The 57,671-nt window shown below is 62.9% G+C and carries 44 protein-coding genes and 1 pseudogene (1 of these 45 only partly in view); 14 read left to right on the forward strand and 31 right to left on the reverse strand.

The features are described 5' to 3' along the window. The first annotated feature begins 879 nt into the window (after window positions 1–879). Complete coding sequence (locus NKH05_RS12060; protein ID WP_051409701.1) at window positions 880–1,332, forward strand: hypothetical protein; 453 nt, start codon at window positions 880–882, stop codon at window positions 1,330–1,332. Window positions 1,333–1,371: 39 nt separating this feature from the next. Here NKH05_RS12060 and NKH05_RS12065 read toward each other — a convergent pair whose 3' ends face one another. The 3 genes from NKH05_RS12065 to NKH05_RS12075 form a co-directional block, all read right to left on the reverse strand. Beyond that, window positions 1,372–2,046: a LuxR C-terminal-related transcriptional regulator gene (locus NKH05_RS12065; protein ID WP_023720273.1), complete on the reverse strand. Its 675-nt coding sequence runs from the start codon at window positions 2,044–2,046 to the stop codon at window positions 1,372–1,374. Next, window positions 2,043–3,485: a sensor histidine kinase gene (locus NKH05_RS12070; protein WP_352482096.1), complete on the reverse strand. Its 1,443-nt coding sequence runs from the start codon at window positions 3,483–3,485 to the stop codon at window positions 2,043–2,045. The genes NKH05_RS12065 and NKH05_RS12070 overlap by 4 nt, the downstream gene beginning before the upstream one ends. A 147-nt stretch (window positions 3,486–3,632) precedes the next feature. Further along, window positions 3,633–5,150, reverse strand: a complete 1,518-nt coding sequence (locus NKH05_RS12075) for a S10 family peptidase (protein WP_352965025.1) — start codon at window positions 5,148–5,150, stop codon at window positions 3,633–3,635. Between the two features lie 320 nt (window positions 5,151–5,470). Here NKH05_RS12075 and NKH05_RS12080 point away from each other — a divergent pair, with 320 nt between their 5' ends. Next, a complete protein-coding gene (locus NKH05_RS12080) occupies window positions 5,471–5,899 on the forward strand; it encodes a hypothetical protein (RefSeq protein WP_352482004.1) in 429 nt (142 codons plus the stop codon). A 92-nt stretch (window positions 5,900–5,991) separates the two neighbouring features. Here NKH05_RS12080 and NKH05_RS12085 read toward each other — a convergent pair whose 3' ends face one another. Then, the gene (locus NKH05_RS12085) at window positions 5,992–7,326 is read right to left on the reverse strand and encodes a four-carbon acid sugar kinase family protein (protein WP_352845622.1); all 1,335 of its coding nucleotides are present in this window, start codon (window positions 7,324–7,326) and stop codon (window positions 5,992–5,994) included. 4 nt (window positions 7,327–7,330) lie between these two features. Beyond that, on the reverse strand, window positions 7,331–8,593 hold the full coding sequence (oiaX, locus tag NKH05_RS12090; RefSeq protein WP_353025442.1) for a 3-oxo-isoapionate-4-phosphate decarboxylase OiaX: 1,263 nt from the start codon (window positions 8,591–8,593) through the stop codon (window positions 7,331–7,333). A 183-nt stretch (window positions 8,594–8,776) separates the two neighbouring features. On the opposite strand from oiaX, the gene NKH05_RS12095 reads away from it, so the two are divergent. Both NKH05_RS12095 and NKH05_RS12100 read left to right on the forward strand, forming a co-directional pair. Beyond that, window positions 8,777–9,490, forward strand: coding sequence for a transcriptional regulator NanR (locus NKH05_RS12095; protein ID WP_023720267.1), 714 nt, complete (start codon window positions 8,777–8,779; stop codon window positions 9,488–9,490). A 308-nt stretch (window positions 9,491–9,798) separates the two neighbouring features. Continuing rightward, window positions 9,799–10,767: a GlxA family transcriptional regulator gene (locus NKH05_RS12100; RefSeq protein WP_352506275.1), complete on the forward strand. Its 969-nt coding sequence runs from the start codon at window positions 9,799–9,801 to the stop codon at window positions 10,765–10,767. A 77-nt stretch (window positions 10,768–10,844) separates the two neighbouring features. Here the strand turns inward: NKH05_RS12100 and apnL are convergent, their stop codons facing one another. From apnL to NKH05_RS12135, 7 genes are all read right to left on the reverse strand, one after another. Next, entirely contained in the window at window positions 10,845–12,752 is a 1,908-nt protein-coding gene (gene apnL, locus NKH05_RS12105) for a D-apionate lactonase (RefSeq protein ID WP_353025444.1), read from the reverse strand. Beyond that, window positions 12,749–13,783 carry a Gfo/Idh/MocA family protein gene (locus NKH05_RS12110; RefSeq protein ID WP_353025445.1) on the reverse strand — a complete coding sequence of 345 codons (1,035 nt, stop codon included), beginning with the start codon at window positions 13,781–13,783 and terminating at the stop codon, window positions 12,749–12,751. Before NKH05_RS12110 ends, apnL begins: the two co-directional genes overlap by 4 nt. 1 nt (window position 13,784) lies before the next feature. Then, the gene (locus NKH05_RS12115; RefSeq protein WP_353025446.1) at window positions 13,785–14,849 is read right to left on the reverse strand and encodes an ABC transporter permease; all 1,065 of its coding nucleotides are present in this window, start codon (window positions 14,847–14,849) and stop codon (window positions 13,785–13,787) included. After that, window positions 14,846–16,390, reverse strand: coding sequence for a sugar ABC transporter ATP-binding protein (locus tag NKH05_RS12120; RefSeq protein ID WP_352494746.1), 1,545 nt, complete (start codon window positions 16,388–16,390; stop codon window positions 14,846–14,848). Before NKH05_RS12120 ends, NKH05_RS12115 begins: the two co-directional genes overlap by 4 nt. Further along, entirely contained in the window at window positions 16,387–17,040 is a 654-nt protein-coding gene (locus NKH05_RS12125) for a DUF2291 family protein (RefSeq protein WP_352918270.1), read from the reverse strand. The genes NKH05_RS12120 and NKH05_RS12125 overlap by 4 nt, the downstream gene beginning before the upstream one ends. A 113-nt stretch (window positions 17,041–17,153) precedes the next feature. Then, entirely contained in the window at window positions 17,154–18,095 is a 942-nt protein-coding gene (locus NKH05_RS12130; protein ID WP_023675475.1) for a D-ribose ABC transporter substrate-binding protein, read from the reverse strand. Between the two features lie 266 nt (window positions 18,096–18,361). Beyond that, the gene (locus NKH05_RS12135; protein WP_023720261.1) at window positions 18,362–19,189 is read right to left on the reverse strand and encodes a phosphogluconate dehydrogenase C-terminal domain-containing protein; all 828 of its coding nucleotides are present in this window, start codon (window positions 19,187–19,189) and stop codon (window positions 18,362–18,364) included. A 363-nt stretch (window positions 19,190–19,552) separates the two neighbouring features. Between NKH05_RS12135 and NKH05_RS12140 the strand changes: the two genes are divergently transcribed. The 3 genes from NKH05_RS12140 to NKH05_RS12150 all read left to right on the forward strand — a co-directional run bounded on the left by NKH05_RS12140 (window position 19,553) and on the right by NKH05_RS12150 (window position 22,056). Beyond that, complete coding sequence (locus tag NKH05_RS12140) at window positions 19,553–20,227, forward strand: DUF2161 domain-containing phosphodiesterase (RefSeq protein WP_352494791.1); 675 nt, start codon at window positions 19,553–19,555, stop codon at window positions 20,225–20,227. 145 nt (window positions 20,228–20,372) lie between these two features. After that, window positions 20,373–20,798 (forward strand): hypothetical protein, encoded by a 426-nt coding sequence (locus NKH05_RS12145; protein WP_023720258.1) that lies wholly within the window; start codon window positions 20,373–20,375, stop codon window positions 20,796–20,798. A 67-nt stretch (window positions 20,799–20,865) separates the two neighbouring features. Continuing rightward, on the forward strand, window positions 20,866–22,056 hold the full coding sequence (locus NKH05_RS12150; protein ID WP_023720257.1) for an NADH-quinone oxidoreductase subunit D: 1,191 nt from the start codon (window positions 20,866–20,868) through the stop codon (window positions 22,054–22,056). A 353-nt stretch (window positions 22,057–22,409) separates the two neighbouring features. Here the strand turns inward: NKH05_RS12150 and NKH05_RS12155 are convergent, their stop codons facing one another. Further along, window positions 22,410–22,841 (reverse strand): hypothetical protein, encoded by a 432-nt coding sequence (locus NKH05_RS12155; RefSeq protein ID WP_023720256.1) that lies wholly within the window; start codon window positions 22,839–22,841, stop codon window positions 22,410–22,412. Window positions 22,842–23,113: 272 nt separating this feature from the next. On the opposite strand from NKH05_RS12155, the gene NKH05_RS12160 reads away from it, so the two are divergent. Both NKH05_RS12160 and NKH05_RS12165 read left to right on the forward strand, forming a co-directional pair. Continuing rightward, the gene (locus NKH05_RS12160) at window positions 23,114–24,289 is read left to right on the forward strand and encodes an HlyD family secretion protein (RefSeq protein ID WP_352481994.1); all 1,176 of its coding nucleotides are present in this window, start codon (window positions 23,114–23,116) and stop codon (window positions 24,287–24,289) included. Continuing rightward, window positions 24,286–25,899: a DHA2 family efflux MFS transporter permease subunit gene (locus NKH05_RS12165; protein WP_352856792.1), complete on the forward strand. Its 1,614-nt coding sequence runs from the start codon at window positions 24,286–24,288 to the stop codon at window positions 25,897–25,899. The genes NKH05_RS12160 and NKH05_RS12165 overlap by 4 nt, the downstream gene beginning before the upstream one ends. Before the next feature lie 319 nt (window positions 25,900–26,218). Here NKH05_RS12165 and NKH05_RS12170 read toward each other — a convergent pair whose 3' ends face one another. Further along, window positions 26,219–26,971, reverse strand: coding sequence for a metallophosphoesterase family protein (locus NKH05_RS12170; protein ID WP_023720253.1), 753 nt, complete (start codon window positions 26,969–26,971; stop codon window positions 26,219–26,221). Then, the gene (locus NKH05_RS12175; protein ID WP_023720252.1) at window positions 26,964–27,776 is read right to left on the reverse strand and encodes a nucleotidyltransferase family protein; all 813 of its coding nucleotides are present in this window, start codon (window positions 27,774–27,776) and stop codon (window positions 26,964–26,966) included. Before NKH05_RS12175 ends, NKH05_RS12170 begins: the two co-directional genes overlap by 8 nt. 709 nt (window positions 27,777–28,485) lie before the next feature. On the opposite strand from NKH05_RS12175, the gene NKH05_RS12180 reads away from it, so the two are divergent. After that, window positions 28,486–29,349: a hypothetical protein gene (locus NKH05_RS12180; protein ID WP_352481991.1), complete on the forward strand. Its 864-nt coding sequence runs from the start codon at window positions 28,486–28,488 to the stop codon at window positions 29,347–29,349. 59 nt (window positions 29,350–29,408) lie between these two features. Here the strand turns inward: NKH05_RS12180 and amaB are convergent, their stop codons facing one another. From amaB to NKH05_RS12255, 15 genes and pseudogenes are all read right to left on the reverse strand, one after another. Continuing rightward, the gene (amaB, locus tag NKH05_RS12185; protein WP_353009247.1) at window positions 29,409–30,920 is read right to left on the reverse strand and encodes an L-piperidine-6-carboxylate dehydrogenase; all 1,512 of its coding nucleotides are present in this window, start codon (window positions 30,918–30,920) and stop codon (window positions 29,409–29,411) included. Between the two features lie 183 nt (window positions 30,921–31,103). Beyond that, window positions 31,104–32,366 carry an RNA polymerase sigma factor gene (locus NKH05_RS12190; protein WP_352590661.1) on the reverse strand — a complete coding sequence of 421 codons (1,263 nt, stop codon included), beginning with the start codon at window positions 32,364–32,366 and terminating at the stop codon, window positions 31,104–31,106. Continuing rightward, entirely contained in the window at window positions 32,363–32,737 is a 375-nt protein-coding gene (locus tag NKH05_RS12195; protein ID WP_353025449.1) for a YciI family protein, read from the reverse strand. Before NKH05_RS12195 ends, NKH05_RS12190 begins: the two co-directional genes overlap by 4 nt. An 86-nt stretch (window positions 32,738–32,823) precedes the next feature. After that, window positions 32,824–33,942 (reverse strand): DNA topoisomerase IB, encoded by a 1,119-nt coding sequence (locus tag NKH05_RS12200; RefSeq protein ID WP_353025451.1) that lies wholly within the window; start codon window positions 33,940–33,942, stop codon window positions 32,824–32,826. Window positions 33,943–34,051: 109 nt separating this feature from the next. Then, window positions 34,052–34,936 carry a transglutaminase family protein gene (locus NKH05_RS12205; RefSeq protein WP_353025453.1) on the reverse strand — a complete coding sequence of 295 codons (885 nt, stop codon included), beginning with the start codon at window positions 34,934–34,936 and terminating at the stop codon, window positions 34,052–34,054. A 7-nt stretch (window positions 34,937–34,943) separates the two neighbouring features. Beyond that, complete coding sequence (locus NKH05_RS12210; protein ID WP_353025455.1) at window positions 34,944–37,355, reverse strand: circularly permuted type 2 ATP-grasp protein; 2,412 nt, start codon at window positions 37,353–37,355, stop codon at window positions 34,944–34,946. Between the two features lie 6 nt (window positions 37,356–37,361). After that, window positions 37,362–40,733 (reverse strand): transglutaminase family protein, encoded by a 3,372-nt coding sequence (locus tag NKH05_RS12215; protein WP_352481986.1) that lies wholly within the window; start codon window positions 40,731–40,733, stop codon window positions 37,362–37,364. A gap of 448 nt (window positions 40,734–41,181) precedes the next feature. Beyond that, window positions 41,182–42,372 (reverse strand): acyl-CoA dehydrogenase, encoded by a 1,191-nt coding sequence (locus tag NKH05_RS12220; protein ID WP_352999593.1) that lies wholly within the window; start codon window positions 42,370–42,372, stop codon window positions 41,182–41,184. 237 nt (window positions 42,373–42,609) lie between these two features. Beyond that, complete coding sequence (locus NKH05_RS12225; RefSeq protein WP_352857063.1) at window positions 42,610–44,922, reverse strand: Tex family protein; 2,313 nt, start codon at window positions 44,920–44,922, stop codon at window positions 42,610–42,612. 120 nt (window positions 44,923–45,042) lie between these two features. Further along, window positions 45,043–46,224: a serine hydrolase domain-containing protein gene (locus NKH05_RS12230; RefSeq protein WP_352481984.1), complete on the reverse strand. Its 1,182-nt coding sequence runs from the start codon at window positions 46,222–46,224 to the stop codon at window positions 45,043–45,045. Between the two features lie 107 nt (window positions 46,225–46,331). After that, a complete protein-coding gene (locus NKH05_RS12235) occupies window positions 46,332–47,366 on the reverse strand; it encodes an ABC transporter substrate-binding protein (RefSeq protein WP_352857059.1) in 1,035 nt (344 codons plus the stop codon). Window positions 47,367–47,388: 22 nt separating this feature from the next. Then, entirely contained in the window at window positions 47,389–48,189 is an 801-nt protein-coding gene (locus NKH05_RS12240) for an ABC transporter permease (RefSeq protein WP_023720239.1), read from the reverse strand. Next, entirely contained in the window at window positions 48,182–49,102 is a 921-nt protein-coding gene (locus NKH05_RS12245) for an ABC transporter permease (RefSeq protein WP_353025459.1), read from the reverse strand. The genes NKH05_RS12240 and NKH05_RS12245 overlap by 8 nt, the downstream gene beginning before the upstream one ends. Further along, window positions 49,102–50,196, reverse strand: coding sequence for an ABC transporter ATP-binding protein (locus NKH05_RS12250; RefSeq protein ID WP_352481982.1), 1,095 nt, complete (start codon window positions 50,194–50,196; stop codon window positions 49,102–49,104). Before NKH05_RS12250 ends, NKH05_RS12245 begins: the two co-directional genes overlap by 1 nt. 139 nt (window positions 50,197–50,335) lie before the next feature. Then, window positions 50,336–52,002, reverse strand: a pseudogene (locus NKH05_RS12255) (amidohydrolase). Window positions 52,003–52,143: 141 nt separating this feature from the next. Here NKH05_RS12255 and NKH05_RS12260 point away from each other — a divergent pair. After that, on the forward strand, window positions 52,144–53,175 hold the full coding sequence (locus NKH05_RS12260) for a histone deacetylase family protein (protein WP_352481981.1): 1,032 nt from the start codon (window positions 52,144–52,146) through the stop codon (window positions 53,173–53,175). 21 nt (window positions 53,176–53,196) lie between these two features. Here the strand turns inward: NKH05_RS12260 and NKH05_RS12265 are convergent, their stop codons facing one another. Then, window positions 53,197–54,384: a TMEM43 family protein gene (locus NKH05_RS12265; RefSeq protein WP_353025461.1), complete on the reverse strand. Its 1,188-nt coding sequence runs from the start codon at window positions 54,382–54,384 to the stop codon at window positions 53,197–53,199. Between the two features lie 526 nt (window positions 54,385–54,910). On the opposite strand from NKH05_RS12265, the gene flaF reads away from it, so the two are divergent. The 3 genes from flaF to NKH05_RS12280 all read left to right on the forward strand — a co-directional run. Beyond that, a complete protein-coding gene (gene flaF, locus NKH05_RS12270) occupies window positions 54,911–55,246 on the forward strand; it encodes a flagellar biosynthesis regulator FlaF (protein ID WP_353025463.1) in 336 nt (111 codons plus the stop codon). A gap of 172 nt (window positions 55,247–55,418) precedes the next feature. Further along, window positions 55,419–57,062 (forward strand): MFS transporter, encoded by a 1,644-nt coding sequence (locus tag NKH05_RS12275; RefSeq protein WP_353025465.1) that lies wholly within the window; start codon window positions 55,419–55,421, stop codon window positions 57,060–57,062. Between the two features lie 138 nt (window positions 57,063–57,200). Further along, window positions 57,201–57,671: the 5' portion of an FAD binding domain-containing protein gene (locus NKH05_RS12280; protein ID WP_352494731.1), read on the forward strand. The gene runs 390 nt beyond the window's last position; 471 of the gene's 861 nt are visible here — the first part of the coding sequence; it begins with the start codon at window positions 57,201–57,203; the stop codon falls past the right edge of the window.

The raw sequence follows: 57,671 nt of genomic DNA on the forward strand, positions 1-57,671 counted from the left end.
TTTGCAAATCGATTTTACTGACGCCTCGCAGATTGGAGTCGTCCGGCGGATTGCTGCACAAATGACCAAAGAAAAAGCCGGACTGTTAAGCCCGGCCAAGCGTGAAGGTCTGTAACCTCCAGAGGGGAACGCGCCGGACGCAATGGGAGGAGACGTCCGACGCAACTTTCATATGGGTCTGTATTGGTGACGTTTCAACGACATGGCAGTGGACCAACGTCGCTGTTGCCATAGTGCCAGGAACGCAAAGCATTCGAAGGGAGCGGTGGATCGCAGCTGCCAGTCGGATACAAAGGTTGCCGAATGCAAGGCGGGGTCCATTGCTCCTGGCATAGGGACTTCAGTCTGTAAGACTGTCGACCAAGGACCTGCACGGCCAAACTTTGGTCCGAGGCTGCTATCGCAAAAGCCCGAAATGCGAGAGTTTCAGGAACTGAGTTCCAAAGAACCCCGTTGCGATGCCGACTGGTACAGGAGGCCGCTATGGACCCGAGCATTCATCAGGCACGTTGGCTGCTTTTTCCGTTGTTTGGCCTGTGTTTCGGGATCGCGGCCATTGGATTTATTGTTGGCTGACGGTGGGAAGTCGGCGCTATCACCGAGAGACGCAACCAACGGAAGGCAAAAGACTTGCGCAGTAAATAGTCCCTTCCTGCGCCAGCGAGACCCACCAGTTACCATCGTGGGACTGGTGGGTCTTGACGTCCCGGATACAAACCATTGTTTTAAGCATGACACGAAGTCGAACAGGAGGCAGCACGACAGGTCCGTATGATTAAGGGGATTTACGACATGCGACTGGCAAGTTCATTGATGACGACCCGGAGACGAAGGACCAGATCTTCACGAGGACGTCGTGTCGGTATTTCCGTAATCGTGTTGACCTTCATTCTCGTCGTAGGCCCGTATCGCGTCATGTTCGACGGACCGTCGCCGACGCTCGGCCCGCAGGCCGCCTGTGCCAAAGACGGCGGGAACGGCAACGGCAATGGCGGAAACGGGAACGGGAATTCAGGCAATTCGGGTGGAAACTCCGGCAATTCAAACTCGAACGCTGGAGCCGGCAAGGGCAAAGCAAAGTCGCAGGACGACAATCCCCCTGATCCCGCCCCTGCGGTAAACCCCGACAGCAAGCCAAAACTCTTTGTCAACGCGACCACAGGAGACCGGGTCGAGGTGCGTGGGCCGAGCATTGGCGTGGTGCATTCGAACGGCCTCAGCGAACGCATCGACAGCGGCCAATATGAAATGCGGGATGCCAAGGGCCGCACCATCATTCGGCGCCTGGCGACGCGTTCCGATCGGGACAGATTGCTTGAAATGATCAACTGAGGGCCAGTTCACATAGCTGCGCTGTGCGGCAATTTTGGCTCAAGCATGATCGCGAACAGTCGGATGCCGGCGCTCAGTCGCGTCGCGCAACGTCATTGCGGCTTCGGTCCTGTTGCTGACGTTGAGCTTGGCCAGGATTCGCGTCATGTGGTGCTTTATCGTTTTCTCATGCAGGTTCAGCCGAAGCCCGATCCGCTTGTTGCTCAGTCCCGCGGCAACCAGCGTCAGGATCTCCCTTTCGCGGCTGGTGAGTTCGGCAAGTCCGTCAGCTTTCGCCGGCTCTTTTGATTGAGCCGACAGATCGGCCAACAGGCGCGCCGATAATTGTGGACAGACATATCGTTCGCCCGACGCTACCGTGCGCAGGATCGCAGCCAACGTCCTCGATCCGACCCCCTTCAAAACATAGCCCCTTGCCCCGCTCTGCAACGCGGTCATCACGTGCTGGTTTTCTTCCGAAACGGTCAGCATCACGATTTTCAATGCCGGCTGCCGCTCCAGGGCCGGTCCGATCACACCAAGGCCACCTCCGGGAACCGAGATGTCCATCAGCAGAATGTCGGGCCGCTGGTCTTCGATTATCCGCAGGGCGTCATCTCTGCTGCTTCCTTCACCGACTATCTCGAATCCGCCGATCTGATCGAGCGTGCGCACAACGCCTTCCCTGAACAGAGGGTGGTCGTCGACGATGGCAAGCTTGATGGCTGCGGTCATGTCTGCCCCATTTCAACGATGTTGAGAGCCATTTTCACGATCGTGCCACTTTGTGAGGAAGTCACGGTAAACTGGCCCCCGAGGCTTTCCACCCGCTCGCGCAGCCCAACGAGCCCCAGCCTCTCGGGACGCACGATTTGTGGGTCAAAGCCAGGGCCGGCGTCGGACACTTCGATACAAACGCGCTCGCCGTCGAAATGTTTCTCGACCGACTGACCTTCACCTCCGGCATGGCGAAATCCATTGTTCAGCGCCTCCTGGACGAAGCGGAAGATGCAGATCTTGGCCGCCGGCGACAACGTCGCATGGCCGCCGGTCATCGATAGCGCCACTTTGGCTCCGGTTCGTTCTTCGTGCGCTTGCACGGCAAGCTCGAGAATTTCGGCCAACTCGGCATGCTCGATATGCGGCAGGACAAGGCCCTTGCTGATACTCCTGATCTCGCGCATGGCTTCGTCCAGATGTGCTTTGACGGCTAGCAATTCCTGTGCACGTTCGGCTGACGGCGTAGCGGGATCGGCAATGACGGGGCTGTCGATCCCCAGCGCTGCGAGAGCAACCAGTTGCGCGGGCCCATCGTGCAAGTCCGCACCGATGCGCCTGAGATAGCGTTCGTTGAGTGCGGTGGCGCGCTGCGAGGCACGCTGCACCTTCAGCCTCAACAGTCTGTTTTGAGCAAGCAGGTCGGAGAGTTCAGCAATGCGCTGCTTCAACGAGCGGCTCTGCGAACTGATCGTGCGGCTGCCACGGAACACGATTGCCGACAGCCCGAGAAAGAAGGCCGTTGTGACGGCGGCAACGTCCAGCCAGGTTCGAATAAGTGCCTGATGCAGGTTTCTTTCGAAATCAGTGGCGACCTCGTAGAATTCCGAAACGGCCACCACTTCCCCCGACCATGGCTGCAGCACCGGGTTGTAGATCTCGAGGAGATGCAAGCCGCTGGCTCTTTCGGCCTCGCTGTCCGGATCGTCGAGCTTGTCGAACTCCGAAACCATTTGGCCTGCAAACGCCGCGCGGAGATTGCCGCTGGGTTCAAAGCGCTTGCCGATCAATGTCTTGTCGGTCGAATACAGGATGGTTCCGTCGCGACGCCAGAGCTTGAAGGATTCGAGCCTTGTGCCGAGTGCCCCTTGTCCCAGCGTTTCATCGAGCGCGTGGGCGACGCTCTCGTCGAGGACTTCGCTCTTGCGCATATCCGGAAGCAGCGGCGCGATAACGCTGTCCACGTAAAGAGCCGTAGCGGATGCCGAATTCTGCGTGACCACGGCTTCTATGTGGCTCGTGACTGAAATCCCCACCACCACCATGGCCGACAGGGAGAATAGACCACCCGCGAGCAGGAACTGCGTGGCCAGCGACAACGCGTTCCAGCGGCCGACAAGGCTTGTCACCCAGTGTGGCCTAGTGTTCCGAGTGGCCCGCTCGGCAACACGCCGCATCAGTGGCGCGATTCTGGAGAACCGGCTAATTTGCTGTCGAACGTCGCTAAAAGACGCCATCCTTGGTGTGTAACCGATCAATTGCGATGGAACTAGGGCCTGATGAGAGGGCGAACAGCGCATCCGGCGCTTTTTTGCGCAACTGTCTCATTGCGTCGTTCGGTAAAGCTCGGACGCGGCCTGCTTCAGTGCCGCCCGTCCATCCGGCCTCAGATACATCATGTGCCCGCCTTCCAGCACCTCGGCGCGAATGGGCTTTGCGCCGGCAAGTGAAGGAATTTGACCAAGCAGGTAGCGCGAGCCCATGTACGGCGTCACCAGGTCGCTGTAGCCGTTGACGATCAGCACGCCGAGATTGGGGTTCAGCGTGCGCGCCTGCTGAAGGTCGTCCATGACACCCGCATAGCCCTGACGCGTCGGGCTCGTTCCATAGTCCCAATTGCCGCTAACTTCGCGGTTGAGAAGCCGATAGCTGATATCCGTACGGAAGTTCAATTCATCACGCACGTAGCCGACGAAAGCAGAGGTGAGCGCCGGCACGCTTCGGTCGAGCACCGGATCGGGACCCTCGACTCCAAGGCTCTCTGGCGCCACGTCCGCCGTCGCGATGTTGCCGTCATAGGCGCTGAGAACATTGCCCTTTGCCCGTGCAAACTCCTTGGCAAAGAGCCCTATGGGAATGCGTGCAAAGTGCCGCTGGACAAGGTTGAGCGGCAGACCGGTGATTTCGGCGACACGCTGGCTCGCCAGCCGTCCACCTTGCTCCAGTCCACCGGCTAGCGCGGCCAGATAATCGCCGAGCGCATAGCGTTCGACTTCTGCCAGCCGCTCCTGCAGAGCCGGGCCGGAAACGCCTTCGCTGTGCAGGCGCACTGCCGCCAGCGACGGCAGTTCCAGCGCCCAGTGGAGCGGCTGGAACTCGTCCGGGCGCACCAGCGTGAATTCGAGCGCCGGCGAAATCAGCACGACGCCGCTCGGGCTGATGCCGATGTCTTCCTGAAGCTTCCTGGCGAGCAATGCCGCCCGAAACCCGCCATAGCTTTCGCCGGCAAGAAACACCGGCGATGCCGTGCGGTTGGTCTGCGCCAGATAGAGCCGGATGAACGCGCCTATCGACGCGGCGTCCTGACTGACGCCCCAGAAGCTGTGTGCCTCCGTGCCGGGCGCTTCACGGCTGTAACCGGTTCCGACAGGGTCCACAAAGACCAAGTCGGTCATGTCGAGCCAAGTGTCGGGGTTATCGAACAGCCTCTGTGGCGGCGGCAGGAAACTTCCATCGGCCGCCGTCGCCAGGACCCGCGGACCGAGCGCGCCGAGGTGCAGATAGGCGGAAGCTGCTCCCGGACCGCCATTAAACACGAAGGTGATCGGACGCCGCCGATCCGGTCCCGTTTCTTTTCCGGGATGCAGTGCATAGGCGACATAGAAAATCTCGGCGGTGATATCGCCTTTGCCGGACGGCAATGACAGCGTGCCGGCCTTGGCCTCGTAATCGAGCGTGCGTCCGGCGATGACGATCGAATGATCGGAAGTCTGCGGCGGCGGCAGGAGCGAGAGAACCCCGCCTGTGGGCGGCGGCCGCTGGGCCGCCTCCGCATGACTGGCCCCAGCGCCGGCGGCCAACAGCAGAAGAGCGAGGGCGATTTCTTGCAGCTTGATAAGCATGACGTCTCCGGAGCAATTGGCTGGAAACTAGCACACCGTCGGCCGAACCAAAGTCACAGCACCGTGCGCCAGTACTCGGCGTCCAGGCGGAAGACAGGGTGCGAGGGTCATGGCAGCAGCGTCAACCCCTTGCAGCAGATGCGCGGCGGTGGCGCACCAAACGACTTCGTGAATTTCTGCCGGTTGACTCGACTGGCTCACTTCCTAGGTTGGCATTCGGGGCTCCCATGCAATCCGAAGTTGGTATGACATCTTTCCACACACGAAAGCTTGCCCTTCTCGTTCTATCCGTAAGCGCCGCCATCCTGTCCTCCTGCGTCATGCCCGACGACACGTCGAGCACTGCGAAGGAGGACGCCACGGCGGCAGCAGCCCGCAAGGAGATGGTCGGCCTTAGCGAAGCGGATGTTCGAATGTGTGCCGGCTTTCCGACAGCCACCGCCGATGTTGGCAGATCCGGCCAGATCTGGACCTATCAGCGCGTCGTTCAACGCGGCAATCTCAACATTGTGGTTCCGACCGTGGCCATTGGCCCCGTCCCGGCGCTCGGAGGTTCCGTCAACGTCGCCCCCGGCGGCTATTGCAATACGCAAATTCGAATGGTTGACGGCCATGTTGCCGAGGTCGCCTACGCCGGCGACAACAACCTGCCGAACAACCGCGACGGACTCTGTGTCAGCACGGTGGACGCCTGTGTCGCCTATGCCCGTCAGCGCCATCCAGTCAAGGCGATGGGTCGCACGCGGTAACCGGGATCAGACACGCCTCTGATTGATTTGCCGGCTAATGGATGCTGCCGGATCTCGATTTGAGCACCAACGACGTACCTAAATTTCTGCTCTCAAGCGCCGATCCCATCACGAATGGCGCAGAAATAGCGGTCGGTTCCGACCTGTCCGCCCTTGAGGGCAATTTCCAGCCCGTCAATCGCCTCGATGCGCGAATGCGCGAGACAAAGCGGCGAGCCCGGCGATGCCGGCAGCGGCATTCGCACCGTCAGCGCATCGACGCCTATCTGGCCAAGTGCGTGGCTCGACGTATCGCCGCCGGCGATGACCACGCGCAGTAGCTTCTCTTGAAGCGTCAATTCGCGGAGAAGCTCGCCAAGGCCGCGGCCAAGCTTATGGCGGGCGCCTTCCCGGAGATCGATTTCAGCACCGCGGTCGGCCGCCGGTCCGAGCGCGGTGTAGAGGATGACGCTGCGCCCGGCCTTCAAGCTGGAGCGGCCGGTTGCAACCGCGCGCGCAATAGCGTCGTTCGAAGCCTCAGAAACCAGTTCGACCGGGTCGATCTCGATCCCGTCGAAGCCATCGGCTAGAGCATGCCGGATCTGCCGTTCCGTCGTCGGCGAGCAGCTCCCCGAGACCACGGCGATCCTGTCGGCAGCGCCCGGCGGCGAAAACGCGAGTTTGGCATCCACGATCCGGTTCGATGCCCATTCGGCCAGCAAGGCATATTCGATGCCTGAAGAGCCGACGACGAAATAACCGCCCGGCCTGCGAGCGCGCCATATCTCCTTGCCGGCAAGCGCCTGGGTTTCCAGGCTGTCGGCATCGAAGAGCACGATGTCTGTGCCATTCTCCACAAGCCGGTCGAATGCTTCCGACCGCGACGCCGATTGCAGCGTCGCCAGGTCGACCAGCCCCGAGCTGAGGTCTGTCTGGCGCGACAGATGGATCAGCAGGTCGGATTCGTCCATCGGCGTGGTCGGATGGCGGCTCATCACGGGATGGCGATCGATACGGAAATATTTGTCGCGGTAGGCCGCGAAGAGATGACCGAAGGCGGTGTAGCGCTTCAGCTGCGGCGCGCCGACCACCAGCGGCACGCCGCCTTGCCGGAAAACCGAGCGGCCGATCTCGATCGCCCGGCCGATGCTGCCGATTGCCGGGCTGGAATCGAAGGTCGAGCAGACCTTGTAGTGGCAGATCTCGGCGTTGAGGGTCTTCAGCCAGGCGAAGGCATCTCGCAGATGCGTGTCCATCCACTGCGGCGTCTCGCTGCGGCTGGTGCCCGCCAGACCGATGGCGCGGCAATGCGCAAACTGCGAAAGCAGCGCCTCGTCCGGCTGGCGCATGAACAGCACGGTCGGCACGCCGCCGAGCTCGAGCGCTTCCATGACGTCGGTCGAGCCGGTCAGGTCGTCGCCATAATAACTCAGAAGCAGGTTTTGCATGGCGTCAGGCCGCCTTGCCGTCGCCGAACTTCTCGATCGACCGCGCCAACTCGACATGGCTCAAGGCATAATCCGCCAACGGGATGTCTTGGACCGCCGCCTTCCAGGCCTGCTGCACGGCGCGCACGCCGGCGCCCGGCCCGTCCGGGTGGCTGACGATGCCACCGCCGCAGAGATAGAGAAGATCGACCGTCCGGCCGGTTCGCCGGAAGGTTTCAGGCGCCTGCCCGCCCCACTGGCCGGAGCCGGCGACCGGCAATGCGCAATCGGCCGGCGAAAAGATCGGCGTGGTCACCGCCTTGAAGGATTCGACGAAGGACCAGTCGGGTTCCCAGTATTTCGAGGCGATGCCGTTGATCTGGAACTGGTCGACGCCGAGCAGGCGCCAGAACTGCTGCCAGACCTTGAAATCCATGCCGAGGCCGGGATGGCGGGTGAGAATGTCCCAGCCATTGCGGTGGGCATGGAGCACAAGGCTGGAGCGTTTTCGAAGGTAAGCCATGCCGCCGAAACCGATCGAATTGATGTTGACCACGGCGCAATTGCCGCCGGCGTTTGCCACCAGGTCGTGGTTTCGCATCATCTCGTCGGGATCGGCATGTGAGATGCCGAAGGCATACATGACCTTCTTGCCGGTCTTCTGCTCGTGGTCGAGGATCAGCGGCATGATTGCCCTCACCCGCTCCGACAGCGGTGAATAGGCCGGGCTCATCAGCTTCTCGTCGTCCTTGATGAAATCGACGCCGGCGGCAATCAGCTCTTGCACCATTGCGGCCGTCTCGGGCGGGCGGAGCCCCAGCGCCGGCTTGACGATGGTCCCGATGATCGGACGATCCGCGACACCGGTCAGCCTGCGGCTGCCCGTGACGCCGAATTGCGGGCCCGGATGCGCGCCCCGGTACTCCTCGGGTAGCCTCATGTCGACGACCCGGATACCGGACAGGCCCTTGATCGAAAAAGTGCCGCCGATGGCGATGGTCATCAACGCCGACAAGTCGGTGCCGATGGCGTCTAGCGGAAACGCGATGTCGACGTCGGCGCGCTTGACCGGGCCATTGCGCGCTTCGGGACCGGTTTCGGGAACAGACGGCCGATCCGCATCCGGCAGATGCCGTATCGCCAGGACTCGCGCCGCGACCCTGGCCTTGAGCTCTTCGGTCTCGCCGGCCAGCGCGACGAAGGTTCCGGTCGACTGGTCGCTTGCGATCTTGGCCGCCAGCGCCTCGATATTGCCGGGCGTTTCGATGCAATAGGTGAGAACAATCATATTCGCGCGGCCTGCCGGGGTGGTTCGAAAAAGGTTCCTTGGCCCTTGAAATCTGGTATAATGAGTACATAAGCTTTGCAAGCCCTATCCGGCTGGGCAGGGCCGGGCGAGCCGGCAGCAGGCGTTCCGGAATTCACGCCGGAAATGCTAGATAGGGGCCGGTCAAAGGAGTGATTCGCGACGATGAACCGTTCGGAGCCGATCGTCCGGCGCAAGCTTTCCGACGAAGTATTCTTGAGACTGAAGCGCCTGATCACCAGCGGCGAATTGCTGCCGGGTGACGACATGCCATCGGAGCGCGAATTGATGGAGCGCTTCGAGGTCGGCAGGCCGGCGATCCGCGAGGCAATGCAGGCGTTGAGCAATATGGGCCTCGTCGCGATCTCGCATGGCGAGCGGGCGAAAGTGCTGCAGCTGACCGCCAAGTCGATCATCAAACAGGTCGACGGCGCCGCCAAGATCATCCTGTCGTCGTCGAAGGACACGCTGGAGCACCTCAAGAACGCGCGTATCTTCTTCGAGCGCGGCATGGTCAGGGAAGCCGCGGAGAAGGCAACCGCCGAGGACGTGCAGCGGTTGCGCGCAACGGTTGCAGAGCAGCGCAGCCATCGTGGCGACTCGGAAGCCTTCATATCCGCCGACATGAAATTCCACACCCAGATCTCGGCAATATCCGGCAATCCGATCTATGTCGCCGTCAGCGAGGCAATGCTTGGCTGGCTAAAGGAATACCACACCGAAATGCTGATCTGGACCGGCAAGGAAAAGTTCACGCTGACCGAGCACGAAGAGATCATCGGACGCATCGAAGCCAAGGATGCGGATGGCGCCGAGAAGGCGATGATCAAGCACCTCGAACGCTCGCGTGCGCTTTACGTGATGAACTCCGGCAGCTGAAAACCAAGAGCAAGGTCCCGACCGGCCTAGCGGCCGGCTTGCTCTCGGCTTACTGACTGACCACAGATCAGCCTGAGCCCGGACCGACGCAGTTTTCTGTTGCCCTCTGAATCCGATGTATTTGCCGCGTGTTTTCATTCAACGATTTCAGCATTTGCATCTTCCCAGCCATGGATTTCCGCGGCCCGCTTTCGTCAGCAAGCCCGCATAGGCCCTCCTGGAGCCCCTCGCGCTTGTTCTGGAATTGGCAATTTTTGCAAAGACTATGCTAAGCTTGCCATCCACGAGAACGACACTGGAGTACCGCAATGGCTGTCAGGAGCCTCCACGTTGTGATCTGGCTGCCGTCGAATTTCTATTCAGCCGTCGTCTCGACGCTCGTGGAAATGTTTCAGCTTGTGAATGACGTCTGCCGTTCGCAGGTTCTCTCCTGTGAGTTCGTTTCAAGGAGCGCGCCGTCGGCATCAAGCACCGGAATTTCCTTCCCGACAAAGGCTCAACCATCCCGGAAAATGGATGTCCTGATTCTCATTGCCATGCCGGGTGTCGAGATTCCGGAGCTTCTGCGCTCGCTCGACGAGGAGAGTGAACATTCAAAACCGCTGATCGCGCTCGCGCAGCAGCAGGACGCAATCATCGCAGCGCATTGCGGCGCGTGTTATCTGCTCGCCAATTCGGGATTATTGGACGGTAAACGCGCGACGATATCCTGGTGGCTGAGAGCCGAGGCAAGCCGCCGGTTTCCGCAAGTGCGATGGGACGCTTCCCGCCTCCTCATTCGCCAGGACCGCCTCTACACATGCGGAGGCGGGTTTTCCGGACTCGAACTCGCCAGGGCTTTGCTGATCGATCTGGGCTTCTCGAAGGAAGAGCGGATCATTCGAAAACTTCTGGTTCTCCCGCCGCCGCGCACATTCCAGAGTCCCTACGAATTTTCCCTCGATGGAATTTCGAACGGGGCCAGCCCATTCGAGGACAAGTTGCGTGAGCTCTCGAAAGACAAGATGTCGGAAATCGATCTGAAATTTCTGGCAACCGAATTGGGCATGTCTTCGCGAACCCTGTCTCGCAGGTTTTTCGACGAACTCCAGACAACGCCGGGAAAATGGATCCAGGAAAGGCGGCTGGAGTTGGCAAGGTCCATGCTTGAGGAAACGAAACTGAGCGTTTCAGAAATTTGCTATCGGGTGGGTTATCAGGACGTCGCCTCGTTCAGCCGTCTTTTTTCCAAGACAACTGGAATGGCACCGGGCGAGTTTCGAAAGCAAATCCGGTGACAACTCGGCAGCGGAGTGCTGCGGCTACACGCAACCGCTCCGGAAGTGCGGCTGCCCATGAGCCTCGGCAAATGACTTCAGCCGATCCTGACGATTGCGTAGGGTGTCATCACAAGATGGTCTCGGCCCGACGTATCGCGCGGAATCTGGCGTGACATTCGTCCATCCCAAATCTTGAGAGGGCCCTGATCGGAGCCGAGCCCGGAAACGTCGACCGGAACGTCGACCGGGGTAAGATTCGCCAGCCAGACGATGATCTTGCCTGTCTGGGAGCGGCCGGCAAGTGCCAGCACCCGCCTCTCATCGGTCGTTGTCGCCGCCACATGCGCATGGCCGGCCAGATCGCAAAGTCCTTTCACCGCGTGGAAAATCGGCCGGGGTGTACCTTCTTCGACAGGTTCGCCCGACGAGGCCAATACGCCGAATGGTCCGGTGAAGCTGCAGAGCGTCAGCATTTCGAGCCCGGCCGGCGCAACGCGCGCGGCATAGCCGATCGTCCATGCGGCCCCGAACAGCCCGGTATGGCGAGGGTCGCGGTCGGCCATGGCAATGCGCTGACTGTCGGGATTGGCCTTGGTCGCACCGCCATAGGGGTTCTGGCGCATGGCAATGGTCGACGGCCCGATCCGATAGGGTTTTGGCCCGAAGATCGCCCTCACCGAGGCTGTGATGGAAGGCAGCGCCTCCAACGATTGCATGACGCTGAGATCGTCGGCGGCGTGCACGATCGGGCAGGTGCAATGCGTGACGAAATCGAGCGGGTCGGCCGGCACACGCTTGCGATTGAGTTCGGTGAAATAGCTGAACATGCCGCCGCCGAGGCGGCTGTCGGGAAAGGCGCGCCGCGTCGCGGCATAGACGTCCTCGAGCGGCGGGCAATGCGGCCACGCGCTGCCCGGTGGCGTCGACTGCCGGTCGACCGAGGGCGAGAGGGCAATGGCCGAAAGCTTGAGCCCGGCCTGCCGCACCCTGTCGGCGACGCCTGAAAGCTCGGCGTCGAGATCGCCGTCGCCGGCAATGACACATTCGAGCGTTGTCCGGACCGGATAGGCGGCGGCGAGCTGGGCGTAAGCCCGCAAGGCGTCGAGTCCATGGCCACGCGTCGGGTCATAGTCGAACATCAATTGCTGCGGACCAAGCTCGGACAGCGCCGAAAGCTTGCCCAGCGCCGCCTCGACCTCATTCGGGTAGACGATCACGCCGATATCCGGCAGCGCCGGTCCGGCTTGGCCGAGCGTGACGCGAATTGGTTCGGCGCTTGCCGCAGCAGCCGGCACTTTCCCGCGACCCTCTATCCGCAAGCTGATGGTCTGGCGGAAGGTCTTGCCGGCAGGCAGCACGTAGGGCCATGGCAGCGCGAGCGGCCGGACATAGGTCTTGTAGGAGGCATCCGACCAGTTGCGCTGGTCTTCCATCTCGAAGGCATCGCCTTCCATACGGCATTCGGCGGTGACGCCCGCCCGGACCTCATGGGTGATCGCCCGCAGATCCTTGAACGGCTGCCAGGGATCGATTAGTTCTGGGAGCCGCGTTGCGACCACGCTGCCGTCGGTATGCTCGACCGTGACCGGGCTGCCGGCCAGGCCGGCAATCGGATGCAGGATGCAGAAGCCACAGCGATTGGTTTCGAAATCGCTGTCGGGACGAGCGCTCACGTCGAAGACCAACTGGCCATCGGCGGAGCTCTTGATGGTCGCGCGGAAGCCGAGTCGACTGCCGTCCGGTGCCTGGCAACTTGCCGAATAGCTGACGGAAAATGCCTCGGCATCTTGCTCGATGGCAAGGTTGGTGAGCGCCGGCTCGTAGGTGCCCCAGTCGCGATCTCTGACGATATAGGCGATGGCGCGCAGAACTTCGGTGCCGCCCTGCCGAATGTTGCGCAGATTGCCGTTGACGAAGTCCGCCGTCAGCGCACCGGCGCGCAGCCTGACCGGTTCGACTTCAACCGCATGCGTGCCGTAAAGGAGGAAGGCGTCGGCTGTCATTTCAGCAAGGCGTCGAGTTGCACCGGTTCGCGGCTTGCGGCGCCGGCATAGGCCGCCTCGACCAGCGCCAATGTCTTGAGGTTGTCCGCGCCCGAGGTCGCGGGCTCGGTTCCGTTGGTCAAGCAATCGACCCAATGCTTTTGAATGGCGACGACGCTTTCCTGGATGTTGTGCCACGGCCGCGATGCCCAAGGCAGCAGCGGCGGCGAGACGTCGCTGACAGCCGTTCCGCTCCTGCCGGTGACGGTGAGCCGGTAGCCCTGCGCCAGCCGGATCGTGCCGTCGCTGCCGTCGATTTCGATCAGCGTCTGCGGAAACGGCTCAGTCGCGAGCTTGCTCGCGTAGCTGCAGTCGACCACCGAAGTGGCGCCGCTCGTGTGGTCCATGAGCATCGTCGCAACATCCTCGCCGGCAATGGCAGGGTTGACGCGCGCCGTTCGCGCAGTGACCGTCGAGACGTCGCCCAGCAGAAAGCGGGCGATGTCGAGGATGTGGATGCCGAGGTCTTCGATAATGAAGCGCTTTCCCGTCGCCAAATAGGGCTGGCCGGAAAACACGTCGTAAGCCGATCGAAACGAGATCCGTCCGAAGAAGGGTGTGCCGATGTCGCCGCTGTCGAGCACGGCACGCACCGCCTGGATCGGCGACTGCCAACGAAAATTTTCGTGCACCATCAGCGGCACACCGGGGACGGCGCATGCCTTCACTATCGCCTTGGCGTCGGCAAGCGTCGGCGCGAACGGTTTTTGGCAGATTACCGGCACGCCGTGCTGCGCCGCCATCTCGACGAGGGGACGGTGGCTCGGCGCGGTGGTGGCGATGTCGACGAAATCCAACCTTTCGCCGGCAAACAGTGCTGCCGCGTCGGTATAGCGCCGCGCGACCCCGAACTGGTCGCCGACGATCCTCAACCGGTCCGGATCGCGGTCGCAGATGGCAGCGATCGAGGCACCCTCTATGTCGCGCCAGGCATGCATCTGGTTGACGGCGAAGAAGCCGCAGCCGATCAGCGCTCCCCGCAGTTCCGTCATGTCAGCCGGCCTTTGCCATCTGCATCAGCGTCACCCGGCTCTGCAGCCGGCGCTGTGCCTGGTCGACGACGACGGCGACGATGATGACGAGGCCCTTGATCACCATCTGCCAGAACGAGCTCACCCCCATCATCACCAGCCCGTCCGAAAGAATGCCGATGACGAAGGCGCCGACAATGGTGCCGCCAATGGTGCCGCGTCCGCCCGACATCGAGGTGCCGCCGAGCACTGCCGCGGCAATGGCGTTGAGTTCGAAGCTCTCTCCGGTCGCCGGATGCGAGGCCATCAGTTCGGACGAGATGATCAGTCCGACGATCGCCGCGCAGAAACCGGAGAACATGTAGACGAACATCTTCACCATGTTGACGCGGACGCCCGAAATCCGCGCCGCCCGCTCGTTGCCGCCAACGGCGAAAATGTGGCGGCCGAGCGGGGTGTACTTGGCGAGATAGGCGGCCCCTAATGCAACAACGAGCAAAATCCACAGCGCGACGGGCAGGCCGAGCAACCGGCCGGCGCCGAGAAAGCCGAATCCGGTGGTGCCAAGCTCCGGCTTGCCGACGAGATTGGGGAAGGTGCGCCCGTCGGACGACAGCAGCGCCAGGCCGCGCGCGACATAGAGCACGCCGAGCGTGGCGATGAACGGCGCAACGTTAAGCCTGGTGATCAGCAAGCCGTTGACGGCGCCGATCAATATGCCGACGGCAAGCGTGATCAGCGCGATCTCGAAGACGTTGAAATAGATGGTATAGCCGACCTGCAGGTCGATGCCGTTGAGCACGAGATAGCGGGCCACCATGCCGCACAGGCCGACGATCGAGCCGACCGACAGGTCGATGCCGCCGGTGATGATGACAAAGGTCATGCCCATTGCGAGGAATGCGTTCAGCGCCACGTGCTTCGACATCAGGATAAGATTGGCGGCCGAGAGGAAATTGGGGGCAGCTATCGAGAAGAACAACAGCACGGCGATCAGCGCGATGAACGTCCTCGCCTTCATCAGCGTCAGCAGGACCGAGCCGCTCGAAAGGGAGGTGACCGCCGCCTTGGCTGGAATGTCAGTCATGCGCCTTGCTCTCCGTGCGGGACCGGTCCGTGGCCGAGCGCCGAGGCAGCGACGATTGCGGCCTCTGTCGCCTCGGCGCGGTCGAACGTACCAGTCAATTTTCCATTGCTCATCACCGCGATGCGGTCTGACAACGCCATCACCTCATCGAGATCCGAGGTGGCAAACAGGATCCCCAGGCCGTCGCGCGACAGCTTGCGCATGGTGCGGAACACGTCGGCCTTGGCGCCGACGTCGATGCCGCGGCTCGGCTCGTCCATCAGCAGCACCTTCGGTCCGGTGAGCAGCGCCTTGCCGATCACCACCTTCTGCTGGTTGCCGCCCGATAGCGACGAGACTTCCTGCGCCGGATCGGCGACCTTGATCGCCAATTCGCGCACGGTCTGGGCCACCGCCTGTCGTTCGGCGGCACCACGAATGTGGAACAGGCGCACGAAACGCGACAGGCTGGCCAGCGTCAGATTGCTGGCGACGGAGAGGGTCGACACCAGCCCTTCGCGCTGGCGGTCTTCGGGGATCAGCGCCAGGCCGCGGCGGATGCGTCGCGTCGTGTCCCGCTCGTGCACTTTTTTGCCGGCAATGAATATCGTTCCGGTCGAATGGCCGTGACGGCCCATGATGCAGTCGAACAGCTCGCTGCGTCCGGCTCCCATCAGCCCGTAGATGCCGAGGATTTCACCGGCGCGCAGCGACAGCGAGACGTGGTCGACCGCGAGCCCGCCGGTGACACGCGGCAGGCAAATGTCCTCGGCACGGAATATCTCTTCGCCCGGAACATGGCCGTCGGCCTTGGCGAAGTCCTTGGCGTCGGAGCCGATCATCTGCCGCACGATCCACTGGGTATCGACGTCTTTCATCTCCGCCTGGCCGGTGATGCGCCCATCGCGCAGCACGGTGATGGTGTCGCCGATGCGGATCAGTTCCTCGAGCCGATGCGAGATGTAGACGATTGCCACGCCGCGCGCCTTGAGGTCGGCAATCACCTTGAACAGGATCTCGACTTCCGCCGCGCTGAGCGCCGAGGTCGGTTCATCCATGATCAGGATGCGCGCATCGAGCGAAACCGCCTTGGCGATCTCGACCAGTTGTTGCTGGCCGATGCGCAGATCCTCGACCAGCATGTCGGGCCGGATGCCGGCTTCCAGGCGTTCAAGGAACTCCGCCGCGCGGCGCTCCTGCTCTTTGCGGTCGATCTTGCGGAAGCGGTTGGTGATCTCGCGGGTGGCGAAAATATTTTCGGCGACAGTCAGATTGCCGAACAGGTTCAGCTCCTGGAACACCATGCCGATGCCGCGATTCACCGCATCCCCGGATGACGAGAAGGAAACCTCCTCGCCGTCCAGCAGAATGCGCCCGAGTGTCGGCTGCTCGACGCCCGCGATGATCTTCATCAGCGTCGATTTGCCGGCTCCGTTTTCGCCGACCAGCACGTTGACCGCGCCCTTGCGCACCTCGAAATTCGCCCGCTTGACTGCGACGGTGCCGGAATAGACCTTCGAGACATCCTCCAGCTTCAGGATGACATCTTGATCGCCGCTCATGGCTTCGGCCCGATCTCTGCCTCCGCCGGCGTCACCAGCGGCAGGTCCTGGCCACTGCCCGGCGTATAGGCGCCAAGTACCTCGACGCTGCGGCCCTCGAGTGTCTCGCGCGGCAGCTTGGAAAGCACGGTCTTGTCGGCATAGGCGTTGAACGCCTTGCCGAACTGGGCGAAGTCGATCTGATTGGTGAAATCGTTGAACTGGATGAAGTCGAGGCTGTCACGCAGGGCGGTTCCACGCATGGCGGGGCCGATCTGCACCCGCGCATCGGCCTTGCCGTCGCCGTCGGCATCGATGTCCATCGTCGCCGCCCGTGACTGTGTGTTGGCTGCAACGACCTTGCCCTCGAGCCGAACGGCGAAGGTCCATGGCGAATTCGCCTGCTTCTTCGGGTTGCCGTATTTCGCGCCGGCAGCGGCGGGGTCGGCCTTGGCCAAGGCATGCACCTCGGGAAACGGCCCGGCCTTCTGCTGCAGATAGGGTATCACCTTCGTCGCCCAGATGTCCTCGACCAACTTGTCGGGATTGAACGCGGAGCCAGTGCCGCCGTTTTCCGCCGACGGCGTCGGCAAGATCTTGCAGGCGGTCAGGCTGACTATTGCTGCGAGGAACAACGCGACAAAGATCGGCCGGGTCAGCGTGTTGAACATGTCGGCTCGTTCGGCATGGCGGTCAGGAGCACCCAGAGAAATGGAAGCAAGGGCGAAATGGAAGCAAGGGACGAACCGGAGGCTCGTCCCTTGCTGCCTGATGTTACGCCGGCTCAGTTGGTGAGCGCGAACGTCTCGAGCTTGGCGGCATTGTCGCCATTGACCAGGACGCAGTCCATCAGCTGCTTTTCTTCGGCGGGAGACTTCTTGTTCTTGATGAAGTCGTTGGCCTGCTCGACCGCCATCTGCGCCTGCGCGAAGGCCGGCTGCAGGACTGTCGCCTTGATGCCGCCGGAGGTGATCGAGTCGCGCACGTCGTTCGACCCGTCGAAGCCGACGACTATGACGTCCTTGCGGCCGGCAGCGGCGAGTGCCGCATAGGCGCCCATCGCCATGGTGTCGTTGCCGGAGATCACGCCCTTGATATCGGGATTGGCCTGGAGGATCGACTCCATCTTTGAATAGGCCTCGGTCTGGCTCCAATTGGCCGACTGCTGCGCCACCATCTTCAAGTCTGGATAGTCGTCGATGACGTCGTGGTAACCCTTGGAGCGGATGCCGGCATTGGTGTCGGATTCCTTGCCGACGAGCTCGACGAAATTACCCTTCTCGCCCATCAGCTTGACGAATTCCTGCGCGCCGAGCTGGGCGCCCTGATAGTTGTTGGAGACGATCTGCGCGACGGCAACGCCGGTGGCATTGATCTCGCGATCGATCAAGAATGAGGGAACACCTGCGTCCTTGGCCTTCTGCACGGCGGCAACGGTGGCGTCGGCGCCGGCATTATCGAGGATGATTGCCTTGGCGCCGCGGCCGATCGCCGTGTCGATAAGTTCGGACTGCTTGTTGGCGTCGTCGTCATGGACGAGCACCAGCGCCTCGTAGCCGAGTTCCTTGGCCTTGGCCTCTGCGCCGACAGCTTCCGCCTTGAAGAACGGATTGTCATGCGAGGGCGTGATGATGGCGATCAGATCCGCCGCATAGGCGGGTGCGGCCGTGCCAAGCGCCAGCATGCCGGCGAAAGCCGCAAGCGTCATTCTGCGTGTCAGTTTCATGTATTCCTCCCGTTGAAAACCCGTGCCTTGATCCCAAGGCTATATGCATTCAATTCGTTAGCCAGCGCGGATCGCGGATCGCGTCAGGTTCACAAGCCCTTTGCCGGCTTCACCTCGATCGATCGTCTCCCCGCTATCCTCCACTCGTCCCAGGCCCTGAGCTTGCTGCGAAGCTTGACGGTCCGAGCCATCGAACAGCTAAGCTAACTGGTATGATGAGTCAATGACAATTTCAGGTGATATGTTCCGGAAGACGCGTCGCGCCCTCAGGTGATGCGCTGAATGCTCGCGGCAATCTCCTCCGGCTCGAACACCCGCTTCCAGTCATCGCGCATCAGCACCGGCTTGCCGAACTCTATCGCCTTGTTGCAGGCGTCGGAGAACACGCCTTTGGTCTCGCCGAAGATGACGGCGCCAAGCACGTTCATATGGCCAAGCAGGAAGTCGAGCGCCGCCTGCTTGTCGACCCCGCGCGCCACCACCTCGTCGACGGCCTCCTTCATGACGACGAGCAGCGAAGCGCATACCGTTTCCGAAAGGCCGGGCTCGAGCAGCGCCATTTGATCGACAGTGACGCGATGCGAGCGCATGACCGGGGCCCAGATGATCTTGGCGATCGCCTCACCCTTGGCGAAATCTTCCTCCGGCCCCTGCATCAAGGCGCTGACCATGTGCTGCTTGGCCTTGACGCCGCCGAAATAGTCCTTCTTGGCCGCCATGTCGGTCTCGTCGTTGAAGATCGGCGGATGGCACGGGTGGGTGACGAAATAGGTCAGGTCAGGTCGCTGCGGCAAATGCCCGGCGAAAGGTGCCGCGGCGTCGAGCACGACGACCATCGTGCCTGATGGAAGCTTGCTCTCGATGCTCGCCGCGACCTTGCCGATATGCGTATCCGGCACCGCCAGGATCACCACATCAGCGCCATCAAGCGCCTCATCGGCGCTGACGGCATCGATGCCGAGGCCCGACTTCAGCCGCTCGCGGCCGGCGTCGCCGACCTCGACATGGCGTACCGTATAGGGAGATCCGCGAAAATTGGTCGACAGGCGGTAACCCATTTTGCCGCCAGCACCAAACAGCGCAATCGTTGTCATTGTCCGTTACTCCTGATTTCCAACGACCGCCCTGCCGATCGTCATCCCATTGACTTGTATGCACATTGCCGCCGGCTGGCGGATTAGAAAAGGCGGGGAGCCGCCGCTCAAATGACGATGCCTGGACGATGTCCCGGGCGCTCGGATGTCCAGCACAGCGCAGCTATGCGGGGCAATGCTACCTCAGGTACATATTATACCAGCATACCAAATTGGCAAGCGGCCGTGGCACGGCTCTGCGCCACCGGCGAGCCGCAGCAATCGCTTGGGTTTGGCCGTCGTTTACCTCCTGTTCAATGGCAATGAGCGATCATCGCGCTGAACTGCCAATCGGGCGGGATGATTCGCAGCGAACAAAGGCCCATGCTCGAGACTTCACTCTACAGCCCGGTCAAGACCTTCCTCGAAGGCCTGGGATTCATGGTCAAGGGCGAGATCGGCGGCTGCGATCTGCTGGCGCTGAGTGCCGACTCTCCACCGATCGTCGTCATCTGCGAGCTAAAGCTGAAGTTCAATCTCGAGCTGGTCCTTCAGGGCGTCGACCGTATGGCGGTGAGCGACGAGGTCTGGCTCGCAGCATGCATGTCGGGCCGTGGCAAAGGCCGTGAGAGCGATGTGAGGTATCGCAATCTCTGCCGTCGCCTCGGCTTTGGCCTGCTTGGCGTGCGGACGAACGGCGAGGTTCAGGTGCTGCTCAGCCCGACGGCATTGGCTCCGCGTAGGGATTCCCGGCGCCGCTCGAAACTAATCGACGAACATCGGCGTCGGCAGGGCGATCCTGTCGCCGGCGGCGGCTCGCGTGCGCCGATCATGACCGCCTATCGCCAGCAGGCCCTGGCATGCGCCGCAGCACTCGCGGACGGCCCAAAGCGGCCGCGTGACTTGAAGCCCAACCTGCCGAACGCGCCCAAAATCCTGCTGCACAACGTGTATCGCTGGTTCGCGCGCACCGATCGCGGGATCTACGAACTGACCACTCAGGGCCGTGAAGCATTGCAGCGCTGGCCGCAGCCCCATCGCAGCCACACCGCTGGCTGAGACAGGCAACGCCGGATTTCGCGCTCGCTTCCGCGACAATCACGGCTTCGGCAAGACTGCAACCTCCGTGACGGAACCATATTTCGACACGAGGGTTGTGTCGTCACCGAATTGATCGTCCCTGAGCAAAACGGAAGGAAAGGCCATGCGGCTATCGACGACAATTGCCACACTCTCGGCACTGGCTCTTGCCTCGCCGGTCTATGCGCAATCCGTGGGACCAGAGCTTGCCCCTGTCCCGCCGACGGCCCCGCAAACCCTGCCAGAGCAAGCCACGCCCGAAGGGGCCACTCCCGACCAGGCTACACCTGACCAAGCCTTCTCCGCCCAGAATTTCACCGCAGTGACAATCGTGGCGATGGAGGATCTGCCTCCTGACATCAAGGCACAGGCGGAGGCCGTCGTCACCCAGACCAGCGCCGAGGATTTGCGTATCCTGCAAAGTTCGATCGACGCATCGCCGCAGGCGGCATCGGCACTGGCGGCGAACGGGCTTAATTCCACGCAGGTCGTGGCCGCCAATATCGACGGCGACGGCACGCTGACGCTGATCATCCAGACGACGACGTGAGCGGCTGAAAGCGGACAAGCCGGTTCCGGCATGGAACCGAAGCCCGCCTGGATCGCGGAGGACTGTCATGGCCGAGGCTGCAGTTCGCAACTTCACCATCAATTTCGGGCCACAACATCCCTCCGCTCACGGCGTCCTGCGGCTGGTGCTCGAACTCGACGGCGAGATCGTGGAACGCGCCGATCCCCACATCGGCCTGCTGCATCGCGGCACCGAAAAGCTCATCGAGTACAAGAACTACCTGCAGGCCCTGCCCTATTTCGACCGGCTCGACTACGTCGCGCCGATGAACCAGGAGCACGCATTCTGTCTCGCCGCCGAGAAGCTCCTTGAAATATCGGTTCCGAAGCGTGGGCAACTCATTCGCGTGCTTTTCTGCGAAATAGGCCGGCTTCTGTCGCACCTCCTCAACGTCACCACCCAAGCCATGGACATCGGCGCGCTGACGCCGCCGCTCTGGGGTTTCGCCGAACGCGAGAAGCTGATGGTCTTTTACGAGCGCGCGTCCGGCGCCCGCATGCACGCGAATTATTTCAGGGTCGGCGGCGTGCATCAGGATCTGCCGCCGGAGCTCCTCGACGACATCTGGAATTTCTGCGATCCGTTTCTCAAGGTCTGCGACAATCTCGAAGGGCTGTTGACCGAAAACCGCATTTTCAAGCAGCGCAATGTCGATGTCGGCGTGATCGGCCTTGACGATGCCTGGGCCTGGGCCTTCTCCGGCGTGATGGTGCGCGGATCGGGCGCCTCCTGGGATCTGCGCAAGGCGCAGCCATACGAATGCTATCCGGAGATGGATTTCGATATCCCGGTCGGCAAGCATGGAGACTGCTACGACCGCTATCTCGTACGCATGGAGGAAATGCGCCAGTCGGTCCGGATCATGCGGCAATGTCTGGAAAAGTTGCGCTCACCCGAAGGCCAGGGGCCGGTCGCGATCCCGAACCGCAAGATCACGCCGCCGCCGCGTGCCACGATGAAGCGCTCGATGGAAGCGACGATCCACCACTTCAAACTTTATACAGAAGGCATTCGCGTGCCGCGCGGTGAAGTCTATGCCGCCGTCGAGGCGCCGAAGGGCGAGTTCGGCGTCTACCTCGTATCGGACGGAGGCAACATTCCCTACCGATGCAAGATCCGCGCACCTTCCTTCGCCCACCTGCAGGCGATGGATTTCCTGTCCCGAGGCCATATGATCGCCGATGTTGCCGCGATCATCGGCTCGCTCGACATTGTGTTTGGAGAGATCGACCGCTAGGGCGGATCGAAGGGTGTTTGGAGAGATCGATCGCTAGAGCGGATCGAAGGGTGTTTGGAGAGATCGACCGCTCACCAGGTCGAAGGATCTTCCACGATCGCGGGATTGTTCGTCCTTAGCCAGATCTCACCTGCCTGGACGGCGCTCGAACGCCCGTCGGACGAGGGCTCTCAATTGCGGCGGGCCAACTCAAATTCTCACATCAAAGACGGACGCATGGCCGCGACAAGGCGCAGCCAAGCGTCAAGGAGTTTCACAATCTGCGCGGCCTGACGGGGCACGAGTCCTTCCAAGTTCGGAAGCGCTCTCCACAGCGCGGAAAGAACGCGTGTTCCGCCGTTCCTCGTATCGCGTCAATGCACGATCAAGCCCTTCATCCAGGCAACAAATCTGTTGCCGCGAACTATCCCGCGCACCCTGGCAGCGGCCCATCGCGCTTGCATCGTGGCGCCAACGTGGCAATGGCAAACGATTTGGTGCAACTGCCGGTCGCTCAGTTCGAAGAAGCGCTTTGCCTCACCATAGGTATCGTCGTTCAAGCCCATGGCACGCAGAACCGGATCCTCGAAAGCGACAGTGAGCGGCGTCCCAGCGCCACGCGATCTGTCGCGCGCTTCCCTGTTCATATATTCGGTGCCTGGAAGCGCCCCAAGGCATCGCGTCGGGTTTTGCTCGAGAAGTTCTGCCCAACGTTCAATCCGCTGGTTTCGGCTCATCGCCGGATACGCCGCGAAGGACTCAACTTCCGCGACGGCATGCAGTTGGTCGAGTGTTTGATGTTTCATGGTCGGCTCCTGTCGACAGGTGAATTCGCCCACGCCTATATGAGCAATTATCGCGCCGTGGAGCGCTGACAAGGCCGGATCACCGCAACATCAGGCGTACGGATCACCTGCCCGGTGAAGCGGCGCTCGGTTCCAACGCGCCGGCGCCGCTCAGTGGGTTCGACGTCGCCCCGTTAACCGAACCCATTCCGGGCAGGAACTTTTGCGGAAGCTCGCGGTTTGGCTTTGCGTCCGCCCCGGCGGCTGCAATATCAGTCTTGAAAGCCATTCCGTTGGACACGAAGCCTCAAAGCGTCGAACAAGACGTCGAGCCTGTAAATGAAACTCGGGAGCAACCGGCCCGGGTTCGAGAATCTCGTGAGCGATCGGCAGAGCCGCGGCAGGAAAAGCCCGACGGGGATGCCTCGCAACGAAAGGCCGGTCTGCTCGGCTTTCCCAAGCGCCATCCCTATGCGACGGCGGCGGTTGCGCTTGCGCTGTTGCTCGTCGCGGCAGGCGTCGTGATCTGGTGGCTGAACGCTCGCCAGTACGAATCGACCGACGACGCCTTCATCGACGCCCGCACGGTGACGATCGGCGCCCAAATCGCCGGCCGCATTACCGAGCTGGCGGTTAGCGACAATCAGCACGTGCAGGCAGGTGATGTCCTCCTGCGCATCGACGACAGCGACTATCAGGCAAATCTGAAGCAGGCCGATGCCGGCGTCGCCGCGGCCGAAGCCGAAATCGTCAATGTCACCGCTCAGATCGAGGCTCAAAACGCAAAGGTGAACGCTGCCCAGAGGCAGGTTGCACAGGCCAAGGCAGCGCTGGATTTCGCCAAGGCAGAGGATCAACGCAATCGCGAACTCCTGGCCAAGGGCACGGCAACGCAGCAGCAGGCGCAGCAAGCGGCATCGACGCTGCGTCAGGATCAGGCCGCGCTGGACAGTGCCGAGGCCAATGTCGCCTCAGCAAAAAGCCAGGTTTCGGTCTTGCAGGCACAAGCCAGGAGCGCCGAGGCGCAGCTCGAACAGGCCAAAGCCAGCCAGGAGCAAGCACGCACGACGCTGTCGCGCACGACCATCACAGCACCCGCAGCCGGGCGGGCAACGAGCATTTCGGCCGCTGACGGCACCTACGCCCAACCCGGCCAGGTATTGATGATGTTCGTTCCCGACGAGGTCTGGGTGAGGGCCAATTTCAAGGAGACGCAGCTCGACCTGATGCGGCAGGGACAACCGGTCGACATCGATATCGACGCGTACCCGGACAAGTCCTTCCATGGCCGCGTCGACAGCATCCAGGCCGGCAGCGGCACCGCCTTCAGCCTCCTGCCGGCTGAAAATGCCACCGGCAACTACGTCAAGGTGGTGCAGCGCGTGCCGGTCAAGATCGTCTTCGACAAGCCGCCGGATGTGCTTCTCGGCCCAGGGCTGTCGGTGGTGCCGACGGTCAAGGTGCGATGAACGGCGAAGCAGCCAGAAATCAGGGCGAAAGCCGATCCGCCGCCGGGACGCACAATCCCTGGCTCATCGCCATTGTCGTTTCCATCGCCACGTTCATGCTGGTGCTGGACACCTCGATCGCCAATGTCGCCCTGCGCAACATCGCCGGCAGCCTGGCGGCCGGAATGGACGAAAGCACCTGGGTCATTACCACCTATCTTGTGGCCAACTCGGTGATCATCCCGGTCAGCGGCTGGCTGGCAAGCGTCATCGGCCGCAAGCGCTACTACATGCTTTGCGTGGCGACCTTCACCGTCGCGTCGCTGCTGTGCGGACTGGCGCCCAACCTGGAACTGCTCATCCTGTTCAGGATCCTTCAGGGCCTCGGCGGCGGCGGCATGGCGCCAAGCGAACAATCGATCCTGGCCGATACCTTTCCGCCGGAAAAGCGCTCGCAAGCCTTCGCGCTTTACGGCATTGCCGTCATCGTCGCACCAACGGTCGGGCCGACGATCGGCGGCTGGCTGACGGACCATTTCTCCTGGCACTGGATCTTCTTCATCAACGTGCCGTTCGGCATCCTTTCGCTGGCACTGGTGCAATGGCTGTTGGTCGAACCGGACGTACTCGAACGCGAACGCAAGGAACGGCTGAAAGGTGGCCTGAAGATCGACGGGGTCGGGTTCGTCCTGGTGGCCACCGCATTGGGGTGCCTGGAGATCTTCCTCGACCGGGGCCAGCGCTACGATTGGTTCGCCTCGGATTTCATCACGACTTTCGCAGTGATTTCCGCGATCGCGTTTCTGCTGCTTATCCCATGGGAAATCAGTCACAGCGATCCGGTCGTCGACATGCGCCTATTGTTCACGCGCCAGTTCGGCACGGCCTTCCTGGTTATGATGGCGGTCGGTGCTATCCTGTTCAGCACCACCCAGATCGTGCCGCAGCTGCAGCAGACGACATTTGCCTACACCGCGACGCTGTCGGGCCTTTCGATGATGCCGGGCGGCATCGCCATGCTGATCTTGATGCCGGTGTCCGGATTTGTAGGCAGCATCGTGCAGCCCAAATACCTGATCATGGTGGGCATGTCGGTGGTCGCAGTCGCGCTTTGGCACATGACCTCGCTTACCCCGGACGCCAGCTTCCGCTTCTTTGCCTTTGCCCGTGTCTTCCTGATGGTCGGGCTGCCGTTCCTGTTCATTCCCATCTCGACCGCGGCCTATGTCGGCCTGCCCCCGCAACAGACCAACCAGGCATCGGCGCTGATCAACGTTGCACGCAATATCGGCGGCAGCATCGGCGTCTCGCTGTCCAACACCGTCATTGCGCAAAGCTCCCAGATCCATCAATCGAATCTGGTTGGCCACACCGTGCAATCGTCGCCCGCCTATCAGCAGGTGCTTCGGCAGGCGACCGAGCATTTCGTCGCCCAGGGTTCGCCGCTGGTCCAGGCGAAGCAGCAGGCGATCGGCTGGCTCGGCCAGTTGATCGCCCGCCAGGCCACGCTGCTCGCCTACGTCGATGTCTTCCGCTATTGCGCGGTGGCAACCGCCCTGCTCGTTCCGCTTGCCCTGCTGCTGCGGTCAGGCAAGTCGGGCAGCAGACACGAGAATCCGGAGATGGGCTGACCCGCAGGCGCGACGGTGTGGTTCCAAAAACGAGGAAGCCGGGAACCAGCTGACCCATTGCGTTGTTCTGCGCCAAGAGGAGATGATCACGATGGCCACTATTCCCACACCCGAGCCAACACCGACCCCGGTACCACCGCCTCCCATCCCCGATCCCAAGCCCGTGCGTGAGCCGGACCCCGACAGGCTCCCCGACGAGGACCCCATTCCCAATCCGGATGAAAACGATATTCCGCCGAAGCGGATGTCTTTCAGCCGGCAGTTGCCGTGATCGTTCTGCAGCCTGTCTGGCGATTGCTTGCGCCAGCGGCGCCGCCTGTCAGATTTCGAGCATGGCGTAGGGGCGGCCGGTCGGCTTGGCGACATGCATGGCAACGTTATAGACCGACGCTCCGCCCGGCGTACGGCCCTCATAGACGCCACGATGCGCATGGCCATGCACCACTGCGCTGACCTGGAACCGGTCTATTGTCTCGGCCAGGCGTGACGAACCGAGAAACGGGAAAATCTCCAGCGGCTCGCCTTCGACCGTCTCGACGACAGGCGCGTAGTGCAGAACGACAAGCGTGCGTTTGGCGCGGACCTGCCGCATCGCGTTTTCAAGCCGCATCGCTTCGTTCACGCTTTCCGCCACCATCGACTTGATCGCCGGTTCGCCAAAGGAGCCGAGCATGCGCGATCCAAAACCGCCAACGAAACCCTTGACCCCAACGAACCCGACCTCGTGAATCTCCGTCGCCTCGCCGTCGAGGAGATGAACGCCCGCCTGACGCAAAATGTCGGTGACCTGCTCGACGGCGCCTGACTCATAGTCGTGGTTGCCAAGTACGGCGACGACCGGGATCGTGCAGGCACGCAGTTCCTCGGCAAGGATTTCGGCCTCCCGAGGCTTGCCGAGATTGGTAAGGTCGCCGGTCAGCACGAGAACCTGGGCTTCGCGCGACATCTCGCCGAAAAGATCGCGGTACGACGCCTGGTCCTCCTTGCCGACATGCAGATCGCCGATGGCGGCGACCTTGAGTGTGCCGCCGTTTTCGGCCTTTGCCGAAGCAGATTCGAGCTCGTCAGCCATCGCTATATTCTCCTTCACCGCCGACGTCGGCAAAGCCCCATTGCTTGACGTCGATCTCATAGTCGGTTCGTGAAAGCATGCGCCCGCGGCAGATCCGCATCCGGGAAGGCGGCAATTCGCGCTGCTTGGCCAGCCGGTCGAGCAACTCGTCGAGCAGCCACGCGGGCACACGGTCTCGCTCCGTCGGATAGATCCATCTGAAGTTCAAGAGATGCATCAGCAAGACTTCCCAATGAACTTCCATGTAGGAAAGCAGCCTTTGCCAGTCGATCTGGTCGTGCGCCTTGAGGATGGTGTGCGCGACGTCGGCGCCATCATGCCGGCCGCGGTCCTGGATGAAGCATTTGGACCAGATAAGCTCGGTTGGGCCGATGATCCGCACGTGGCTGCCCAGCAATTCGGCCTGGCGAGCATGCTCCAGCCACTGGTCGTCGACAGGCATTGTGCCGTTCATCGAGGTGAAGATGACGTCGAAAAAATGCGTGCCCCTGAACACCTTGCCGAGCCACCGGTCGTCCTCGACCACGACCGCATAGCCGATCTGCTTGAAATGGGCGAGGATGCGCGGGCAGTCGCCGGCCTTGCAGAAAATGTCGAGATCCTTGGTCGGGCGGATGATCCCGGTATAGGCGCTTACGGCATAGGTGCCGGCGACGAGAAAGGGGATGCCCGTCGCGACAAGCTCGCGGATCGCTTCGATATAAAAGACCTCCGCTTCGGCATTGCGAGGCGTCGGGGCGGCTTTTGGATCGACCGACGGAACGGATGCCGGGATGGCGCTTTCCGGTGGGGGATTGATGATCATAGCAAATGGCTCCTGGCCCGGCAGACCAGCAGCCGCCTGTATCTAATAGCCAAGCATGCCCGATGGTTCCCGCCGCTGCGTGCCACCGCCGCTCTCGCCTGCTGCATCAGGCGAACACGCCGCGGTGGCGGGCCTTCAAAGCGGTCATGGCTCTCGGCCGCGGCGGCAGCCATAAAGAGACATGTGAGCGGTTATTTTTGGCGTCAAGATCGCAGCGCGCTTCGGCCTCAAGCGCGTCGAGGCGTAGTGGGCCCGCTATCATTCTCGGGTCCGGAAAGGATTGGTTTCAACATGGTTCCCGAGCTGTCGGAGGCGCTGCGCACCCGGCGTAACAGCCACTTGAGCGCCCGTAGCCAAACCGACTCTGTTTTCCGGAACGCTGCAGGCGGCGTGGCGAAAAGGCCATTCTCCATTTTGTAGTTCCTCACTGTCTCAGTCCAATCAGCGTTCTTCAACGAGCAAAACTTGTGTTGGTTCCGTGTCGCCATCGGCGGGAGCACGTGCTGGACAGGCGAAGCCATCATTGGTGGGTTCAAGCAGGCTAGCCTTCTGCCGCGAGATCAGGGGCCTCGGCGATCAAGTCGCGGAATTCAGCCACTAGCCGGCAGGATTCAGCTCTTATCCTGATGCGCCGGCGCTGGACACGACCCGCGAAGGCTGAAATTGTGATCGGTATTTCCAGTTGCAAACTTGGTTGGGCTCGGCGGGGATGGCGCTGGTTTCTGAAGACATTGCCCGCCATCCGGCACTGCGTCGCCACGTCCAGGCTCAGTCGCGGACGCTTCTCCAAACCTATGAAGCGAACCCGCGGCTGGCCTCCGTATTCGCCGCGCAACAGCGTTGGCTGATGGCCCATATCGGCCTTGGCTTGTATTTCAATCGAGAGCCGGACGATCATCGCAAGGGACTTACGTCTGCACGGTTCATGGACGACATCTGCCGGCATTCGGTGGCCAGCCGCAACACCGCCGACGCCTTCCTGAAGGAGATGCTGCATTACGGTTTCATTCGGCATCTGCCGATCAAATACGGGCGCATCCGCCCCTTTGAGCCGACCGCGGGCACTCTGGAGACGGTTGCCGGCTGGGTCATGGCGCATCTGAAAACGCTGGACAGCCTGGACAATGGATTTCGACTGGCTGCATTCGTCGCACAACCGGACCTGCTCGCCAAACTGCAGCCGCTGGTGGCCGACGGCCTGCTTTCGTCGCATGCCGTGCGGGAGCCGAGACAGACCTTTTCCTTGTTCACCTGGCTCGACAATGGCGGCATCGTCATGGATTGGCTGATGTCTGGCGTCGATCCCGATCATGCTGACCTGGACCGAATTCCGACCGGTGTCGTCTCAATCGGAGATTTCGCGAACTGGCTTAAGCTTTCCCGGACCCACCTGTCACGCAAATTGCGCGATGCCGAGGAACTCGGCAGCATCGGCTGGTTGGGCCAGCGGGGTCACTCGGTCATGTGGGTGTCGAGCGAGTTCTATCAGGAATACATGACCGCCCAGGCGGTCAAGCTCGCCATCATCGATGCAGCCTTCGACAATTGTGTTGTAACTTCCGAAGCCAGCTGAACGGCGAGCCGAACGCCGTCGTGGCGGCTTTGGCGCCGCCGCGACGAAGGTTTGGCATTTCAATCGATGTCGAACGAAACGCCCTGGGCGAGCGGCAGCGCCTTGGAATAGTTCACCGTATTGGTAGCGCGCCGCATATAGGCTTTCCAGGCATCCGAGCCCGACTCGCGGCCGCCGCCGGTTTCCTTCTCGCCGCCGAAGGCCCCGCCGATCTCGGCCCCCGAAGTGCCGATATTGACGTTGGCAATGCCGCAGTCCGAACCGTCGACGCCGAGGAAGCGCTCGGATTCCTGCAGGTCGCGGGTGAAGATGGACGACGACAGCCCCGCGCCGACCGCATTGTGCTCATAGAGCACGGCGTCGAAATCCGAATATTTCATCACATAGAGGATCGGCGCGAAGGTCTCTTCGGTCACCGGTGACACCTGCTTCGGCATTTCGACCAGCGCCGGACGCACATAGTAGGCCTCAGGCTGGCCGTTCTCGACCCGCATTCCGCCGGTTATCTTACCGCCATGCGAAGCCGCCTCCTCCAACGCCTTCTGCATGTTGTCGTAGGCAGCCTTGTCGATCAACGGGCCGACGAGAGCGCTTGTCTCCAGCGGATTGCCGACCGAGACGCTTTCATAGGCCTTCTTCAGGCGCGGAACGAGCTGGTCATAGACGCTCTCATGCACGAACAGGCGCCGCAGCGTCGTGCAGCGCTGGCCGGCCGTGCCCATCGCTCCAAAGGCGATCGCGCGCAGCGCCATGTCGAGATCGGCCGTCGGGCAGACGATGCCGGCATTGTTGCCGCCGAGCTCCAGCACGGCACGGGCAAAGCGCTTCGCCAGCCGTGGGCCGACATCCCTGCCCATGCGCGTCGAACCGGTGGCGGAGACCAACGGCACCTTCGGATGGTCGACCAGGATCTCGCCGACGGCGCGATCGCCGATCAGCACCGGCACCAGCCCTTCCGGCGCATCGCCGAAACGCTTTGCCGCGCGCTTGAAGATCGCTTCGCAGGCGAGCGCCGTCAGCGGTGTCTTCTCGGACGGCTTCCACACCACCGCGTCGCCGCAGACCAGCGCCAGCGCTGCGTTCCACGACCAGACCGCCACCGGGAAATTGAAGGCCGAAATGACGCCGACGACGCCGAGCGGATGCCAGGTCTCCATCATGCGGTGGCCGGGGCGCTCGGTGGCGATGGTCAGGCCGTACAATTGCCGGGAGAGACCGACGGCGAAATCGCAGATGTCGATCATCTCCTGCACTTCCCCAAGACCCTCGGATGGAATCTTGCCGACTTCGATCGATACCAACCGGCCAAGCTCGGCCTTGTGGGTGCGCAATTCCTCGCCGAGCAGCCGTACCAGTTCGCCACGCTTGGGAGCTGGCACCTGCCGCCACGCCAGGAAAGCCCTGTGCGCCTTGTCGATGGTCGTCGCCGCATCGGCCGGCGAGATGGTCTTCAGCGCGGCGATCTGCTCGCCGGTCACCGGGCTGCGCACGATGAGATCGCCGCCCGTAAGCGCGCCCTCGGCAACGCCCAGTTTCGCCAGAAGCCCGGCCGTTTCCTTCGCAATCGTCATTTTCATCCCTTTCAGATCCCGTCGCTCATATGGCGTCGGTCAAAGCCTTGTGCCACGCCGTCTCCGTGCCGGTCGGCACATCGGGCACTGTCATGGCGTGGCATTACTCGTTTCAGGGAAAAATCGCCACCCCGGCATGGTCTAAGCAAAGGTCAGACCGTTGAACCAGGCGGAGGCGTCGGATCAATGCGCCGTTTGCTTGGCGCCTTCTTTCATCAGCCGGTCGATATGCATGCGGATATGCGCCGCCTCGGCGGCCGTATTGGCAAGCGCGATGGCGCGGTCGAAAGCGACACGCGCCTCGTCGCCGCGGCCAAGCTGCATCAGCAGGCCGCCCTTGAGGCCGAAGAAGTGGAAATAGCCGGAAAGCCTTTGCTCCAGCGGCTCGATCATGGCGAGTGCGGCTTCCGGCCCACGCACCTTGGAGACGGCGACGGCGCGGTTGAGCGTCACCACCGGCGACGGCTGCATCTGCTCGAGCAGCCCGTAGAGCAGGTCGATCTCGTTCCAGTCCGTATCCTCGGGCTTTTCCGCCCGTGCATGCAGCGCGGCGATCGCCGCTTGCACCTGGTAGGGACCGGGCTTGCGATGGCGCAACGCCTTATCGACCAGCGCCAGGCCTTCATCGATCATCTTGCGGCTCCACAGGCTGCGGTCCTGGTCTTCGAGCAGCACGATCTCGCCGTTCTCGTCGAAGCGAGCCGGCGCGCGTGCATGCTGCAGCAGCAACAGCGCCGTCAGCCCCATGATCTCCGGCTCGGTCTGGAATAGCCTGAGCAGCAGCCGGGCCAGCCGGATCGCCTCTTCGCAAAGCGGCGCACGCGCCGACGCCTCGCCGCTGTTGCTGGAATAGCCTTCGTTGAAGATCAGGTAGACCATGGCGGCGACGGCGGCGAGCCGTTCGGAGCGCTCGACCGCTCCCGGCGTCTCGAACGGCACCCCGGCGTCGGCGATACGCGCCTTGGCGCGCGTGATACGCTGCTCCATGGCGCTTTCACCGACGAGGAAGGCGCGGGCGATCTGCTTGACCGTCAGGCCGGAGACGATGCGCAACGCCACCGCGATCTGCTGCGTGGCCGGCAGATCGGGATGGCAGCAGATGAACAGCAGCCGCAAAATATCGTCGCGGTAATGCGCACCGTCCAGCCGCTCGGCGATGTCGCTCTCGGCATCGTCGAGATCGGAGATCTGGTCCTCCTCCGGCAGCGGCGCCTGCTTGGCGCGCTTGCGCACCGCATCGATGCCGCTGTTGCGGCCGACGAAGATCAGCCAGGCTGCCGGATCGCGCGGCGGGCCATTTTTCGGCCAGTTGTTCAGGGCCCTCAGGCAGGCGTCCTGGAATGCTTCCTCCGCCGCGTCGAGGTCGCGGAAGTAGCGCAGCAATGCCCCCATCGCCTGCGGGCGAGCGGTGCTGATTGCCGTGCTGATCCAGGCAAGTTCGGTCATGCGGAAATCTTGGCGGGGTTGAAGAGCGAGACCGGCCGGATCTCGTAGGAGCCGCCGCTCGGGTTGACCTCGGAAAGCTCGCGCGCGAAGTCGACGGCCTCGTCGAGGTCGGCGCATTCGAGCGTGTAGAAGCCGAGGAACTGTTCCTTGGTTTCGGCAAACGGGCCGTCGATGACGATCGATTCGCCCTTGACCTTTCGCAGCGTTGTCGCCGCCGTCGTCGGCAAAAGCCGCGCCACGGGGCCAAGCCGCCCGGCGTTGGCATATTTCTCTTGTACGCCGATAAGTTTTTCCATGACGGCATCGTCCTGCTCCTTGCTCCAGGAGCAGACGACGTCTTCAGAGGCATAGCAGAGGATCGCGTAGAGCATGGGTCGTCCTTTTCTCTGTCAAAGGACGAAACACTAGGACCGATCCCGACATGGCGTCGACAAAAAAATACGCCCCCGGTCCTGCGTCATTCCCTCGCCTTCAGCCATCTCAAGACCAGGGCCTCCTCGTCGTCGAGCCCGGCGATCGGGCGCTTGCCTCTGTTGGCGTCCGCCATTTCGCCAAGCAGCCCTCCTTCGGACCAGGCGCGGAAGACTTCCGGATGGATGTAGCAGCGGCGGCAGACGGCGCGCGTATTGCCGAGCCGCTCGGCAACCTTGTCGATGACGCCGTTCATCGCCCGCTTTTGTTGTGCCTGGCCTTCCGGGCGTTCGGTTTGCGCAAACAGCGAGGCCGCGTGGATGGTGCCGCCCCAGGTTCTGAAATGCTTGGAGCTGAACTCGACGCCGGCATTCTCCCTGATATAGCGGTTGACGTCGTCGGAGCGCACCGGATGCCTGGTTCCTTCCTCGTCGAGATACTGGAACAGTTTCTGGCCCGGCAGGTCCTGCGCTCCACGCACGATCTTGGCGATCCGGCGATCGACAAGCTTCAATCTCCATTCCTTGCCGGATTTGCCGATGAAGGCAAAACGCAGGCTCGAGCCCTTGATGTCGACATGGCGGTCGCGCAGCGTGGTCAGCCCAAAACTGTTGTTGTCGCGAGCGTAGGCGGCGTTGCCGACGCGGATCATCGTGTTGTCGAGCAGCCAGACGATGGCCGCAACGACGCGTTCCAGCGGCAGGCCGTGACGGCGCAGATCGGCATCGATCTGCCGTCGCAATTCGGGCAGGCTTTCGGCGAAGGCGATGAGGCTCGAGTATTTGACCCCGTCACGCTCCTCCGCCCAGTGCTGATGATAGCGGTATTGCTTGCGCCCGCGCTGGTCCCGACCGGTCGCCTGAATGTGACCGTCGGCATCCGCCGAGATCCACACATCCGTCCAGGCCGGTGGAATGGCGAGCGCCTTGATGCGTGCAAGCGCGTCCTGGTCGACGGCACGTCCGTCGGGCCCTTTGTACGAGAACCCGTTGCCTGAACGCAGCCGGCGAATACCGGGTTCGGTGTCGGCGACATAGTTGAGCGAGGCCCGAACGGCCGAGGCGTGCGCGCCGTTCTCCAGCGCTCCGTTCCGCGGCACCCCGTTCTTTGGTGCAGCTTTCCTAACAGCCGATCGGCCAGACGACGACCCGGATTTGTCCAGCATGTCCTCTCCACGGAATTTCCGTAGATAAGCCGCCTGCTGGCTGCGGGTTCCACCGCCTTTTGATTGCCAGGACAGATTAACGACGACGCCGTGCAACGAGGAGGTGCCGTCACGCCTTTTCGAGCACGACCGGTATGACGTCGACTGCCTGCTCGCCAACCTGCCCGCCCGTGGTTTTCAGCACGCCGACGATCGGCGCCACATCGGAGTAGTCGCGGCCATAGCCGACCGTGATATGATCGTTGCTTGCCCGCATGCCGTTGGTCGGATCGAATTCCTGCCAGCCGGCATCGCGCCCGCACCACACCTTGACCCAGGCATGCATGGCGTCGGCGCCTTCGAGCCGCGGCTTCCCACGCGGCGGGATGGTGCGTAGGAATCCGCTGACATAGCCTGCAGGAACGCCGAGGCCACGCAGGCCGGCGATCATGATATGGGAAAAATCCTGGCAGACGCCGCGCTTCAGGCCGAAGGCGTCGCTGGCCCGCGTCTGCACCGTGGTCGCCTCGCCGTCATAGGTGAAATCGCGGTGAATGCGGTTGCACAGAGCCATGGCCGTGCCGACCGTCGAACTGCTGGCACTGCCTTTCGCATAGGCAGTGATTGCCGGGTCGATGCCGGCATGATCGCTGGCGGCCAGAAACTGATGCGGCGAAGCCGGCGCCAGCGAGTGCACCGCGCCGAGTTCTTCCCTCAGCCGGCGTAGGTCGGGCGATACGTCGAGCCCGGGCTCCGGCCGCGACACTGAAACACGCGCGCTCATCCTGATGTCGAGCGCATCATGTGCGTCACGAAAGGCGATCGAGGTGACACTGTTGCCGAAAAAGTCGGAAAAGTCGGAGCGTTCGCTGGGCGCCGGCACAAAAGACAGTGAAGCGGCGATGACGCGCTGTACGCCAGGGATGGTCGGCGGCAGCACACGCACCTGATGGCGGCCGCCGCCGGCCGCCGCATCATAGTCGTAACGCAGGTGAAGCCTGATGTCGTAGAGCATGCCGTCTCTATCCGAAATAGGCTTTGGAGAGGCTGTTGTAGAGGCCGCCGATTTCATTGGCGAGATCGCTGAGGGCCTTGGCCGTCATGTCCGAGGGCTCCCTGATGGCGATGGACGTGTTGAGCTGCAGGATTTCCTTGGCCGCCGGCGACATATGGCCTTCACCGCCGACAGCGGGCAGCAGCGCGATCTCGGCCTTCAGCCGTTCGAGTTGGAACAGGATTGAGCGCGGGTTGAGCGGATCGAGCGCCAGAAGGTCGACCACCGTGCGCCGTCCCGCCTGCACCGGATATTGCCGGCGGTGGGTCATGACGCTGTCGCCGATCTCCAGCATCATGTCGAGCGCGCCTTCCGGCGCCTCGGCCCTGGTCAGTCGGGCGAGCGTGCGGGCGATCTGGATGCCGCGTTCGAGCCTGCGGCCGATTTCCAGGAAACGCCAGCCGGCGAAGCGGTACATATTCTCGTGCAGCAGGCCGGAAAACCCGGCCAGCTTGCGCAGGATGACCGTCATTGCCCTTGTCGCGTCGTCGCCCGGCGCCACTGTCACGGCAAATTGATGGATGGTCTTCGACAGGTCCTTCAATGCCAGCCAGCCATCGGGCGAGAAGCGGTCGCGGATCTGCCCGGCGCTGTAGACGGCGCTGTCCAGCGTGCCGATGAGCCCCAACGGGATTGCCGTCTCGACGTCGATACCGAACGGCGCGAGATAGTCCCTGATGTCGGCGAGCAGCGGCATCTCGGGATCGGATGTCTCGGCCAGCCGCACGTGGTAGGCGCGCAGGATGCGCGCCGTGTCTTCCGATCGCTCGATATAGCGGCCGAGCCATGTCAGGTTTTCCGCCGCGCGGCTGGGCAGGCTGCCCGGCAAGGTTCGGGTGAAGCTGTCATGCTCCTGCGGCAGCAGCGTCTCACGCTCCACCGGCCTGTCGCTGACCACCCAAACATCCGCCGCCTGGCCGCCGCGCTGCATGGCGATGGCCGTCGGGTCGAGCGAGAAGCCGACACGGGCAAAACCGCCCGGCATCACGGTCCAGCCTTCCGGCGTCCGCGCCAGATAGACGCGCAGGCTTGCCGGCCGCGGCTCCAGCCAGCCGCTGACATAGACAGGAGTGGTCGACAGCGTCAACGCTTCCTGGCCGACAAAGTCGCCGCCGTCTTGTTCGATCCGGGCGACGAGCTCGGCCCGTTCCTCGGCCGACAGCGCTGACCCGAGCTTGGTCGAGCCGTCGTCCTCGAAGGCAAGCCGCGTCGACAGTGCCGGGCCGATCACCATGCTATCGATATTGGCGAGCACATGTTCGCGCTCCGTATCCTGCCCGCACCACCATGTCGCGACGGTCGGCAGCAGCAGTTCCTCATTGCGCAGGGCGCGCGAAATCTTCGGCAGGAAGGCGAGCAGAGCGCGCGTCTCCATCAGGCCGGAACCCAGTGCATTGACGGCCGAAACCGCCCCTTGCCGGACCGCTTCGACCAGCCCCGGCGTGCCGATCTGCGAGTCCGACCGCAACTCGAGCGGATCGGCAAAGGCAGCGTCGAGCCGTCGCCACAAGACGCTGACCGGCATCAGCCCCGAAACTGTGCGCACCATCAGCCTGCCGCCGGAGACAGTCAGGTCCTCGCCCTCGAGCAGCATGATGCCGAGATAGCGGGCGATATAGGCATGTTCATAATAGGTCTCGTTCAGCGGTCCCGGCGTCAGGATGGCGACACGGCCGCCGGCTTGCTTGGCCATGCCGATCAGCGCATCGCGAAAACGGCGGAAGAAACCGGCCAAGCGGTGCACATGCATCTCGCCGTAAATGTCGGACAGTGCCCTTGTGGTGGCGACGCGGTTTTCCAGCGCAAAGCCGGCGCCCGACGGCGCTTGGGTGCGGTCGCCAAGCACCCACCAGCGGCCGTCCGGGCCACGACCGAGCTCGAAGGCGCAGAAATGCAGGAAATGGCCGCTGGCAGGCCTGGTGCCGACGACCGGCCGCAAATATTCCGGGCTGGCCGCGATCAATCCAGCCGGCAGAATGCCTTTCTCGACCAGCCGGTTCGGCCCGTAAATGTCGGCGATGGTCTCCTCGAACAGATCGGCGCGCTGGACCAGGCCGGCGCTGATGTCAGCCCATTCCTCCTCCTCGATCAGCAGCGGCACATGCGCCAGCGGCCATTCCCGCTCATTGGCGCCGGCCTTGTCGTAGACGCGGTAGTAGACGCCGGCATCGCGCAGGTACTGGTCGGCGCGGGCAAAACGCTGGGCAAGCTTTTCCGGCCCCAGGTCCTCCAGCGCCTCGATGAAGTGCCGCCAGGCCGGCCGCGGATTGCCCGACGCATCGACCATCTCGTCGACGACGCCGTCGATCGGCTGGTAGTGCTCCAGCAGACTGTGGGTTTGCGGCTTGCTGCGCAGCTTTTTGTGATTCCCCTTCGCCATAGCTGATCAGAGTCTTTGCGGCCGCCGAAGGTCAAGGGTCATCGGGAAATCTTCAGAGGCTTCTTCGTTGCGCAGCACATAGCCGGACGGAGTATGGCCACGCGGCTCGAAGCGGGCGAGCCGCCGCGCCTCCGCTTCATTGCCGTTGACCGGGAACGTGTCGTAGCTGCGCCCGCCGGGATGTGCCACATGGTAGACGCAACCGCCAACCGCGCGGCCCGACCAGCGGTCATAGATATCGAAGACCAGCGGCGTGTTGACCGGCAGCGCCGGATGCAGGCCCGACGCCGGCTGCCAGGCCTTGAAGCGAACGCCGGCCACCGCGATCTCGCGGTTGTCGGTCACCTTCATCGGCACCCGGCGGCCGTTGCAGACGACGGCGTGACGTTCCGGGTTGAGCCCCTCGGTCTTCACCTGCAGCCGTTCGACGGAGGAATCGACAAAGCGCACCGTGCCGCCGATCGCGCCTTGCTCGCCCATCACATGCCAAGGCTCCAGTGCTTGCCTGAGCTCCAGCTTGATGCCGGCATGCTGGACCTCGCCGCAGAACGGAAAGCGGAATTCGAGCTGGGCGTCGAACCATTCCGGACGGAACGCAAAGCCGTTCAGCTTGAGGTCGTCCAGCACATCGAGAAAATCCGCCCAGACATAATGCGGCAGCATGAAACGGTCGTGCAGCGAGGTGCCCCAGCGTACGAAGCGGCCGTCGAGCGGGTTCTTCCAGGCCCGGGCGATGATGGCGCGCACCAGCAATTGCTGCGCCAGGCTCATGCGCGCGTTGGGCGGCATCTCGAAGCCGCGGAATTCGACCAGCCCCAGCCGGCCGGTCGGCCCGTCCGGCGAAAACAGCTTGTCGATACAGATTTCGGAGCGATGCGTATTGCCCGTCACGTCGGTCAGGAGGTTGCGGAACAGCCGGTCGACCAGCCACGGCAGGGGTGCCGCGCCCTTGTCCGGATGTGGCACCTGCGCCATCGCGATCTCGAGTTCGTAGAGCGAATCGTGTCGTGCCTCGTCGAAGCGCGGCGCCTGGCTGGTCGGGCCGATGAACAGGCCGGAGAACAGATAGGATAGCGACGGATGCCGCTGCCATTGCAGCACCAGGCTCTTCAACAGGTCGGGGCGGCGCAGGAACGGACTGTCATTGGGCGTGGCACCGCCGACGACGACGTGGTTGCCGCCGCCGGTGCCGGTGTGACGGCCGTCGATCATGAATTTGTCGGCGCCAAGCCGCGTCTGCCGCGCCTCTTCGTAGATCGCCGTGGTCGTCGCTACGCAATCCTGCCAATTCGCGGCGGGGTGGATATTGACCTCGATGACGCCGGGATCGGGTGCGACACGGATGACATTGAGGCGCGGATCGTGCGGCGGGCCGTAGCCCTCGATATGCACCGGCAGGCCGATAGCCCTTGCCGCGTTCTCCGCCGCCGCGACCAGTTCGAGATAATCCTCCAGCGCCTCGACCGGCGGCATGAACACACAAAGCCGTCCGTCGCGCGGCTCGACCGAAAGCGCTGTGCGCACGGCGCCGCCGATCTCGGTAATCTCCTGTTCGACGCGGTCTTGCTGGCCGGTAACGGCCGTGAAGGAGACCGCCTGCTGGCGTCGCGCCATTTCGTCGGCGCCTTCCAGTTCGGCCGGAGCGGGCGAAGAAGCAGCACCGGGCAAGATCGCCTCACGCGCCGGCAATGGTCCGCGCGGCAGCGATGGATCGACCGGTACGATATAGGGGAACTGCGCCGGCGGCACATAAGGCAGCGTGCCGAGCGGCAGGCGGTAGCCGACCGGCGAATCGCCGGGCACCAGGAACAGCCTGCCGCGCCGCGTCTTCCACTTCTCCGAGCGCCAGCGCGGTCCGGAAGCCTGGCTGTTCCAGCGCTGGACGGGCAGCACGTAGCCCGACGGCTTGGTCAGCCCGCGTTCGAACACCCGCGCCATGCGGCTGCGCTCCTCCGGGTCCTCCAGCTTCGAATTGGAGGGATCGACATTGTCCGGCAGCTTGCCTTCCTTGAGCAGCCATTCGGCCGGATCCTCATAGGCTTCGCTGACCATCGTCTTGTCGATGCCGAGTTCGTCGGCAATCGCGGTCAGCAGGCTCTCGGCCTGCTTCGGTCCGACATCCGCCTCGCTCTTTTCATGTGCGATCAGTGACGGATCGCTCCACACCGGCTCGCCGTCGGTGCGCCAGTAAAGCGAGAACGTCCAGCGCGGCAGGCTTTCGCCGGGGTACCATTTGCCCTGTCCGTAATGCAGGAAGCCGCCCGGCGCGAAGCGTTCGCGCAGCCGGCGGATCAGCGCATCGGCCTTTTCGCGTTTTGTCGGCCCGACGGCGGCGGTGTTCCACTCGGCCGCCTCGAAATCGTCGATTGAGACGAAGGTCGGCTCGCCGCCCATGGTCAGCCGCACGTCGCCGGCCTGGAGTGCTGCATCGACCTCGACGCCCAGCGCGTCGAGCGCCTGCCAGCTCTCGTCGGAGAACGGCTTGGTGATGCGCGGATGTTCGGCGATGCGGTCGACCCGCATGTCGAAGCCGAATTCGACATTGGCGAAGCTCGCCATGCCGGAGATCGGCGCGGCATTGCGGAAATGCGGCGTTGCCGCGAGCGGCACATGGCTTTCGCCGGTAAGCAGGCCGGAGGTCGGGTCGAAGCCGATCCAGCCGGCGCCCGGCAGATACACCTCGCACCAGGCATGGAGGTCAGTGAAATCGGTCGCCGTACCGGGCGGTCCGTCGAGCGCGACGAGGTCGGGTTTGAGCTGGATCAGATAGCCGGAGACGAAACGCGCGGCGATGCCGAGGTTCCTCAGTATCTGCACCAGGAGCCAGCTCGAATCGCGGCAGGATCCCTTGCCGGCGGCCAGCGTTTCCTCGGGCGAGAAGACGCCGGTTTCCATGCGCACGATATAGGCGATCTCGCGCTGCAGCCGCGCATTGAGGTCGACGACAAAATTGACGGTATTGGTCGCACTGCGGTCGATGGTTTTGAGGAACGCCTGCAACAGTGGCCCTGCCGGTTCCGGCGTCCGGTAGATGGTCAGATCGTCCCTGATCTCTTCCGGGTATTCGAACGGAAACGTCTCGGCCGACGGTTCGACGAAGAAATCGAACGGATTGTAGACCGTCATGTCGGCAACGAGATCGACCTCGATCTTCAATTCCGTTACCGGCTCGGGGAAGACGAAGCGGGCAAGGAAATTGCCGTAGGGGTCCTGCTGCAGATTGACGAAGTGGTTTGCCGGCCCGACCTTCAGAGAATGGCTGAGCACTTTGGTGCGGGAATGCGGCGCAGGCTGCAACCTTATGACTTGCGGGCCCAATACGACCGGCCGGTCGTATTTGTAGTGGGTCAGGTGATAGACGGCTGCCAGAATTGCCATGGTGCCCCTGAAGTCGGCGTTTCAAAAGGAGTTCGCTGAACCCTGACACGGATGCTGACCATTCTCCAAGCAGAGATGTTGCGCTGCACCTAAATTAAGCAGCCTTCACAGCCTCACAAACGGAGCGCCGACCCTGGGATTCCGCAGCGTGGCGGCAGACGTTGCAACGCTGCAGAGCCGAAGGCCGGTGGGTCAGCACCGGGCACTGTCCCGCCGATATCGATGATCGGCAACCCGCGCGACGCTTGGTCGAAAAGAGCTGAAAAGAAAACCCGCCTCGGTGGGCGGGTCGCCGGTGCCAATTAGCACCATAGCCAAATTAGTAGCATAGCTGCCGGCACAAAGCAAGAACAAAATGTGGCACCGTCGGCGAAAATTGCCGATCTGCCGCTTTGCGAGGGAAGATGCGAAGCAGTGGCGTCCTGGAAGCGGAGGACATCTGCCAATGCTAAAAGAACGCCTGCAACCCGGTCTGCGCCCGTCCGAGGATCAGCGCATGCACATCATGCGTGCCCTCATAGGTGTTGACCGTTTCCAGGTTCTGGGCGTGGCGCATGACGTGGTAGCCGATCTGGATGCCATTGCCGCCATGCATGTCGCGGGCCTGGCGGGCGATGTCGAGCGCCTTGCCGCAATTGTTGCGCTTGACGAGTGAGATCATCTCCGGCGCCATCTTGCCTTCATCCATAAGCCGCCCGACGCGCAGGCTGCCCTGCAGGCCGAGCGCGATCTCGGTCTGCATGTCGGCGAGCTTCTTCTGGAAAAGCTGCGTGCCGGCCAGCGGCTTGCCGAACTGCTTGCGGTCGAGGCCATACTGGCGGGCGCGGTGCCAGCAATCCTCCGCCGCGCCCATGGCGCCCCAGGAGATGCCGTAGCGCGCGCGGTTGAGGCAGCCGAACGGCCCCTTCAAGCCCGAGACATTGGGCAGCAGCGCGTCCTCGCCGACTTCGACGCCTTCCATCACCACTTCGCCGGTGATCGACGCTCGCAGCGACAGCTTGCCGCCGATCTTCGGCGCCGACAGCCCGTTCATGCCCTTTTCCAGGACAAAGCCGCGAATCTCGTTGTCATGCGCGGCCGATTTTGCCCAGACGACGAACACGTCGGCGATCGGCGCGTTGGAAATCCACATTTTCGAGCCGGAGATCCTGTAGCCGCTCGCAGTCTTCTCGGCCCGCGTCTTCATGCCGCTTGGGTCGGAACCGGCATCCGGCTCGGTCAGGCCGAAGCAGCCGATCCATTCGCCCGACGCCAGCTTCGGCAGGTATTTCTTGCGCTGCTCTTCCGAGCCATAGGCATGGATCGGATACATCACCAGCGACGACTGCACGCTCATCATCGAGCGATAGCCGGAATCGACGCGTTCGACCTCGCGCGCCACCAGCCCGTAGGTGACGTAGTTGGCGCCGAGCCCGCCATATTCCTCGGGGATGGTGATGCCGAGCAGACCGGCCTCGCCCATTTCGCGAAAGATCCCGGCGTCGGTCTTCTCCTCGAGATAGGCTTCCTCGATCTTCGGAGCGAGCTTGTCGGCGGCAAACGCCGCGGCGCCATCACGCACCATGCGCTCGTCTTCCGAAAGCTGGTCCTCGATCAGGAAAGGATCGTCCCAGACGAATGCATTCTTATCGGCGGCCATGGCTCTCGGTCTCCCAAACTCATGCATGTCGCCCAAAGCTTGCCCACGGGCCTGACCCGAGGGTGTTCGGCAGCTTGGGGATAACGACATGCATCAAACAGAAATCTTGAAACGCGCGGCTTATCGGCTTCCGTCCCCAAAAAATCAAACGAAATAGCTTCGCCGATCCATGAGCATTGGTGATGGATCATCAATGTCGAGCGCCGCCTTCTGACCTGGCGTAGCCCTGCTCGCGAATTACTTGCGCTTCAACGCATCGGCCAAAGCGGCGCCGAACGCGCCCTGCTGCGCCGGCCGCTCCGGCTGGCGTTGGGGCGTGGGCGCGCGCGGCACCGGCCTGTTGCCATTGTCGCGCGGCTTCGGTGCGCCACCGTCGCCGTCCTTGCGCATCGACAGACCGATGCGCTTGCGCTTGATATCGACGTCGACGACGCGCACCTTGACCACGTCGCCGGCCCTGACCACCTCGTGCGCGTCCTTGACGAACCGATCCGCCAGTTGCGAGACGTGCACCAATCCGTCCTGGTGCACGCCGATATCGACGAAGGCACCGAAGGCCGCGACATTGGTGACGGTGCCTTCAAGCTGCATGCCGGGCTTCAGATCCTTGATGTCGTCGATGCCGTCGGCAAAGGTCGCGGTCTTGAAGCCGGGGCGCGGATCGCGGCCGGGCTTTTCCAGCTCCGACAGGATGTCGCGCACCGTCGGCAGGCCGAAGCGTTCATCGACGAAGACGCGCGGATCGAGTGCCTTGAGTGCGGCGCTGTCGCCCATCAGCGAGCGGAGGTCGCGCCCGCAGGCGGCGACGATCTTTTTCGCCACGCCATAGGCCTCCGGATGCACGGCTGAGGCATCGAGCGGTTCGCTACCGTTGGGAATGCGCAGGAAGCCGGCGCATTGCTCGAACGCGCGGGGTCCGAGCCGCGCCACCTTCAACAGTTCGCGGCGGCTGGCGAACGGGCCGGAGGCATCGCGATGCGCAACGATCGCTTCGGCCAGCGATGTGCCGAGACCCGAAACCCGCGCCAGAAGCGGCGCCGACGCCGTGTTGAGATCGACCCCGACGGCGTTGACCGCATCCTCGACCACCGCTTCCAGCGAGCGGCCGAGCCGGTACTGGTCGACATCGTGCTGATACTGGCCGACGCCTATCGACTTCGGCTCGATCTTGACCAGTTCGGCGAGCGGATCCTGCAGGCGCCGCGCGATCGACACCGCCCCGCGCAGCGACACGTCGAGGCCGGGAAATTCCGCCGCCGCCGTTGCCGACGCCGAATAGACCGAGGCGCCGGCCTCGCTGACGATCACCTTGAGCGGCTTCGGCCCGGACCCGGCCGGCATATCAGCCAGCATGTCGGCCACCAGCCTTTCGGTCTCGCGGCTGCCAGTGCCGTTGCCGATCGAAATCAGCTCGACCTTGTGCAGCCGGATGAGCTTGGCCAGTTCGGCCTGCGTGCCGCGGACATCGTTCTTCGGCGGGAACGGATAGACCGTTGTCGTCGCCAGCAGCTTGCCGGTGCCGTCCACCACCGCCACCTTGACGCCGGTGCGAATGCCCGGGTCGAGGCCCATCGTGGCGCGCGAACCGGCGGGGGCTGCGAGAAGCAAATCCTTCAGATTGCGGGCGAACACATGGATCGCCTCCTCCTCGGCTCGCTCGCGCAAGTCCCGCATCAGATCGAGCGTCAGGTGCAGCGACAGCTTTATGCGCCAGGTCCAGCCGGCGACCTCCATCAGCCAGCGATCGCCTGGCAACTGGCGGCCGATGGCGTAGGCGTCGGCGATCATCCGCTCGACCGGTTTCACCGGCGAGGCATCGTCGGCACCGACCTCGATATCGAGCGACAGAACCTCCTCGTTGCGGCCGCGCAGCATGGCCAGCGCGCGATGGCTGGGCACGTTGGCCCAGCGCTCGACATGGTCGAAATAGTCGGAGAATTTCGCGCCCGCCTCCTGCTTGCCGTCGACGACGCGCGAGCGCAGGAAGGCGCGTTCCTTCATGTAGGCACGGAGCTTGCCGACCAGGTCGGCATTCTCGGCGAACTGTTCGGACAGGATATCGCGTGCACCTTCGAGCGCTGCCTTGGTATCGACCACGTCTTCGCTGATGTAGGCCAGCGCCAGCTCGGCCGGCACGGCCGCACGATCGGCCAGGATAGTTTCCGCCAGCGGTCCCAGTCCGCGCTCGCGTGCGATCTCGGCCTTGGTCCGGCGCTTCGGCTTGTAAGGCAGGTAGATGTCTTCGAGCTCGGCCTTTGTGACGGCCGCAGCGATCTTTGCCTCAAGCTCTTCCGTTAGCTTGCCCTGCTCGCGGATCGAACCAACGATGGTGTCGCGGCGCGCGTCGAGCTCGCGCAGATAGGCGAGCCGCTCGGCGAGGTCGCGCAACTGCGTGTCGTCGAGGCCGCCGGTGACCTCCTTGCGGTAGCGGGCAACGAACGGCACGGTCGCACCGTCGTCGAGCAAGCCGATCGCCGCCGCGGCCTGTTCGGGCCGGGCGCCGATCTCGGCGGCTATGATGGTTGGGATGCGCTTGATGTCGGATGCCATGTCGATCCTGCTCTTCGTCGAAAAGAGACGCGACCATAGGCGCAGAGCACCGATGCGCCAACTGCGCCATTTTCAACCCGGCGAGAGGTCCACAGGAAAGGCGCGGCTGTCTGGATCGGATCAGACCATCCGGCTCAGCGCCTCGAAGAAAGAAATCATATCCAAATCGAGCGGATCGTCGACCGGTACCGGCTGCGACGACATCTTTGCGATTACCATTTCGGCCTTCGGATTGACGTAAAGCCACTGGCCGTGGATGCCGATGCCGCAGAAGGCGCCGCTTGCCGCGCCCGTCTGGTACCATTTGTTGCGATAGCGGCCACGCGGAAACAGGAACGCCATCGTGCCGCGTTGCCAAGCCTCGGCGTCACCGCCAGTTTCGGTCGTGTCGCGCACCCAGCTCTCCGGCACGATACGGCAGCCATTGGCCATGCCGCCTTGCCGCATCATCTCGCCGACCCGGGCGAGGTCGCGCGGCGTCACCGAAATGCCGCCGGCCGTACGCGCCGTGCCTTCCATGTCCACGGTTACCGAAGCTTCGCTGACAGCGCCGAGCGGCTCCCATAATTTCTCGCGCATCAGATCGGCGAAGCGCCGGCCCGACGCACGTTCGAGCAGGATGCCGAGCAGGTCGGAATTGGGCGAACGGTAGCGGAACGTCCGGCCATGCGGCTCGGCCAGGCCCTGCAGCGTCATGAGGAAAGTGGCCAGGCTCTCGGTGCCCCCGCCTGGATTCCACAGCATGGCGCGGCGATAGCGGGCGAAGGCGCTTTCCGGATCGAGATAGGCCTCTTCGAAGTCGAGGCTGACACTCATGTCGAGCACGTGCCGCACACTCGCATCGCCATAGGCCGAGCCGGCAGCTTCGGGCAGATAGCGGCTTACCGGAGCCTGCGGATCGAAAATCCCCTCGCCTGCCAATATCCCGGCAACAATCGCGGTCAGCGACTTGCTGATCGAAAAGACGATGTGGCGCGCCCCGAATTCCATATGCGGTGCGAACCAGTCGCCAACGAATTTGCCGCTTTTCATGATCGTCAGCGCGTCGGTATCGGAGCGCTTGAGAAAAGCTGCGACAGTCTCCGCGCCGCCTGCAAGAGCGACCTTTTCACCAAGTAGCTCGCCGAAATCCCGCGCCGGCGCCTCGCTGCTGCCCGGCTTTGCCGCCACGGCAGCGCTCGGCACCAGCTCGCCGGCATTCTGGAACGACCACCGGCTGAACGGGCTTTCCCGCCAATTGCCGAGCAGCACCTGGTTTCGGGCAAAGCCATATCTGGTTTCGAACGCGGTCTTGCCGGCCATGGCGCTTCCTTCCGGATTATTGTTGTGCCCTAAGCGAGCACCGCGTCGATGCCGTGCACGGCCGATCGCCGGAAAAACCCGGCGGCAATGCCGCCGGGTGGGCCGGGTTACTTCTGCAATTCGGTCCAGATTTTGCTGTAGATGTCCTGCACCTCCGGGGAACACAGTCTCTGCAGCTCGCCACGCGCTTTGACGGCTTCCGGGATAATGACCTCCGGCGCGTCCTTCATGTCGGCCGGCATGTACTTGTCCGAACCGACAATGCCGTTGGCATAGCGGTGGAAAGCCGACAGGCCGGCGGCGTTCTCCGGATCCATGATGAAGTTCTGGAACAGCTTGGCGTTCTCGATGTTCTTGGCATCCTTCAGGACCATGACATTGTCGCTCCAGAGACCAAAACCTTCCTTGGGATAGAAATAGTGGATCTTGGGGTTCGCCAGCCGCTGGCGCAGAGCCGAGCCGTTCCAGTCGCTTGTCGCCTTGAAATCGCCTGCGCCCATCTTCTCGATTGTGTTGTATTCCATCGCGATCCAGTTCGGCTTGGCCGCGACCAGCGTGTCGCGCACTTTCTTCAGCGTTTCCTTGTCGCTGGCGCATTGCGTGCCGCCGACATATTTGGTCGCCGCGAACATGACGTCGTTCATTTCCGGCACGACGTTGACCTTACCCTTCAGCTCGTCGGGCGTGTTGAAGATGATGCCCCAACTGTCCGACGGCCCGTTGTAGACATCGGTGTTCACCACTATGCCCACCGTGCCCCAGGCCCAGGGCACGGAATATTTGCGGCCGGGATCGAAATCGGGATTGGCCCATTCCGGCGCCACGTTCTTGAAGTTCTCCATCTTGCCCGGATCGGTTTCCTGAACGAGGCCTTCCTTGATCCAGATCGGCACGAAGGTTTGTGAGGGTACCGCGATGTCGAAGCCGGTGCCGCCCTGGCGAACCTTGGCCAGTGCCGTGTCGTTGGAATCGTAGTCGGTGATGGTCACCTTGACGTTGTATTTTTGCTCGAACTTCTTGATCACGTCGGGGCTGGTGTAGTTGCCCCAATTGTAGATGTTCAATTCGCCGTCGGCGCGAGCCAGGCTCGTCGAGGCGAGCAATGCCAACCCGATGGCGGTCGCTGTTGTCTTCCAGTTCATGTTCTAACTCCCATTTTCATGCTCAGTCCCGTTTCCTGCTGATGAAGAAAAACAACGTCACGATGGCGACCGACAAGAGCAGGAACACGGTCGAAATCGCGTTGATTTCAGGCGTTATGCCTCGGCGTATCTGGCCGAGCATGTAGGTTGGCAACGTGTCCTGGCCGCCGGATTTCACGAACTCGGTGATGACGACATCGTCGAGCGAGATGACGAAGGCCAGCATCAGTCCGGCCAGAATGCCGGGCCACAGCAGCGGCAACGTGATGCGACGGAACGTCCGCCACGGCGTCGCATAGAGATCGGCGGCAGCGCGCTCCAGCGTCAGGTCCATGTTCTCCAGCCGTGCCCGAATCGGCAGATAGGCAAAGGGAATGCAAAAGGCCGTATGCGCGGCGATCAGATAGCCGAGACCCGAATAGCCGGTGAATATCTTTATGCGCGAAAAAAAGATCAGCAGCGCCACGCCGGTGACGATCTCCGGCACCATCAGCGGTTGGTTGATCGCCGCATATTTGAAAGTCAGGCCCGGATAGGCTGCCGTGCGCGTTGTCGCGAGCGCCGCCATGGTCGCCGCGATGGTCGCAAGGGTTGCCGCAATGGCGCCGATCTGGAAGGAACGCAGCGTGGCGTCGATCACCTGCGTATTCTGCCAAGCCGACTGGAACCATTTGAGCGAGAAACCGCCCCATTCGGAGGTCGAAGTCGCGGCATTGAAGGCATAGACGACGAGTATGACGATGGGCAGATAGAGCACGACGAAACAGGTCGCGGCGATCGCGGTGAATCCTGGCTGATGCTTGATTGCGAAGCTTCTAGCCATGGCGCATCTCTGAGCGGCCGGCGTTACGCACATAGGCAAGCAGCGCCACCATGACGATGATCATGACGGCGATCGACAGGGCCGAGCCAAGCGGCCAGTTGCGGCCTTGCCCGAACTGCATCTCGATCAGGTTGGAGAGCATCATGGTCTTGCCGCCGCCGAGCAAGATGGGCGTGACATAGGCGCCGAGCGCTGGAATGAAGACGAGGATCGAGCCAGCGATCACGCCGGGCTTGACCAGCGGGAAAATGATGCGTCTGAGCACCTGAAAGCGCGTCGCATAAAGATCGTAGCCGGCCTCGACCAGCCGGAAATCGAGCTTCTCCATGCTGGCATAGATCGGCAGCACCATTAGCGGGAGATAGACATAGGCCATCCCGATAAGGATCGCTGTGTCGGTGAAGAGTATCTGGATCGGCGCGGAAATGATGCCGAGCTTGAGCAGCACTGTATTGATCAGACCTTCATTGCGGATGATCTGCAGCACGGCGAAAGTTCGGATCAGCAAGTTGGTCCAGAACGGTATGGTGATCAGGAACAGCCAGAGATCGCGCGTCTTCTCGCTGCGCGTTGCCATGAAATAGGCGGTCGGAAAACCGAGCGCCAAGGTGGCGAGCGTGGTCGCGATGGCAAGCTTGATCGAGCGCCAGAAAATGGTGACGTGGGCGGCGGCAACCGACAGCGTGTCGTCAAAGATGTCGCGTTCCATGAACACCGAAATCCAGGCCTCCGGCGAAAATTGCCACTTCACGTCGCCATAAGGACCCGGCGTCAGGAGCGAATAGACCAGCACGATCAGCAATGGGCCGGTCGCTGCCAGGAAGATGATCAGCAGGGCCGGCGCCGACAGCAGCCAGCGGTCGCGGATGTCGCGCCGTTCGGCCGCCTTGGCGACTTCTTCCGCGCTCGCCATCAATCCCTCAGCACTTGCGCGGCGTCGTTGCCGATCGAGACGCCGACCTTGTCGCCCCGCTCGAAACCGCAGCCTGCGCTGCGCGTGTTCTGCTGGCGCACGGTGAAGGCTTCGCCGCTGTCCAGTTGGACATGAATATGCGTGTCGGTGCCGAAATAGACGATGTTTTCGACGGTTCCGGAAAGATCGCCCTTGCCGCCGGTCAGCTTTGCGTGTTCCGGCCTGACCACCAGGGTGGCATTCGCCTTCGGCTGGAAGCCCTCAGCCACGGTCGCGTCGATCGTCGCGCCGGACTTGAGTGTCGCACGCGCCTTGCCGTTGTCGATGCCGGTGATGGCAGCGGTCAGGAAATTGGTTTCGCCGATGAAGTCGGCGACGAAGCGCTCGGCCGGCTTGTCATAGATGTCCCAGGGCGTGCCGACCTGCAGGATCTTGCCGGCCGACATCACGGCGATGCGGTCCGACATGGTCAGCGCTTCTTCCTGGTCGTGGGTGACGAAGATGAAGGTGATGCCGGTCTGGTGCTGCAGCCGTTTCAGTTCGATCTGCATTTCCTTGCGCAGCTTGTAGTCGAGTGCCGACAACGGCTCGTCGAGCAACAGCACTTTTGGCTGCGGTGCCAGCGCGCGCGCCAGTGCCACGCGCTGCTGCTGGCCGCCGGAGATCTGGCTGGTGCGGCGGGCACTCAGCGCCTCCATCTTGACCAGCTTCAGCATCTCGGCGACGCGCGCCTTGATTTCGGTCTTCGGCTTGCCCAGCATCTCCAGGCCGAAGCCGATATTCTCGGCCACGGTCATGTGCGGGAACAGCGCGTAGGACTGGAACACGGTGTTGACTGGCCGCTTGAACGGCGGTAGCGGCGCGATGTCGTGCCCGTGCAGCAGGATTTCGCCTTCGCTGGGAAAATCGAAGCCGGCGATCAGCCGCAGCAGCGTCGTCTTTCCGCAGCCCGACGGCCCCAGCAGCGTGAAGAACTCGTTCTCGCGGATCGACACCGAAACCGTGTCGAGAGCGGCGACTTGGGCGTCCCCGGTACCGAACACCTTGCGGACGCCGCGGACCTCGATTGCACTCTTACCCGGTTGATCCGGCACGCATTACCCCATTTTCATGTCCGCTCTTGATGGCGGATCCAGTTCCCATTCGATTGTCAGCATATGCCGGTCGGCTTGGCAACCATGCATCTGGACCTCGGTTCAGAATGCAAGCTCCGTGCCATCGTCAGCGTCATCATCAACCCTGGTAAGTGATCTTGCCGCCGCAGATGGTGCTGACCGGATGCACCTTGTGTAGCAAACCCGGTTCAGTTGCCTCGATATCGGCCGACAGCACCACCAGATCGGCCAGATAGCCTGGTTTCAGCCGGCCTTTGCGGTGTTCCATGAATTCGGCATAGGCACCTTCGACCGTATAGCCGGCAAGCGCCTCGATCAGCGAGAAGCTCTGGTCTGGATCGCCCTCTGCCCAAGGCTTGCGCAGCACCGCCGCCTGAATGCCCAGGATCGGGTCGACCCGCGACACCGGCCAGTCGGAAGCGAAGACGACATGCGCGCCCGCCTGTTTCAGTGTCCGCCAGGCATAGCTCAGCGGCCATCTTTCGCGGCCGATGCGCGAAAGCGTCGGCTCCAGCGGGAAGTCCATGGCGCCGGGCGGGTGCGGCGGCTGCATCGAGGCGATGACGCCGAGTTCGGCGAAGCGCGGCACGTCGGCGGCAGTGGTGACCTCGATGTGCTCGACCCGGTGCCGGCTGTCGCGCCTGCCGTTCTTCCGCTGCGCCGCCTCGTAACCGTCGAGAACCGCGCGCACCGCGCCGTCGCCGATCGAATGCACGGCGATCTGCAGGCCGCGCCGGTCGGCCTCCAGCGCCACCTCGGCGAAATGCTCGGGCGTAAACAGCGGCTCACCGCGCCAGCCCGGCCGGTCGGCATAGTCGTCGACCATGACCGCGGTCCAGCCTTCCAGCACGCCGTCGTAAAACATCTTGACCATGCCGGACGACAGCCATTCCGATTGGTAGGAGTTGGCCATGCTCGATGCCTTTTCCAGCACGTCGAGCGTCATGAAATTCTTGAAATGAAAAGGTATCTTGGTGCGGCAGAGCAGCCGCCCTTCCTGTTCCAGCCCGGCTAGCAGCTGGAGCTGGTAAAAATTGCCGTCCATGTTCTGGATCGAGGTGATGCCGTGGCGGGCGCACCATTCCAACCCGCGATGCATCAGGTCGCGATCGGCAGCGACTTCGGCGGCGGAAGGGTACGGCTCGGGCTCGCCGCCTGTCGCAAGGCCGAGCCGCACGCGGTTCTGCCCGGAAAGCTCGAGGATCGGCCCGAACGCCTCGCCCTCGCGCAATTCGCCCGCCGCCAGGCCATCCGCTCCCATGACGATCTCGTTGCCGGGACCGAGTTGCTTGCCGTGCAGGATGCCAGCCAGTTCCAGCGCCTTTGTGTTGGCCCACATCGTGTGGTGATCGGAAGCCGACATCGCGAACGGCCGGTCGGCGATGATGCGATCGAGTGATGGCGGGTGACCGGCTCTTCCTTGGAAAGGATAGTGTAGTCGACGCCGGCCCCCAGCAGCAATTTGGCGTTCGGCCGTGCCGCCGCGTAGGCGCGGATCGCGTCGCTCAGCGCATCGAAGCCATGCACGCCCTGAAGGTGCAGATTGTCGAGTTCGGCCGCGCCGCCGAAAAGATGCATATGCGCTTCGATAAAGCCCGGCACCACCGACCCGCCTTGCGCATCGATGACCTTCGTGGCCGGCCCTTTCAGCGCCTCGATCGTCCGGCGATCGCCAACCGCCAGGATGTTGCCGTCCTTTATCGCCACCGCTTCGGCCGTCGGATTGCCTTCATCCATGGTCAGCACGCGGGCATTGGTGACGATCAGGTCGGCATTTGAACTCATGATTTCCCACGGTTTGGTTGCGCTGCCGGCAGGCTAGACGACCGGCTGCCGTGCCAGCAAGCCATGGCTGGTTGGCCCAGCGCCTTGTGAAGGGCCATGCAGGACGGTTAGGGTCGCCGCGTCTCACCACGGAAAGATTTCATGAAGACTGTTTTTTCGCCTCTCCATGCCGGCCATTCCGGCAATGTCGAACTGATCGCCGGCGCCATCGTGCCGGCTTTTGAAAAGCCCTCGCGCGCCGAGTTCATCAGGGCGCGGGTGGAGAGCGAAAAGCTCGGTCCGATCCTGTCACCGGAAAGTCACGACCTCGCCGCCGCCAAGAAGGTTCATGCCAGCGACTACATCGATTTCCTGCCGACCGTGTGGCCGCTCTGGGAAGCGTCGGGCCGCACCGGTTCGGCCATTCCCTTCACCTGGCCGACGCGCGGCCTGCGCGGCGACGTGCGCCCGAAAGGCATCGATGCGTTGCTCGGCTTCTACTCCTTCGACGGCGGCGCGACTTTTGTCAAAGGCACATGGGACGCTATCAAGTCGTCCTATGATGTCGCGCTGACAGCCGCCGCGCTGGTCAAGGCCGGTGAGCCTTCCGCCTTCGCGCTGTGCCGCCCGCCGGGGCACCATGCAGGGGCGGCCTTCATGGGCGGCTATTGCTTCATCAACAACGCCGCCGTCGTCGCGCAAAGGTTTCGCGACCATGGCGCCGGGCGCGTTTCGATCCTCGACATCGACTATCACCACGGCAACGGCACCCAGGAGATATTCTATCGCCGCGGCGACGTGCAGGTGCTGAACCTGCATGGCGATCCGATGACCGAATATCCGTTCTTTCTCGGCCATGCCGACGAACGCGGCGAGGGCGACGGCGAAGGCTTCAACGACAATTATCCGATGCCCTTCGGCACCGGCTGGGACGTGTGGAACGCCTCACTCGAGGAGGCCTGCACGAGGCTTTCGGCTTATGCTCCTGACGTCGTCGTGGTTTCACTCGGCGTCGACACTTTCGAGAAGGACCCGATCAGCCAGTTCAAGCTGAAAACGGAAAACTATCCCAGAATCGGCCGCCGCATCGCCAGGCTCGGCCTGCCGACGCTGTTCGTCATGGAAGGCGGCTACGCCGTCGAGGAGATCGGCGTCAATGCCGTCGGCGTGCTGACCGGCTTCGAGGACCGCTAGAAGTGCCGCCGGTGCCTGCAATCATGTAGCGGCGCTCGGCGTGGCAAGCGGTGCGGCCTGCCCGCGCGAGCGGCCAAGATAATAGACCGCCGCCGCCGCGATGACGCCGGCGGCCAGGATGCCTGCCGCCAGCACCGGCCGGTACCAGAACCAGGCGATCGCCATCGTCGTCGTGCCGACCAGGATCGCCAGGAAAAAGGCAATGATGCCGGTGCCCATCCGCGCCACGCTGCCGAGCAAAGGAATAATGTCGAGGACGACGCCAATCGGGCTGAGCAGCAGGGCAAAGCCGATGGCCAACAGCAGCAGGCCGGCGGCGCGCAGCAGCCAGGTGATAAGCGTGTTCTGGCTGACCGCGTCGGCGAACATCTTTTCCGCCAGCACATTGCCGATGTCGACCATCAGCAACTGGTCGCCGGCCTTTGTCTGGTAGGGTTCGAACCCGCCCGCTGCCTGGCGCGCGACGACGCTGACCAGGCCGAGCGGCGCCAGCTCGTAGCCAATGCGATAGTCGCCCAGCGCCGGCGACGTGGTGTTGAAGCCGAGATAGATCTTTCCGTCGACGATGTTGACCCGCTTGGTGCCGGTATAGGCGGCATCGATGGTAGCCGACTGGTCCGGTGACAGTGAAAATTCCTTGTCGCCGCCGATCAGGTCCAGCACCGGCCGGTCGAGCGTGAAGGCACCGAGCTTGCCGTCCGGGATCTGGAACCTCTTGCTGTGTATCTCCATCGGCGGATTCTCATGGCCGTCCGGCTTCTTGAACTCCGACAAGTTGATTTGGCTGTCGTCCCACACTTTCGAATAGCTGTAGGTTGTCACCGTCTCCTCGCCGCCACCAAGCTTCTTCGTCGTCTCGGATTTCTGTTCTTCTTTCCACTGGTACATCTCGGTGCTGCGCGACAGCCGCAATCCTTGCGCCGAAATGCCAAAGTCCGGATCGGCAAGGCCGCCGCTCGCCGTCACCGCCCCGGTGACATGGACAAGCTTGCCGTCATTGCCAGCATCGATGCTATCGGCGCCAACCGAGATCACCGCGCCCGATCCCTCGGCCAGCGAACGCGCCGTCTGCACGGCGCGACCCTCGTTCCAGAACAGGCCGATCACCATCAGCACGATCAAGAGCAAGCCGAAAACGATCCCGCCGACCGCCCGCTTGATCCGCCCGAACCACGAGACGGACGTTATTTCCTGAATTGAATCGCCCATTGTTTCCCCCAATTCCCCAAAGCCAGTTTCACGAATCCGCGCTCTGTCGCGCAGTGGCATGCAACCGGCGTTACGCCAAACCGAGACAGACGCCCCATCCGTCCCGACAACAGGAGCCTATCGCAATCGACGAATTGCCGATACGGCACACTTGCAGTTGGATCCGACCGCCGCAAAGCACACGGGCGCTTCGAAAATGTACCCTCGGAGCGCCCCGACCGATGGAATTCGTTTCAGTCAAATCGCGTTTGATGTCGGATTCGTCTACGGTTAGATTGTAGCCGAATCAGCCGTTCCTCGGGGGGCGCGGCGACCACCAAAACCTCATGTTCCGGAACCATTCCGGAGCCGGATTCGCGCTCCCTGCAACAGGTGCGATTTTTGTGCGCGGCGTCGCGTGGTGGTGTCCCTGGTGAAGTGATGCGTATTCGGCAGCTGGCGATGCCAGCATCTGGATCAAATCTCGCAACTCGATCTGTTGAGTTTCCTGACCTGACAACGCCGACGGAGCGGTAGAGCAGCAACGATGTATCAATTCCCCCGAGCCGAAATGCAGACCGCTGCCGGGGCCAGGCATCGGCAGCTTCTTAGCCGTTCGATCCACATGCTGTTGGCGGCGATGGCGGCTGGCCGCGATTCGCTGGAAGCGGCCGAGGCCCTGCATTTCACCAGTCGCGTCTGGACCGCCTTCGTCGAAGATCTCCGCTCTGGCGACAGCGCCCTGCCCACGGAGCTGCGCGCCAATCTCATCTCGATCGGTTTGTGGCTGCTGCGCGAAACCGAAGACATCCGCCAGGGCCGCACCGACAATTTCGAAGGCTTGATCGAAGTGGCGGAGATCGTCAGGGACGGCATGCAGTGAGCCCGCTATGGCGCGCCCGGACGGGCTCCGCGCTCGCTATCTTGTTGTTGGACCATGATCTTTCTCGAGAATGCGTTCGCCCTTTGCGCTGTGATGTTCTATTTTTTGAATCCTTGGCTTGAGGGGCCGATTCATCGCAAGAACAAACGCATTTGAGCCCGGGAAAGCATCGATGAACGAGGACACACCGGAAAGCGAAAGCGCCTCGGCGCTGGCGCCGTTCCGGCACGGCATCTTCCGGGCGGTGTGGTCCGCCAGCCTCGTCTCCAATTTCGGCGGCCTCATCCAGGGCGTCGGTGCCGCCTGGATGATGACTACGATCGCTACCTCGTCCTACCAGGTCGCATTGGTCCAGGCCTCGACCACCTTGCCGATCATGCTCTTCGCGTTGCTGGCCGGCGCCATCGCCGACAGTTTCAACCGGCGCAAAATCATGCTGATCGCGCAGATGTTCATGCTCGCCGTCTCGGCTCTTCTCACCGTCTTCACCTATCTCGACCTGATGACGCCGTGGACGCTGCTCGCCTTCACCTTCCTGATCGACAGTGGCACCGCGCTCAACAGCCCGTCCTGGCAGGCTTCGGTCGGCGACATGGTGCCTCGTCCCAAGGTGCCGGCGGCGATCGCGCTCAACTCGATGGGCTTCAACCTGACGCGCAGCGTCGGCCCGGCGATCGGCGGCATCATCGTTGCCGCCGCAGGCGCCGCCGCGGCCTTTGCCGTCAACACGCTGAGCTATGTCGGCCTCATCGTCGTGCTGGCCCGCTGGAGGCCGGAACTGCCGGCATCGACCTTGCCGCGCGAGACGCTGGGCGCCGCAATGGGCGCTGGCCTGCGCTACGTCGCGATGTCGCCCAATATCGGCAAGGTGCTGGTCAGGAGCTCGGCCTTCGGCTTCAGCGCCGGCGCGGTCCTGGCACTGCTTCCCCTGGTCGCGCGCGACGTCGTCAAGGGCGACGCCTTGAGCTACGGCATCATGCTCGGCGCCTTCGGCATCGGCGCCGTCGGCGGCGCGCTGACCAGCGTCAGGCTGCGGCAGCTGCTGTCCAGCGAAACCATGGTGCGCATGGCATTCGCCGGTTTCGCGCTCTGCGCCTTCAATGCCGCCGTCAGCGAGAATGCCTGGCAGACCTCACTCGGCTTGCTGGTCGGCGGCGCCTGCTGGGTGACAGCGCTTTCGCACTTCAATGTCACCGTGCAGATGTCGACGCCGCGCTGGGTGGTCGGCCGCGTGCTTTCGGTCTACCAGACCGCAACCTTCGGCGGTATCGCGCTCGGCAGCTGGGTCTGGGGCGTGGTTGCCGACGCCCATGGCGCCGAAGTCGCCCTGATGGCGGCCAGCGTCGCGATGCTGGCGGGAGGCGCCATCGGCCTGCTGCTGCCGCTGCCGCAGCAGGCCGTGCTCAACCTCGATCCGCTCAACCGCTTCCAGGAGCCGCATCTGGCACTTGATCTGAAGCCGCGCAGTGGTCCCATCGCCATCATGATCGAATACGTGATCCGCAACGAGGACGTGCCGGAATTCCTCGCCACCATGGCCGAACGGGGCCGCATCCGCCGGCGTGACGGCGCCCGCAACTGGACATTGGCGCGCGATCTCGAAAATCCCTCGATATGGATCGAGCACTACCACACGCCAACCTGGGTCGAATATATCCGCCACAACAGGCGCGCCACCTACGCCGACGCGGTCATCGGCGAGCGCATAAGGGCCCTGCACAGCGGCAACGAGCCACCCCACGTCCGCCGTATGATCGAGCGGCCGACGACAGCCGGCACGGCGCTGGTGATGCCGAAGGGACCGATCGAGCATTAATGGCCGGCGGCGCGTCCAGTTGGTCGAGCAAATGAAAATTGCGGCGCCTGGCCCAATCCGCGAATGCACGAATGGGATGGCCATTGTGGAGAGACGGTTTATATCAGTTGATGTGACTATGACCACTAAGGGGAGACGATGCGTTACATACGTCCGCTTTCAATTGAAGACGCCGCCGGCCTGTTGGCCGGCTCAGCCGGCACGGCCGCCATCCTTGCCGGAGGCAGCGACCTCTTGGTGAGAATGAAAGGCGGCTTTATCGAACCCGACCTGATCGTCGACATCAAGGCGATCGACGGGCTTGGCGAGATCAGGGAAACAGCCGAGGGCTTCAGCATCGGCGCGGCGGTCCCCTGCGCAGTGCTGGGCGAGAGCAAGGCCCTGAAGAAGGCATGGCCCGGCGTCGTCGAAGCTGCGAACCTGATCGGCTCGAAGCAGGTGCAGGGACGCTGCACCATCGTCGGCAATCTGTGCAACGCCTCGCCGGCCGCCGACAGCGTGCCGGCGCTGGTGGCCGCTGGCGCCAAGGCGGTGGTCGTCGGCCCGGGAACCAGGCGCACGATTGCAGTGGAAGCGGTACCGACTGGGCCGGGCAAGACGTCGCTGGCC

The organism is Mesorhizobium sp. M1399, from assembly GCF_040317735.1.
Classification (GTDB): domain Bacteria; phylum Pseudomonadota; class Alphaproteobacteria; order Rhizobiales; family Rhizobiaceae; genus Mesorhizobium.

What these genes read in the sequence shown, in the direction of transcription:
- NKH05_RS12080 (WP_352482004.1), top strand. Translation starts at nt 5,471, where the DNA reads ATGCCCGACGACACGTCGAGCACTGCGAAGGAGGACGCCACGGCGGCA.
- NKH05_RS12245 (WP_353025459.1), bottom strand. Translation starts at nt 49,102, where the DNA reads ATGGCGAGCGCGGAAGAAGTCGCCAAGGCGGCCGAACGGCGCGACATC.
- NKH05_RS12215 (WP_352481986.1), bottom strand. Translation starts at nt 40,733, where the DNA reads ATGGCAATTCTGGCAGCCGTCTATCACCTGACCCACTACAAATACGAC.
- NKH05_RS12200 (WP_353025451.1), bottom strand. Translation starts at nt 33,942, where the DNA reads ATGCTGGACAAATCCGGGTCGTCGTCTGGCCGATCGGCTGTTAGGAAA.
- apnL (WP_353025444.1), bottom strand. Translation starts at nt 12,752, where the DNA reads ATGACAGCCGACGCCTTCCTCCTTTACGGCACGCATGCGGTTGAAGTC.
- NKH05_RS12155 (WP_023720256.1), bottom strand. Translation starts at nt 22,841, where the DNA reads ATGAAACATCAAACACTCGACCAACTGCATGCCGTCGCGGAAGTTGAG.
- NKH05_RS12135 (WP_023720261.1), bottom strand. Translation starts at nt 19,189, where the DNA reads ATGACAACGATTGCGCTGTTTGGTGCTGGCGGCAAAATGGGTTACCGC.
- amaB (WP_353009247.1), bottom strand. Translation starts at nt 30,920, where the DNA reads ATGACGATTGCGAAGGAAACGGCCGGGCTTCTGGCGAAACTGGGCGTT.
- NKH05_RS12180 (WP_352481991.1), top strand. Translation starts at nt 28,486, where the DNA reads ATGGCGCTGGTTTCTGAAGACATTGCCCGCCATCCGGCACTGCGTCGC.
- NKH05_RS12125 (WP_352918270.1), bottom strand. Translation starts at nt 17,040, where the DNA reads ATGTTCAACACGCTGACCCGGCCGATCTTTGTCGCGTTGTTCCTCGCA.
- NKH05_RS12240 (WP_023720239.1), bottom strand. Translation starts at nt 48,189, where the DNA reads ATGGCTAGAAGCTTCGCAATCAAGCATCAGCCAGGATTCACCGCGATC.
- oiaX (WP_353025442.1), bottom strand. Translation starts at nt 8,593, where the DNA reads ATGATTGTTCTCACCTATTGCATCGAAACGCCCGGCAATATCGAGGCG.
- NKH05_RS12100 (WP_352506275.1), top strand. Translation starts at nt 9,799, where the DNA reads ATGGCTGTCAGGAGCCTCCACGTTGTGATCTGGCTGCCGTCGAATTTC.
- NKH05_RS12265 (WP_353025461.1), bottom strand. Translation starts at nt 54,384, where the DNA reads ATGGGCGATTCAATTCAGGAAATAACGTCCGTCTCGTGGTTCGGGCGG.
- NKH05_RS12230 (WP_352481984.1), bottom strand. Translation starts at nt 46,224, where the DNA reads ATGGCCGGCAAGACCGCGTTCGAAACCAGATATGGCTTTGCCCGAAAC.
- NKH05_RS12075 (WP_352965025.1), bottom strand. Translation starts at nt 5,150, where the DNA reads ATGCTTATCAAGCTGCAAGAAATCGCCCTCGCTCTTCTGCTGTTGGCC.
- NKH05_RS12220 (WP_352999593.1), bottom strand. Translation starts at nt 42,372, where the DNA reads ATGGCCGCCGATAAGAATGCATTCGTCTGGGACGATCCTTTCCTGATC.
- NKH05_RS12175 (WP_023720252.1), bottom strand. Translation starts at nt 27,776, where the DNA reads ATGATCATCAATCCCCCACCGGAAAGCGCCATCCCGGCATCCGTTCCG.
- NKH05_RS12260 (WP_352481981.1), top strand. Translation starts at nt 52,144, where the DNA reads ATGAAGACTGTTTTTTCGCCTCTCCATGCCGGCCATTCCGGCAATGTC.
- NKH05_RS12140 (WP_352494791.1), top strand. Translation starts at nt 19,553, where the DNA reads ATGCTCGAGACTTCACTCTACAGCCCGGTCAAGACCTTCCTCGAAGGC.
- NKH05_RS12095 (WP_023720267.1), top strand. Translation starts at nt 8,777, where the DNA reads ATGAACCGTTCGGAGCCGATCGTCCGGCGCAAGCTTTCCGACGAAGTA.
- NKH05_RS12275 (WP_353025465.1), top strand. Translation starts at nt 55,419, where the DNA reads ATGAACGAGGACACACCGGAAAGCGAAAGCGCCTCGGCGCTGGCGCCG.
- NKH05_RS12225 (WP_352857063.1), bottom strand. Translation starts at nt 44,922, where the DNA reads ATGGCATCCGACATCAAGCGCATCCCAACCATCATAGCCGCCGAGATC.
- NKH05_RS12085 (WP_352845622.1), bottom strand. Translation starts at nt 7,326, where the DNA reads ATGCAAAACCTGCTTCTGAGTTATTATGGCGACGACCTGACCGGCTCG.
- NKH05_RS12150 (WP_023720257.1), top strand. Translation starts at nt 20,866, where the DNA reads ATGGCCGAGGCTGCAGTTCGCAACTTCACCATCAATTTCGGGCCACAA.
- NKH05_RS12195 (WP_353025449.1), bottom strand. Translation starts at nt 32,737, where the DNA reads ATGCTCTACGCGATCCTCTGCTATGCCTCTGAAGACGTCGTCTGCTCC.
- NKH05_RS12190 (WP_352590661.1), bottom strand. Translation starts at nt 32,366, where the DNA reads ATGACCGAACTTGCCTGGATCAGCACGGCAATCAGCACCGCTCGCCCG.
- NKH05_RS12130 (WP_023675475.1), bottom strand. Translation starts at nt 18,095, where the DNA reads ATGAAACTGACACGCAGAATGACGCTTGCGGCTTTCGCCGGCATGCTG.
- NKH05_RS12120 (WP_352494746.1), bottom strand. Translation starts at nt 16,390, where the DNA reads ATGAGCGGCGATCAAGATGTCATCCTGAAGCTGGAGGATGTCTCGAAG.
- NKH05_RS12110 (WP_353025445.1), bottom strand. Translation starts at nt 13,783, where the DNA reads ATGACGGAACTGCGGGGAGCGCTGATCGGCTGCGGCTTCTTCGCCGTC.
- NKH05_RS12115 (WP_353025446.1), bottom strand. Translation starts at nt 14,849, where the DNA reads ATGACTGACATTCCAGCCAAGGCGGCGGTCACCTCCCTTTCGAGCGGC.
- flaF (WP_353025463.1), top strand. Translation starts at nt 54,911, where the DNA reads ATGTATCAATTCCCCCGAGCCGAAATGCAGACCGCTGCCGGGGCCAGG.
- NKH05_RS12070 (WP_352482096.1), bottom strand. Translation starts at nt 3,485, where the DNA reads ATGCGGCGTGTTGCCGAGCGGGCCACTCGGAACACTAGGCCACACTGG.
- NKH05_RS12205 (WP_353025453.1), bottom strand. Translation starts at nt 34,936, where the DNA reads ATGCTCTACGACATCAGGCTTCACCTGCGTTACGACTATGATGCGGCG.
- NKH05_RS12165 (WP_352856792.1), top strand. Translation starts at nt 24,286, where the DNA reads ATGAACGGCGAAGCAGCCAGAAATCAGGGCGAAAGCCGATCCGCCGCC.
- NKH05_RS12065 (WP_023720273.1), bottom strand. Translation starts at nt 2,046, where the DNA reads ATGACCGCAGCCATCAAGCTTGCCATCGTCGACGACCACCCTCTGTTC.
- NKH05_RS12210 (WP_353025455.1), bottom strand. Translation starts at nt 37,355, where the DNA reads ATGGCGAAGGGGAATCACAAAAAGCTGCGCAGCAAGCCGCAAACCCAC.
- NKH05_RS12145 (WP_023720258.1), top strand. Translation starts at nt 20,373, where the DNA reads ATGCGGCTATCGACGACAATTGCCACACTCTCGGCACTGGCTCTTGCC.
- NKH05_RS12170 (WP_023720253.1), bottom strand. Translation starts at nt 26,971, where the DNA reads ATGGCTGACGAGCTCGAATCTGCTTCGGCAAAGGCCGAAAACGGCGGC.
- NKH05_RS12235 (WP_352857059.1), bottom strand. Translation starts at nt 47,366, where the DNA reads ATGAACTGGAAGACAACAGCGACCGCCATCGGGTTGGCATTGCTCGCC.